This is a genomic window from Neobacillus sp. DHD-1R, from assembly GCF_057747995.1.
Genome location: NZ_CM173232.1, coordinates 3853211 through 3910881, shown reverse-complemented (window position 1 = coordinate 3910881; position 57671 = coordinate 3853211). Strand labels below are relative to the sequence as shown.

Sequence of the window (57671 nt, the reverse complement as noted above, 5' to 3'; positions counted from 1 at the left end):
GCCAGCAGTCTTTAACCAAGTTCGTTTATTTAATGCCCATCCAACAGGCGAAATGAACAAGGCAGAACGTTTAAATGCCTTTATGGAGGATGGCGGAATGCAAGGCTGCGGCAATTCACAAAACTGTGTGCAAGCCTGTCCAAAAGGTATTCCCATTACCACTTCAATTGCTGCAGTTAACCGTGAAGCATCCATGCAGGCATTCAGAAACTTCTTCGGAAGCGACCGGGACTAATAATTCTAATGAAACCTTCTTTTCTAATACAGAAAAGAAGGTTTTGTTGTGTTCTGAAATTTTTTTATAAAATCATTCTCCAAATAGCAATTATAGTCACTACCTTTGTATCGGTTACATAAGATATGGTGACTAAATATACACCCACCCCACGATTCATTACTGGCGAAGGCAAGGAGGGTTACAATACTTGAAGGAGAATGAATATAATCATAAGCCATTACTCACCAAACGAGAAAGAGAAGTATTCGAACTACTAGTACAAGATAAAACAACAAAAGAGATCGCTGGTGAATTATTTATAAGCGAAAAAACAGTTAGGAATCACATTTCCAATGCGATGCAAAAGCTTGGTGTAAAGGGGCGTTCACAAGCTGTTGTAGAGCTCCTTCGTATGGGAGAACTAGAACTTTAAACATGATCGGCTTCCATTTATGGAGGCCGGTTCATATTTTATAGGCCAATCCACATTTAGCCAGAATAAAATTTTAATATATTTAATATGCCAAATTAGTGGAAAAAAGGTTAATTTCCTAACCTATTTTCCCTTTTTGCAGCATAATTTAAATTATTCTTACATAAGTTAATGGAAAATAGTAGAAATATATTGAAAGTTTTATCCGTAAAATTTACAATTAGAAATAAATGCGGTTTGAGTTAGACAATTGTGCTGGACAATAGCCAAGATGAGAGTCTTACTCATCTTGGCTTTTTTACATAGGGGATTAATTTCAGGGAGAAAGGAACGGAATGAGAAATGAACGGTCCTGTTGGAGTAATCAAAAGTGAAAAGAGAATGCTTTTAATACAATTTTTAAAAGAGAATAAAAGCAGATTTCAAACCTTGTTCACTAGAAACGAAGATTGTATATTTGCATTAGATATAGAAGGACATGTTGTTCAAGCGAATCCTGCATTCGAAAAGTTATCAGGTTACTCAACAGAAGAGATAGAAACATTAAAACTTCAATTCCTTTTTCCAATTGATCAGGTAAATAAGGTATTTCATCATTTTCATAAAGCGGTATTAGGCGGGGTTGAAAACTTCGATTCTATAATGACAACAAAGCACGGACAACTGATAGATTTAAATATAACCAATTTGCCAATTAGTGAAAATGATCAAATCGTAGGTGTCTATACCGTGGGAAGGGATATTTCTGAATTAAAGCGAAAGAAAGAAGAAATTAGAAAAATAGAAGAAATGCAGCGCATTCTAACTGAAAATATTCTAGATGTGATTTTCAGTACAAATATGCAGGGAGAAATTCTTTATGTGTCACCTTCTTGTGAACATGTATTTGGCTACAATGCTGAAGAAGTCATCAATCAAGATTGCTTATCGTTCGTCCATCCTGATGACAAGGAAAACGTGTTTGCGAACCGTAAGAAGGTTCTTAGCAGCCAGGAAAACGGCAGGGATTGCTACCGTGTTCAAAAAAAAGATGGGAATTATGTATGGGTGGAGTCTCTTTGTAAACCAATTATGGATCCTGTTACCCAGCATGTGTTCGAGGTTGTAAGTGTAATGAGAGATATTTCAGAACGAATGAAAGGAGAAGAAGAAGCTAAAAAACACGAAGAAACCTATCACGATTTAGTTGAATTTTCCCCTGATGCGGTTATTATTGCTAGAGGAAATGATATCTTGTTTATAAACCAAACAGGTGCCGGATTGTTTGGGGCCAATTATAAAGCAGAAATTTTAAAGAAGAAACTTTCAGATATCATTCACCCTGATTTTCACGAGACTGTAACCTTACGGGAAAATATGGTGATTGGCGGGGATGTTACCGACTTTTTTGAGTACAAACTAATCCGTTTGGATGGTTCCATGTTTTTGGCGGAAGTAAAGGGCATCCCAACTATTTATCAAAATAAACCAGCACGGCATCTAATTATTAGGGACATATCGGAACGTAAAAAAACACAAGAGCTTTTACTTAACTCAGAAAAATTAAATGTGGCTGGGCAGCTGGCGGCAGGTATTGCTCATGAGGTACGAAATCCACTCACAGCCATTAAAGGATTTCTTCAATTAATGGAGGCACAAATAAGCACCAATAAATCGTATTTTGAAATCATTCAGTCTGAGATGGATCGAATTGAACTGATCCTAAGTGAGTTACTGTTACTGGCAAAACCCAATGAATTAAAATTTGAATTAGTCGATTTAATCACGCTTGTTGAAAATGTAAAGATGTTAATTGATACCCAAGCCATCATGAATGATATTCAAATCGAGACCATTTACAATTTCAATAAAATCCTGATTAATTGTGATAAAAATCAGTTGAAGCAAGTTTTTATTAATATTTTAAAAAATGCGATTGAAGCAATGCCTCACGGCGGTTCAATCACCATCGAGGTAAAGAAACACAGCTTTAATAAGGTGAAAATTTTCTTTAAAGATACGGGAAATGGAATGCCTCAACATATATTAAAGCGTGTGGGAGAGCCTTTTTTTACGACAAAAGAGAAAGGTACCGGATTGGGGATTATGATTTCCAAACAAATTGTTGAAAATCATGATGGAACGATTCACCTTTGGAGTGATCCAAAGGGAACGATCCTTGAAGTGATTTTACCAATTGCAAAACATAATCTCATTTAGGGTTCTTCATTGAAAAAAGGGTCAGACCCATAACCTCAACATATCGCTGCATATTTACCAATAGGCAGCCTGTATGGTGTGGTAAACGTGAGGTTAGACCCTTTTGTGAGTTACTCAAATGAAATTAGCTCTTTGGGTAACTAAATTCTAATTCATCCTTTTGTTCGTTAAAGTCTACATGTAAGTTATAATCTTTAAAGAACCATAAATCTGTTCCTTCAACAAAAAAAGTTAATCCCTCTATTTCTGTTTTAACAGCCATATCAATGGGTTCGTTATCGACGGTGAAACCTAGTGCGAAACTCTCCTGTATCGGGCTGCTGCCGTATATTTGAGCGAAAAATCTTACTTTATCCCCTTCTGTTAACTCCACTTCATCCTTAAACCATTTTAAGGCTGCTTGACTGATCGTGATCTCCATTATCTTCTCCCCCTTGTTTTAATTATTGTATACGTGTTTTATTATGAACCTATCAGTTGAAATAAATTTATTATAGCATTCAATGAGATCAATGCTTATGGATTGTGCTTGATAGATAATTACAACTTGAAATTTTAGAGGAAAAAGTAGAAAATAGGTACATGCATACAGCAAATGAACATGAAAATTTTTAGTGATGGTCTTGAGGAGAGCATTTTAATAGGAGTGTATAGATATGGAACTCGAAAATCCACAAAAACTAACTGGGGATATTTTTGCAAATATTGAAAAGGATCTACGGTATATTTCCGGAATCATTAAGCAAAAGGGTCGAGAGATGTTAACCAATTACAAGATTACTCCTCCCCAATTTTTAGCGTTGCAATGGCTTTTTGAAGAAGGTGACATGACCATCGGAGAGCTTTCGAATAAAATGTATTTGGCCTGCAGCACAACGACAGATCTCGTTGACCGTATGGAGAAAAATTTACTCGTTGAGCGGATAAAGGATACAAATGATCGTCGTGTGGTCAGGATTCACTTGCTTGAAGAAGGCGAGAGAATCATTGATGAAGTCATAAAAAAACGTCAAGTATACTTAGAAGAGGTGTTGAAAAATTTCTCATCGGAAGAAATTGTTCTTCTTCAAAACAGCTTGATGAAATTACATCAGGAAATGCGTTAAAAAGAGGCGAGATGTTTGAAACAACCAATAGGTTTGATAGATTCTGGTGTCGGTGGGTTAACCGTAGCCAAAGAGGTCATGAGGCAGCTGCCAAATGAGAAGATTATTTATTTAGGTGATACAGCCCGTTGTCCATATGGTCCCCGATCAAGGCAGGAAGTGAAGAAATTCACGTGGGAAATGACCAGCTTTTTATTAGAAAAAAATATAAAGATGCTCGTGATTGCCTGTAATACAGCAACAGCAGCAGCCCTGGACGATATTCGCAGGGAATTGTCGATCCCGGTCCTTGGAGTTATTAACCCCGGAGCACGGGCTGCAATTAAGCGAACAAAAAACTATCGGGTTGGGATTATCGGCACAGTAGGGACAGTAAAAAGCGGTGCTTACGAAAAGGCCTTAAAATCACTGCACAGCCGGCTATTTGTTACTAGCCATGCCTGTCCTAAGTTTGTTCCGCTGGTCGAGAGCGGCGAGTACAATGGATTGATTGCAGAAAGAATAGTGGAGGAATCCTTGAAGCCGCTTGCTGATCAAAATTTAGATACGTTAATACTGGGCTGTACCCATTATCCATTACTCGAGCCACTGATTAAAGAGGCAATGGGTGAGCGGGTAAAAGTCATTAGTTCCGGTGATGAAACGGCCAGAGAAATTAGTGCCATTCTTCAATACAATGGACTGCTTGAGGAAGACGAAGTAGAACCAGAGCATGAATTTTACACAACAGGTTCAAAACCGATCTTTTCTAAAATTGCTTCCCAATGGCTTGAAACCCCGATAGAAAACGTTCATAAAATAAAACTATAAAAGAAGCTCCTAGCCGGGGCTTCTTTTTTCATTCAACCTAAAAAAATTTAAATTTATTCTCTTTTTCTTGCGTAAGGCGGTCTATTTTTTCATAAGGCTCGTATACATGGTAGTACAAACTGTCTTTGGGGGGAATTAATGTGTCTAAAAATAAAGCTAAAATCATTGGTGTGACGGTGCTTACATCTACTGTATTACTTTCTGGCTGCGGATTATTTAATAAGGAAGCTGAAAAGAAAATTGATCCGCCAAAAACCGTTGCGGTTGGGGAAGAAAAAGCAAGTAAGGAAACAACGGCCAAAGAAAAAGGAGAGGTCGCGAACACTTTAAAAACAGAACTCTACTTGATTGATAAAGACGGCTATGTCGTACCACAAACCTTGGCACTTCCAAAGACCAGTTCTGTAGCGAAACAGGCCCTTGAGTATTTAGTAGCGAACGGACCGGTAACTGATATGCTTCCAAACGATTTTAGAGCCGTGCTCCCTGAGGACACACAGTTGTCAGTCGATATTAACAAAGATAGTGGTGTGGCAACGGTAAACTTTTCAAAAGAATTTAAGAACTATCAGCCTGAGGATGAGATGAAGATTCTTCAATCCGTCACATGGACGCTGACCCAATTTGATAACGTCAAATCAGTTAAGCTTAAAATGAATGGTCATGCTCTAACAGAAATGCCTGTCAACGGTACCCCAATCAGCGAAAATCTATCAAGAGCAACAGGGATCAATTATGATTCCGCTGGTGTTGCCGATATTACGAATACAAAGCCGGTTACTGTCTATTATATTGGCGGTGAAGAGGGTTCCTATTATTATGTCCCGGTAACCCGCCGTATTAGCAATACCGAGAAGGATAGCTATGTAGCGGTCGTCAATGAATTGATCAAGGGACCAAGCGAAAAATCTACCCTCGTGTCTGAATTTATGTCGGATGTAAAGCTGCTTGAGGCGCCGAAGTATGAAAATGGCACCGTTACATTGAACTTTAATAAGAATATTTATGGCAGCTTTAAGGAAAAAGAAATTTCCCAGTCATTAATAGATACACTTGTCCTTTCTTTAACCGAACAGCTGGGAGTAGAAAAGGTGGCTGTTCAGGTTGACGGAAAAGCAGAGATTAAGAATGATAAAGGGAAGAAATTAACAGAACCTGTAACACGTCCAGAAAAAGTCAATACAGGTAGTTTTTAAAAAAGCATTTTTGTTATACTATATAGTGACAATGAAAGAGGTTGGCTTGAACGCCGCCTCTTCTTTATTTGAATTCAAATAGGTGTGATTGCAGAAGGAGGAAATTTTGTGCGCGTTGATGGAAGAGAGCCATTACAGTTGCGGCCGATACATATTGAAACAAATTATTTAATGCATCCAGAAGGTTCTGTTCTTATTTCTGTAGGGAATACAAAGGTGATTTGTACGGCCACTATCGAAGATCGGGTGCCTCACTTTATGAGAGGGGAAGGGAAAGGCTGGATTACAGCCGAATACTCCATGCTGCCGAGGGCGACACAAACTAGAAATATCCGTGAATCCTCTAAAGGAAAGGTTTCTGGCCGAACGATGGAGATTCAGCGCCTAATTGGCCGTGCATTGCGAGCTATTGTTGATCTAAGTGCGCTTGGTGAAAAAACCGTTTGGATTGATTGTGACGTCATCCAAGCGGATGGCGGCACACGGACAGCCTCCATTACTGGAGCATTTGTGGCGATGACATTGGCGTTAAATGGATTTGCTCAGAAAAAATCCTTTTCAAAGTTTCCGATTACCGATTATTTAGCCGCAACAAGTGTTGGCGTCCTGCAAGGTGACAAGATTGTCCTTGACTTAAACTATGCCGAGGATTCCACGGCACAGGTGGATATGAACGTCGTCATGACGGGGAGTGGTGAGTTTGTGGAGCTGCAAGGTACTGGCGAGGAATCCACTTTCTCCTATGATCAGCTCCAAGGTCTGCTGAGCGCGGCACAAGAAGGGCTCATGGAGCTATTTGAGCACCAAAAGGAAGCTTTAGGTGAGGAAATTGTTAAAAAAATTGATAGTAGAAGAAAAAAATAGACTCGTGCTTTGATAGAAAGGGGCTAATTGTCGGATGAGTCGTTGTCATTGTCGATATGCCGGGTAACTGTCGAATAAGCCGGTGTCACTTTGAGTTAACTCTCGGATATAAAAAGATATTTAAAATAAGAGGCGATTTAGATGAAAGAAGTCATTATTGCTACTAAGAATCCTGGCAAGGCCAAGGAATTTGAGCAGATTTTTGCATCAAGAGGGATGGAAGTCCGGACTTTGCTGGATTTTCCGGAAATTCCTGAGGTTGAAGAAACAGGGATAACCTTCGAAGAAAATGCCATTCTAAAAGCTGAGGCCGTTTCCCATGCCCTCAATAAAATGGTGATTGGGGATGATTCCGGATTAATGGTGGATGCCCTTGAAGGAAGACCAGGCATCTACTCTGCCCGATATGCCGGCGAGCAAAAGAATGATCAAAATAATACCGATAAAGTGCTCTCTGAGTTGGAAGGTATTCCAGAAGAGAAGAGAACGGCGAGATTTTACTGTGCATTGGCGGTTGCGGTTCCTGGTCAAGAAACAAAGACGGTGTCAGGCACCTGCGAAGGTCGGATTCTCGAGGAGCGCCGCGGTTCAAATGGATTTGGCTATGATCCGGTATTTTATGTACCAGAGAAAGGCAGGTCCATGGCAGAGTTATCTTCTGATGAAAAAAATTCCATCAGCCATCGTGCGAATGCATTAAAAAAGCTTGACGGGGTACTTGATTCCATTTTAGAAAGAGCTGACCAGTTATGAGGAAGGTATTAATTGTCAGTGATAGTCATGGTTTAACAAAGGAACTCGAGATGATCAGGGAAAGACATCGCCAAGAAGTGGATTTAATGATTCACTGCGGCGATTCAGAATTGATGCCGGTCGATAAGGCTATCTCTGGCTACTTAACAGTGATGGGGAATTGTGATTTTAGCGGAGATTATCCATTAGAAACCATTGCCGAAGCTGCCGGACGAAAGTTCTTCATCACGCACGGTCATCGGTATTCTGTAAAGTCCACGTTAATGAACCTTAAATACAAAGCACAGGAAGTAAAGGCTGATATTGTCTGTTTTGGCCACTCGCATATTCTTGGAGCGGAAGTAATCGATCATACCTTATTTTTAAACCCAGGCAGCATTCGTCTTCCTAGGGAGCGGTTTGAAAAAACCTATGTCATCCTGGACTTGCAAACCAATAAGATTACCATGAACGTATTTGAAGTAACCGGGCAGGAAATCGTAGACTTAGCAAGGGAATTTGTTCTATAGTTATAAAGGGGGATTTACATCCCCCTTTATAAAAGAAAAATAATCCAATAAAAGATATTGACTTTTAGATATTAGGGTAATATAATAAATCTTGTCTTTGATAAACAAATACGTCCCAGTAGCTCAGCCGGATAGAGCATACGCCTTCTAAGCGTACGGTCGGGAGTTCGAATCTCTCCTGGGACGCCATTTCTTGTACCACTTAATCTACATACCAAAATCTCAAACTCACCAGTGTTGGTGAGTTTTTTTTGTTCATTAATTGTGCTACACTATTTTCCAATGACATACTGAAGGACGGATTCCAATGAAAAAACGGGAACAAGCAAAACGAAAAGATAATGTAATCTACTTTCCCGGGCTCGAAAAGAGATTAACAGACAAAGGCCTAGAAAGCCTTGAAAAGAAACATTTTAATGAGGCCATTACCCTATTAGAGGAAGCCCGTGAGCTGGACCCGGATAATGATAACATCTTAATCGGCCTTGTTCTTGCATATTTTGAAGCAGGAGCATTTACCAAAGCGAAGGTACTAGCAAAAGAGATGTTATTAAAAGGGATAGGCGACTATTTTCAAATGGTCGATCTTTATTTGACAGTCCTGATTCAGCTTCATGAGTACCAGGAAATTGTCACGACTATTGAAGCATTATTAGATGAAAAAGAAATTCCGCAGGATAAATATGATCATTTTTTAACGCTCCTTCAATTCAGCCAACGGATGGCCGAGAGTCGTCAGCCGGTTGAAGAAGAGGAAGAAGAAGTCACCCCTGAAATGAAAGAATTGAATCTCCTTTCCAAACAAAACGTAAACGAGCAAATGCTCTTGGTAGCCAGTTTGGCAGACAAAAACATTCGTCCCTATGTTGACGAAATAGCAGACTATTTACAAACAGATGCAGGCCATCCATTTTTAAAAACAATGCTATTGACTCTCTTAAAAGAACAAGAAATTGATCGAGAATTGATCGTTAAGAAATGGGAAATGGAAGAAAAGGTCGTTCCTGCTTTGCTGCCGGAAGTTAGAGTTCAGCCTAAAATGATCGAGGTAAAAAAATTACTAGCGGAACAATTGGAAAGTAAAAATCCTGGTCTATATGAAAATACGATTGGAATGGTAGAGCAGACTTATTTTATCAGTTATCCCTTTAATCTAGAGCCGGATCCTCCAGCTGCCTGGGCAGCTGCTTTTCACTTACTGGCACACGAATATCTGGGATTAGAGGAAGATAGTAGTAAAATAGCAAGGGAGTATGAAGTCACACGGCAAGAAGTAGACCAAGCAAGAGCACAAATTGAGGTAATTGAGAAAATTTCTTACCCCAATATTTAGGTCTCGGTGTTGAAAGAAAACAATCCTATGATATAATGTAGTGGTTGCATTGTGTAAAAAACTATCTTTTACATTTAAAAAATGGAAAATGGGCTTGTTGGACAAGACATATTTCCGACTCTAATTCGTTACGAATGATATGAGAATAGATTTGTTGGAGGGAAAAGGTATGACAGCGAAATGGGAAAAATTAGAAGGAAACCGCGGTGTCCTTACAGTAGAAGTAAATGCTGATGAAGTAAGCAAAGGCTTAGATGCAGCATTCCAAAAAGTTGTGAAACAAGTAAACGTTCCAGGATTCCGTAAAGGTAAAATGCCTCGTGGAATGTTTGAAAAACGTTTTGGTGTTGAATCTCTTTATCAAGATGCATTAGATATTCTTCTTCCAGAAGCTTACGGAAATGCAATCGATGAAACAGGTATCGAGCCAATCGACCGTCCTGATATCGACATCGAGCAAATGGAAAAAGGTAAAGATCTTATCTTTAAAGCGACTGTACAAGTAAAGCCTGAAGTAAAATTAGGCGATTACAAAGGTATTGAAGTTGAAGAATTAGAAACAACAGTTACAGACGAAGATGTTGCAAATGAATTAAAAACAATGCAAGAGCGTCAAGCTGAGCTAGTTGTAAAAGAAGAAGGCACTGTAGAAAACGGTGATACAGTTGTTCTTGACTTTGAAGGATTCGTTGATGGCGAAGCGTTCGAAGGTGGAAAAGCAGAAAACCATTCACTTGAAATTGGTTCAGGATCTTTCATTCCTGGCTTTGAAGAGCAATTAGTAGGCGTAGCTGCTGGTGAATCTAAAGACGTGGAAGTAACTTTCCCTGAAGAATACCATGCTGCTGAACTTGCTGGAAAGCCTGCTGTGTTCAAAGTAACTGTACATGAAATTAAAGGCAAAGAACTTCCTGCATTAGATGATGAGTTTGCAAAAGATGTTGACGATGAAGTAGAAACATTAAATGCACTTAAAGAAAAAATTAAAACTCGTTTAGTAGATAGCAAAAAACATGAGGCAGAACAACACCTACGTGACACCGTAGTTGAAAAAGCTGCTGAAAACGCAGAAGTTGAAATTCCAGAAGTAATGGTTACGAATGAAGTAAACCGTATGCTTCAAGAATTTGAACAACGTTTACAAATGCAAGGTATGAATCTTGAGCTTTACTTCCAGTTCTCTGGTCAAGATGAAAATGCGTTACGTGAACAAATGAAGGAAGAAGCACAAAATCGCGTAAAAGTGAACTTAACTTTAGAAGCGATCGCAAATGCTGAAAACCTTGAAGTAACGGAAGAAGATGTGAACGCTGAGCTTGAAAAAATGGCTGGCATGTACAATATGCCTGTTGATACGATCATCCAAGCACTTGGCGGAGTTGATGGCATTAAAGGTGACCTTAAACTTCAAAAAGCAGTAAACTTTCTTGTTGAGAATAAAAAATAATTTTTAACTAACAGCAAGAGGATGTCTCAAAACAAAGGATCAGACCCCATAACCTCAACATATCGCTGAACTATTTCTAATAGGCAACAATATGTTGAGTGTTTTTCCAGAGGTCAGACCCTTTTGGGACATCCTTTTATTTTATACATTTTTTCAATTACATATTATAATAAGGACAGGGAAACCTTTTTAATATCCAGCCAGAGCTTTTGGCGGGATGTTTCCTTTTTTATAGACAATGGGCAGGAAAATGAACAAATGAAAGCGAATAAATAAATTCCAAACAGTTTTAAGATTTAATTTTAAAAATAATGGTTATGATTAATGGGTACATATGTTTTTCGAAGGACTTACACAAACAAATTAGAGTAAAAGAAAACATAATAATGTAAAGCGTTTTATTTCCAGTCCATTGGCTATATGTGTTACAATGCAAAATACATACCATTGAAAAATTGAAAAACTCGGACTTTGTTTGTGTAATCCACAAGCTTCAAATAGGGTTATAACACGTTTTAAGGGGTGAAAGGTTTGTTTAAATTTAATGATGAAAAAGGGCAATTAAAGTGTTCTTTCTGTGGTAAAACACAGGATCAAGTTCGTAAATTAGTAGCCGGGCCGGGAGTATATATATGTGATGAATGCATCGAGCTTTGCACAGAAATTGTCGAGGAAGAACTTGGAACAGAAGAAGAAGTAGAATTTAAAGATGTTCCAAAACCGAAGGAAATCTGTGAAATCCTTAATGAGTACGTCATCGGACAGGATCAAGCGAAAAAGTCGCTGTCTGTTGCGGTATACAACCATTACAAACGGATCAATTCTAATAGCAAAATTGATGACGTTGAGCTTTCAAAAAGTAATATTGCTATGATTGGGCCAACTGGTAGCGGTAAAACATTATTGGCGCAAACATTAGCACGGATTTTGAATGTGCCATTTGCGATTGCTGATGCTACTTCCCTTACAGAGGCTGGATATGTGGGCGAAGACGTAGAAAACATTTTATTAAAATTAATTCAAGCTGCTGATTATGATGTGGAAAAAGCAGAAAAAGGTATCATTTATATTGATGAAATTGATAAAATTGCTCGTAAGTCTGAGAATCCTTCGATCACAAGGGATGTATCAGGTGAAGGCGTTCAGCAGGCATTATTGAAAATTCTTGAAGGTACCGTGGCAAGTGTTCCGCCTCAAGGTGGAAGAAAGCACCCACATCAAGAATTCATTCAAATTGACACCACGAACATCTTGTTTATCTGTGGTGGCGCTTTTGACGGAATTGAACCAATTATCAAACGCCGCTTAGGTCAAAAAGTAATTGGCTTTGGTTCTGATGTCAAGCAAGTAGATATTGGTCAAAAAGAACTTCTTTCTAAAGTATTACCTGAGGATTTACTTCGTTTTGGCTTGATTCCAGAATTCATCGGTCGTCTGCCGGTAATTGCCAGCCTTGAACAATTAGATGAAGAAGCATTAATTGAGATCTTAACAAAGCCAAAAAATGCCCTTGTTAAGCAATATCAAAAGATGCTTGAAATCGACGAAGTTGAGCTGGAATTTGAAGAAGGTGCACTAACGGAAATTGCTAAAAAAGCAATTGAGCGTAAAACAGGTGCACGTGGTCTTCGTTCCATTATTGAAGGAATTATGTTAGACGTGATGTTTGACCTTCCTTCACGTGATGACATTACCAAGTGTATTATTACAAAAGAAACGGTCACGGAAAATAGCGTTCCAAAATTAGTGTTAGAAGATGGAACGGTTATTGCTGAAGAAAAATCTGCATAATTATGGAAGACCCAGCCTCATGGCTGGGTCTTCTTTTATCGTTATTTTCCATTAATTGTTTTATCAGCCCTATCGTATCCGTAGTTTTTACATTTTGTGGTTTATTCCGCCTGCCTAGAGGAAATACTTATTACTATATATTAGTATTTAGTTGCAGGAGGGAAAAGTATGAGTTGGACGGGGATTGCCTTATTTATACAGCTGTTTTTTGGAATTATAATCGGGCTGTATTTTTGGAATTTGCTGAGAACCCAGCGCACACAGAAAGTGTCCATTGATCGGGAATCCCGGAAAGAAATGGAACAGCTTCGCAAAATGAGATCGATATCCTTAACGGAGCCATTATCTGAAAAAGTTCGTCCTACAAGCTTTAATGACATTGTAGGACAAGAGGATGGAATAAAGTCATTAAAAGCAGCCTTATGTGGACCAAATCCTCAGCATGTCATCATCTATGGACCGCCCGGAGTGGGAAAAACAGCTGCAGCCCGACTGGTTTTAGAGGAAGCAAAAAAGAACGCTAAATCGCCATTTAAACCAGCTTCCGTGTTTATAGAATTAGATGCTACCACCGCACGTTTTGACGAAAGAGGGATTGCCGATCCGCTTATTGGTTCTGTACATGACCCGATTTATCAAGGGGCCGGAGCAATGGGACAGGCAGGGATTCCACAGCCAAAACAAGGAGCAGTGACAAATGCCCATGGCGGCGTCTTGTTTATTGATGAGATTGGTGAATTACATCCAATTCAAATGAACAAGTTGTTAAAAGTATTAGAGGATCGTAAAGTGTTCCTCGAAAGTGCCTATTATCATGAGGAAAACAATCAAATTCCAACCCATATTCATGACATTTTTAAAAATGGTCTGCCTGCAGACTTTCGCTTAATAGGTGCCACGACAAGAACGCCAAATGAAATTCCTCCGGCCATCCGTTCACGCTGTTTGGAGGTTTTCTTCCGAGATTTAAATCAGGAAGAGATTGTGACGGTTGCCAAAAAAGCAGCTGATAAAGTTAATATGAAGATCAGTGAAAATGGTGTCGATACCTTATCTACATATGCAAGAAATGGCCGGGAAACGGTTAATATGATCCAAATTGCGGCGGGACTGGCCATTACTGAAGACCGCAATTATATCAGGGACGAAGATATCGAGTGGGTGATCCACTCCAGCCAGATGACACCAAGAATGGAACGAAAGATTAACGATATTTCACACATTGGCCTTGTGAATGGCTTAGCAGTTTATGGACCGAATTCCGGTGCCTTGCTTGAAATAGAAGTAACGGTTATCCCTGCGAAGGAAAAGGGATCGATCAACATTACGGGCATCGTGGAAGAAGAAAGTATCGGTGGTCAAGGCAAATCGATTCGTCGTAAAAGTATGGCACGGGGGTCGATTGAAAATGTGATTACCGTGTTACGGTCGATGGGTGTACCTGCTAATGACTACGATATTCATGTTAATTTTCCAGGCGGTGTACCAATTGATGGACCATCAGCAGGGATTGCGATGGCAACGGGAATATACTCTGCCATTTATAAAATTCCCATTGATAATACTGTAGCAATGACCGGGGAAATTAGTATTCATGGCAATGTGAAACCAATTGGCGGCGTCTATCCAAAGGTGAAGGCTGCACGTAAGGCCGGGGCCAAAACGGTTATTATTCCAGAAGAAAATATGCAAACCATTTTAAAGGAAATCGACGGAATTACGATTGTCCCGGTTACCCATCTACATGAAGTATTTGAGGTAGCATTAGTCAATTCTTATCCAAACAGTGAAGCCATTCCGGCATCGATCGAAATATCAAAAACAGAGTTGATTTGATTGGGTGTCTCGACTACCCCAATTTTTACGAAAATAACTTCGGTTTGTTTGAAAAAGCAGGCCGAAGTTTTTTTAATGGAAAGAAAACAGTTTATTTGGGGAAAATAATTATATTGAAAAAGCAAACAGCCGCACACTTTAAAAATAGACACATAAAACCAAATAAGATAGAATTGTACAACAAAGACTTTTTCTGCTTATCAGTGGAAAAAATAGGATTTTGCATGTGGAGGTGCAGTAATTTGACGAAACAGAATGAAATGACCGTCCCCCTCCTGCCGCTTCGAGGATTGCTTGTCTATCCGACAATGGTACTTCATTTAGATGTAGGCCGGGAGAGATCCGTGCAGGCACTCGAAAAAGCAATGGTAGATGACCATCAAATTTTCTTAACTACTCAAAAGGATGTCTCCATTGATGAGCCGTCCGAAGAGGACTTATACAAAATAGGAACGTTAACAAAGGTTAAGCAAATGTTAAAGCTGCCAAATGGAACGATTCGCGTATTGGTAGAAGGATTGAATCGAGCGGAAGTGGTTTCTTTTTATGATGAAGATGACTATTATTCCGTGAGTATTGTGACCTACGAAGATTCTGCTACAAAAGATGTAGAAGATCAGGCCTTGATGAGAACCATGCTTGATTATTTCGAGCAATACATAAAATTATCAAAAAAGATCTCTGCAGAAACATATGCCACGGTCGCAGATATTGAGGAACCTGGCAGGATGGCGGATATCATCACGTCGCATTTACCAATCAAGCTCAAGGAAAAACAAGAAATCCTGGAAATGATTGATATCAAGCAACGGGTTAACCGTGTTATTGATACGATCCATAATGAAAAAGAAGTCCTTAATCTTGAAAAGAAGATTGGTCAGCGAGTTAAACGTTCGATGGAAAGGACACAAAAAGAATATTACCTTCGTGAACAAATGAAGGCGATCCAAAAGGAATTAGGCGATAAAGAAGGTAAGACCGGTGAAATCGCGGAACTAACGAAAAAAATCGAGCAAGCAGGTATGCCTGAATATGTACAAAAGGCTGCGATGAAAGAACTCGACCGTTATGAAAAGGTGCCGGCAAGCTCTGCTGAAAGTGCAGTGATTCGCAACTATATTGACTGGTTGATCTCCATTCCATGGTCGAAAAAGACGGAGGATGATATTGATATCCTTCGGGCTGAAAAGATCTTAAATCAAGACCATTATGGACTTGAAAAAGTAAAGGAACGGGTACTCGAGTATTTAGCCGTGCAAAAGCTGACCAATTCCTTGAAAGGTCCGATTCTTTGTCTTGCAGGACCTCCTGGTGTGGGGAAAACAAGCCTTGCCCGATCGATTGCCACTTCGCTCAATCGTAATTTTGTCCGTGTTTCGCTTGGCGGCGTACGGGATGAATCAGAAATTCGCGGCCATCGCAGAACCTATGTGGGAGCGATGCCAGGCCGTATTATTCAAGGCATGAAAAAAGCAGGTACGATTAATCCGGTATTTTTGCTGGATGAAATTGATAAAATGTCGAGCGATTTCCGCGGCGACCCATCTAGTGCCATGCTTGAAGTATTAGACCCAGAGCAGAATCATAATTTTAGCGATCATTATATAGAAGAAACCTATGATTTATCGAAGGTTATGTTCATTGCGACAGCGAACAATTTGTCGACTGTACCTGGACCGCTTTTAGACAGAATGGAAATTATCACTATCGAGGGGTATACCGAGATTGAAAAGGTTCACATCTGTCGCGACCATTTGCTGCCAAAGCAAATTAAAGAAAATGGCCTATCAAAAGGAATCCTTCAAGTTCGCGATGATGCGATTCTGAAAATAGTTCGCTACTACACACGGGAAGCCGGTGTCCGTAGTCTTGAACGTCAAATGGCGAAGATTTGCCGGAAAACAGCCAAAATCATTGTGGCCGGCGAGAAAAAACGCGTTATTATTACCGAAAAGAATGTGGAAGAATTTTTAGGTAAACCAAGAGTCCACTACGGAATGGCTGAAACAGAAGATCAAGTCGGTGTTGCGACTGGCTTAGCCTATACAACGGTTGGCGGTGACACCTTGCAAATTGAAGTTTCACTAGCTCCTGGTAAAGGGAAGCTCGTGTTAACAGGGAAGCTTGGTGACGTCATGAAAGAATCTGCTCAGGCGGCTTTCAGTTATATCCGTTCAAAAGCGGGCGTGCTTGGCATCGCTGAAGATTTCCATGAAAAATATGATGTTCATATCCATGTACCAGAAGGAGCGGTTCCAAAAGACGGACCATCTGCTGGGATTACCATGGCTACGGCGCTTGTATCAGCCTTAACCGGCAGAGCCATTCGCCGCGAAGTCGGTATGACAGGGGAAATAACACTAAGAGGCAGAGTTCTCCCAATTGGCGGCTTGAAAGAAAAGTCACTGAGTGCTCATCGCGCTGGTCTAACGACGATTATTATTCCAAAGGATAATGTGAAGGACCTTGATGATATTCCTGACAGTGTTCGGAATGAATTAGAATTTATACCTGTGTCACATGTGGATGAAGTTCTAAAGCATGCCCTTATAGAGGGTGGTCAACGATGAAGGTAGTTAGTTCAGAGATTGTCATCAGTGCCGTAAAGCCAGACCAATATCCAGAAACAGATTTACCGGAATTCGCTCTTGCCGGCCGCTCAAATGTTGGAAAGTCATCTTTTATCAATAAGATGCTTAATCGAAAGGGTCTTGCCAGAATATCATCTAAGCCAGGTAAAACACAAACACTTAATTTTTATCTGATTAACGAAATCCTTCATTTTGTTGATGTCCCTGGATATGGCTACGCGAAGGTTTCAAAAACAGAGCGGGCTGCATGGGGAAAGATGATTGAAACCTATTTTACCTCACGCGAGCAATTACGTGCGGCTGTATTAATAGTAGATTTACGCCATCTCCCAACAAATGACGATATCATGATGTATGACTTTTTAAAACATTACGAAATTCCCGTCGTCATCATTGCTACTAAAGCAGATAAGATTCCAAAAGGGAAATGGCAAAAACATTTAAAAGTAACTCGGGAGACATTAGACATAGATTCGAATGACCATATTGTCCTGTTCTCATCTGAAACAGGCCTTGGTAAGGATGAAGCATGGTCAATTCTTCAGAGTTTTATGTAAACATGTAAACATAAAAACCGCCTGGCGCGAAGAATGCGCCAGGCGGTTTTCTGGTTATTTTCTTTTTTTTAGTAAAAAATAAATTCCAATAACTATAAGGAGGGCGGGCCAAAATTTCCAAATAAAGTTCATGCCGTTTTGAAGGAGGCCAAAATAGCCGGCGATTTTATCATAAAAGAGCAAGAGTACCGCTATAATGAGAAAAAGGAATGCCTGGAAAAGACCATTGTTTGTTTTTTGAAAACGCAGGAAAAATCCAACGGAAATAATGAGTATTAACATGCCAATCGTATTCGTCGGCCAGAAGGAAACATTGCCGGCCAGATGAAAATGAAGTCCAAATCCGATCATGATCACTCCAGGAAGAATGGCATCGTATTCCCTTGCAGAATAGCCTTGACCTAAAAAGGCCATCCCGACAATGATGAGCAAGGTCGGCCATGTATAAAAATGTTGAAAAAGAGTAATTCCTGTCTGTTGTAGTAGAAAGTAAGCCCCAAATCCGATCAGGATAATTCCTGGGAAAATTCGTTGATTTTTCATTGAATACACCACTTCCAGTAAGGTTCACTTGAATCTAGTCCCATTTTTTGATACTGTACATAAGAAAGTATTTTTAGACTAGATGAATAAAATGATTTCTAACATTTCCCGCCTGTCATACTGACGGAAGGAAAGTTTTACTATATCTTATCACATAGTTTCGTTTTCTGTTCACATTTTTCGAGCAAAAGTCGAAAATGCTCGTGATATAATTTACCTAGTTAATACTGTTATTTTATTGGGGGTGTCATTAACTAAAATGCATATCTTAGTCGTCGGTCTTAACTATAAAACTGCCCCAGTAGAAATCCGTGAGCGGTTGACATTTAATGAAACCGATCTTGTGGATGCGATCAAAAAATTAAACGCCAAAAAAAGCATCCTCGAAAATATCATTTTATCTACATGTAATCGTACAGAAATTTATGCGGTCGTAGATCAACTACATACAGGCCGTTACTATATAAAGGAATTTCTGTCTGAATGGTTCGAAATAGAACAAGCGGAATTTTCTCCATTTCTATTCGTAAATGAAGACGATGGTGCAGTAGATCATTTATTTAATGTAACCTGTGGCCTGAATTCCATGGTTTTAGGGGAAACTCAAATCCTTGGACAGGTAAGAACAAGCTTTATGGCTGCACAACAAGAGGAAACAACAGGTTCGGTGTTTAACCATTTGTTTAAACAAGCGATTACGATCGCCAAGCGGGCTCATTCTGAAACCGATATTGGTGCCAATGCCGTCTCAGTAAGCTATGCGGCCGTCGAGCTTGCAAAGAAAATCTTTGGTTCACTTGAGAATAAACATGTTTTAATCTTTGGGGCTGGAAAAATGGGTGAGTTAGCTGCCCAAAACCTGCATGGCAACGGCGTGAAGCAGGTTACGGTCATCAATCGGACGTTTGAAAAAGCAGAGGTCCTTGCCAGCAAATTTAATGGGTCGGCAAGAGCGGTAACTGAATTGGAAAAATCACTTGTTGAAGCAGATATTCTAATTAGTTCAACTGGTGCGAAGGACTTTGTCATTTCAAAGGAAATGATGGCAAAGGTAGAGAAAAAACGCAGAGGCAAACCATTGTTTATGGTTGATATTGCTGTGCCGCGTGACCTAGATCCAAAAATTGCCGAGCTTGAAAATGTCTTTTTATATGACATTGATGACTTAGAAGGAATCGTTCAAGCGAATCTTCAAGAACGTCAAAAAGCTGCTGCAAAAATAAGACTTATGATTGAAAAAGAAATTGTCGACTTCAAACAATGGCTTGGCATGCTTGGCGTCATTCCTGTTATTTCGGCACTTCGGGAAAAAGCTCTTTCGATTCAGGCAGACACCATGGTCAGCCTCGAAAGAAAACTGCCCAATTTATCTGATCATGACCTAAAGGTATTAAATAAACATACTAAGAGTATTGTCAACCAGATGTTAAAAGACCCTATTTTACAAGTGAAAGAGTTGGCGGCAAGACCGGATGCAGCTCAAGCAATGGAATTATTCATGAAGATCTTTAATATCGATGAGCTTGTTCAGCAACAACATTCCAATGAAGCAGAAACTAATAAAATTCAGGTTGGAGAAGTTCAGGCTTCTTTTCAGTCATAAGGGGTCGTTGCTATGGTTAACGCTCTTTTGACAAGGCTTCATGAATTTACCGTTATTTTATATGCCTTCAGTGTGTTGTTATATTTTTTCGACTTCATTCACCATAACCGGAAGGCAAACCGTATTGCCTTCTGGTTACTTGCATTTGTATGGATTTTACAAACGGTCTTCCTCTTTTTCTATATGATAAAAACAGGCAGGTTTCCTGTACTCACCATTTTTGAGGGACTCTATTTTTATGCATGGGTATTAGTAACATTGTCCATTGTGATCAATCATTTATTAAAAGTAGACTTTATTGTCTTTTTCACTAATATCCTTGGCTTTACTGTTATGGCCATTCATACCTTTGCTCCGATGCAATATCATTCGCATATCATGGCAAAACAGCTTGTGTCAGAATTGCTTTTGATCCATATTACGATGGCGATTTTATCCTATGGAGCCTTTTCATTATCTTTTGTTTTTTCGACATTATATCTGCTCCAATATGATTTATTAAAAGGGAAAAAATGGGGAAAACGTCTAATTCGGCTAGCCGATTTAGATAAATTGGAAAAATCCTCTTACATATGTGCTGTTATTGGGGTTCCAATGCTCCTCCTTAGTCTTATCTTAGGCTTGCAGTGGGCTTTTTTAAAGGTTCCGGGCATGCCGTGGTACGATATGAAAATTATCGGCTCGTTTTTGTTACTTACGGCCTATAGTATCTATTTATACTTGCGGATTAGGAAAAATTTATCTGGCAGAAAATTAGCCATGTGGAATACAGCATCATTTTTAATCGTTTTAATTAACTTTTTCTTGTTCGGTCGTTTATCATCATTTCATTTATGGTATGCATAACCTAGGAGGCAATCATGAGAAAAATTATTGTTGGTTCAAGACGAAGCAAATTAGCATTAACCCAAACCAATTGGGTGATGGAACAGCTTAAGAAGCTTGACCCGAATTTCGAATTTGAAGTAAAAGAAATCGTCACAAAGGGCGATAAAATATTGGACGTGACCCTCTCTAAGGTAGGCGGTAAGGGTTTGTTCGTGAAGGAAATCGAGCAAGCCATGCTTGATAAAGAGATTGACATGGCCGTTCATAGTATGAAAGATATGCCAGCAGTGCTTCCAGAAGGGCTTACAATCGGCTGCATCCCTTACCGTGAAGATCACCGTGACGCCTTAATTTCAAAAGGTCATATTAAATTAAATGATTTAAAGCCAGGTGCAATCATTGGAACAAGCAGCCTCCGCCGCAGTTCACAACTATTAATCCAGCGTCCAGATTTAGAGATTAAATGGATTCGTGGCAACGTCGATACAAGATTAGCTAAATTAGAAACGGAAGAATACGATGCGATCATTTTAGCAGCGGCTGGTCTGGCCCGCCTTGGCTGGTCAAAAGAGGTTGTAACAGAATTTATCGATGCCGATATTTGTATCCCGGCTGTGGGGCAAGGGGCCTTATCGATTGAATGCCGCGAGGACGATAAAGAACTACTTGAACTATTTGAAAAGTTCACTTGTAAGAAAACAGAACGTGCGGTTCGCGCCGAACGTTCCTTCCTTCAAAAAATGGAGGGCGGATGCCAGGTACCGATTGCCGGCTTTGCACGTGTAGAGGAAAACGATGAAGTAGTGTTAAATGTACTTGTCGCATCTCCTGAAGGTCACGAAGTTTTCAAAGAGGAACTCCGCGGCCAAAATCCGGAAGAGCTAGGGATTCAGGCTGCTGATTTATTAATTAAAAAAGGAGCCAAGGACCTGATTGAAAAGGTTAAATGGGAGCTTGAAGGGCAATGATTAAATCAGCCCCTTTGCTTGATAAAAAAGTTCTTGTTCCAAGAGGAAAAGATCAAGCGAAATCCTTTTCAAAGCTTGTTGCGAGGTACGGAGGGATTCCAATTGAAATCCCTCTTCTTGCTTTTCGGCCGATTGAAAAAAATCAACGCCTTCTTGATTGTGTGAAGGCACTTGATACATATGAGTGGATTATTTTTACGAGCAACGTAACCGTTGAAACCTTTTTTTCTTTTTATAAAAGGGAACAGGTGGATAGGGAGTTCCCTAAAATTGCGGTTATTGGGAAAAAGACGGCAGAAGTATTAACGGGAATGGGGTTGGATCCCGCGTTCGTCCCTTCCGCCTATGTTGCGGAGACGTTTACGGAAGAATTTTTGCCGTATATTCATAAGGGTTCAAAGGTGTTGATTCCAAAAGGCAATCTTGCCCGCGAATACATCGCGAATGCCTTATCTAAGGCTGAGGCAGAGGTCGATGAGGTCGTAATCTATGAAACGTATCTGCCAGAAGACAGCCGCTTGAAGCTAGCAAGGCTGTTGGCTGATCACGAGCTTGATATTCTCATGTTTACTAGTCCTTCAACCGTGGACCACCTGATGGAGGTCGTGAAGGAATATGGTTTGGACGAGCCGTTAAAAGGGTGTATCATTGCCTGTATTGGGCCTTCATCTGAAAAAAAACTTCGCTCCTATGGCATATCGGTTCATGCGTCACCCAAGGAGTACACCGTAAAAGAAATGATTAAGAGTACGATTGCTTATTTAGATAGGGAGGAATAGGAAATGGAATTACAATTTAAACGTCATCGCCGCTTACGTTCAAGTGCAAGCATGCGTGCACTAGTTCGTGAAAATCACTTGAAAGCAGAAGACTTTATTTATCCGTTGTTTATTTATGAAGGTGAAAATATCCGTCAAGAAGTATCATCCATGCCGGGAGTATTCCAAGTATCGATGGACAACCTTCATGCAGAAATGGAAGACATCGTCGCCCACGGAATTAAGTCTGTTTTATTATTTGGTATTCCAAAAACAAAGGATGCCTGCGGTACCCAAGCTTTTCATGACCATGGAATTGTTCAAGTGGCTACACGGTACATTAAAGAACACTTTTCAGGAATCATCATCGTTGCAGATACCTGTCTTTGCGAATATACTGACCACGGCCATTGTGGAATGGTGGAAGGCGACAAAATCCTAAATGATGAATCACTCGATTTGCTCGTAAAAACAGCGGTTGCCCAGGCTAAAGCGGGGGCAGATATTATTGCTCCGTCTAATATGATGGATGGCTTTGTTGCTGCGATTCGAGCTGGGCTTGATGAAGCTGGTTTTACAGAAATTCCAATTATGTCATATGCAGTAAAATACGCTTCGGCCTTCTACGGTCCGTTCCGTGAGGCAGCAGAGGGTGCACCGCAGTTTGGTGATCGCAAAACCTACCAAATGGATCCGGCAAACCGGATGGAAGCCTTTAGAGAAGCAGAATCCGATGTTGCTGAAGGTGCTGACTTCTTGATTGTTAAACCTGGTATGCCATACCTGGACATTCTTCGCGATATGAAAAATAACTTTAATTTACCATTGGTTATTTATAACGTTAGTGGTGAGTATGCGATGATTAAAGCAGCTTCCCAAAACGGCTGGATCGATGAGAAAAAGACTGTCCTTGAAATGTTAGTAGGCATGAAACGTGCCGGTGCGGATTTAATTATTACGTACCATGCAAAAGATGCATGCCGCTGGTTAAAAGAAGACCAATAACATCATACGAAAAGAGGGAATAGAATGCGTTCGTATACAAAATCGATTGAAGCATATAAGGAAGCCCAGCCCATCATGCCCGGCGGTGTTAACAGCCCGGTGCGTGCCTTTAAATCTGTAAATATGAGCCCAATTTTCATGGAAAGAGGAAAAGGGTCCAAAATATACGATATTGATGGAAATGAATATATCGACTATGTCCTTTCATGGGGACCGCTTATTTTAGGCCACACTAATGATCGTGTTGTCGAGGCGTTGAAAAAAACAGCTGAATTAGGGACAAGCTTTGGTGCCCCAACCTTATTAGAAAACAAATTAGCACAGCTTGTGATTGAACGCGTGCCATCGATTGAAGTAGTCCGGATGGTTAACTCGGGTACAGAAGCAACGATGAGTGCCCTTCGTTTAGCAAGAGGCTACACAGGTCGTAATAAGATTCTAAAATTCGAAGGCTGTTACCATGGCCATGGTGATTCGTTATTAATTAAAGCGGGTTCAGGCGTGGCTACACTTGGCTTGCCTGACAGCCCAGGTGTACCAGAAGGGATTGCAAAAAACACGATCACCGTTCCTTATAATGATCTAGAGAGTGTCAAATATGCCTTTGAACAATTTGGCGAAGATATTGCTTGTATCATCGTTGAACCTGTTGCCGGCAACATGGGACTTGTCCCGCCGCTTCCAGGCTTCTTAGAAGGTCTTCGTGAGATCACGACAGCAAATGGCTCATTGCTCATTTTTGATGAGGTTATGACTGGCTTCCGGGTTGGCTACAATTGTGCACAAGGCTATTTCAATATCACCCCTGATATTACCTGCCTTGGTAAAGTAATTGGCGGCGGACTACCTGTTGGTGCATATGGCGGTAAAGCTGAAATCATGCAGCAAATCGCACCAAGCGGTCCAATCTATCAAGCAGGAACATTATCCGGCAATCCGCTGGCGATGACAGCAGGGCTTGAAACACTCAGCCAGTTAACTCCTGAGCACTACCAGGAGTTTATCCGTAAAGGGGACATGCTTCAAAAAGGCTTTGAGGCAGCGGCTGAAAAATATGATATTCCGATTAGCTTTAATCGCGCTGGTTCCATGATTGGTTTCTTCTTCACGAACGAAGCCGTTATTAACTATGAAAAAGCAAAAAGCTCTAATTTGGATTTCTTTGCGGCCTATTACCGTGAAATGGCGAACCAAGGGGTATTCTTACCACCTTCCCAATTTGAAGGCCTATTCCTGTCAACAGAGCATTCTGATGAAGATATTGAAAAGACTATTCAAGCAGCTGAGGTTGCTTTTTCGAAGCTGAAATAATATGGTTTAGAACACCCACTCATTTTGTGGGTGTTTTTTTGTAAGATTAGAATCTGCCAGTGGTGGGACTGGCTTATCGGTGTTGAGGACGGTAGTAAAACCTAGGCTTGGCGGAATAACGTGTAAAGTTGGCGGAATTGCCCTCTCATTTGGCGGAATTCCAACTCAATTTGGCGGAAATGTAGAAAGAGTTGGCGGAAATCCAGGCAAACTTGGCGGAATCCCGCACACCTCAAAAGGAGATACCTTCCATAGAAAATACGAGGATTTACATTTAAAAAGGTATCTATAAAGCTATTGGGCGGAATAACGTGTTAAGTTGGTGGAATTGCTCTCTCATTTGGCGGAATTCCAACTCAATTTGGCGGAAATGTAGAAAGAGTTGGCGGAAATCCAGGCAAACTTAGCGGAATCCCGCACACCTCAAAAAGGAGATACCCTCCATAGATAATACGAGGATTTACATTTAAAAAAGGTATCTAAAAAGCTGTTAGGCGGAATAACGTATTAAGTTGGCGGAATTGCTCTCTTATTTGGCGGAATTCCAACTCAATTTGGCGGAAATGTAGAAAGAGTTGGCGGAAATCCAGGCAAAACTGGCGGAATCCCGCACGCCTCAAAAGGAGATACCCTCCATAGAAAATACGAGAATTTACATTTAAAAAAGGTATCTAAAAAGCTGTTAGGCGGAATAACGTGTAAAGTTGGCGGAATTGCTCTCTTATTTGGCGGAATTCCAACTCAATTTGGCGGAAATGTAGAAAGAGTTAGCGGAAATCCAGGCAAACTTGGCGGAATCTCGCACACCTCAAAAAGGAGATACCCTCCATAGATAATACGAGGATTTACATTTAAAAAAGGTATCTAAAAAGCTGTTAGGCGGAATAACGTGTTAAGTTGGCGGAATTGCTCTCTTATTTGGCGGAATTCCAACTCAATTTGGCGGAAATCCAGGCAGACCTGGCGGAATCCCCCCTTAGGAACTCATCATAATTTACTCCACCCCTACATAACTCAAATTCTTTCCCAGCATAATCTGTCTTTTTGGTCATAATTAAAAAGGCTTCTTCATAAAGTGTAAGTGACATAGTGATTTTGCGTGGAGGATACGAAAGGAGGAGTCGCTTTGTCCCAGGAGAATCAATCGTGCCTGCGATTTTCTTTGGAGGAGTCGTTGTGGTTTAGAAAAGGACAGGAAGTCGAGGAACTTATTTCGATTTCTCTAGACCCAGACATCACCATCCAGGAAAACGATCAGTACGTAACCATCCGTGGTTCGTTGGAACTCACCGGCGAATATAAAAATTACGAAGACAGCAATGAAAGTGAAGATGAAGGTTTTTCCTCTCAGAAATTTGTGGAGAGGGTCGCAGTTCGTGAGGAGGAAGGAAGCTGTGAATTTTCACATCGCTTCCCAGTCGATATAACAATTCCGAATAATCGGATTCAAAGTATTTATGATATCGACGTCCTCGTAGAATCATTTGATTATTCCTTACCAGAGCGCAGTTGCTTGAAGCTATCAGCCGAGTTAACCATCAGCGGTTTATATGGAAGCGAACAGGTCCAGCAGCATCAACAGCAAGAAGAAGCACTTGAGGAAAAAGAGTTCGAGGTGCTTCACCGTTCCGAATCTGAATACGAAGATACTGTAGAAGAAATTGAAGTAGAGGTCGAACAGCCTGCGGTTCAAAGCACGTTTGAAGACAACTTCTTATTCGAAGCAGAGGCAAGAAAACAGCTTGAAGAAGAGCCTGTTGAAGTTTTACCTAAGTTTCCAACCTTTAACTACCAGCCACAGGTAGAGTTGGAAGAGGAAGATTATGAGCCAGCATGGAATTTACAGGAGGCAAGAAGCGAACCTAGCGAGCCGGAAGAAGTGGAAGAGGAAGTTGTGGTTGTAGAAGTAGAGGTACCGCACCATCATCACCATGAAGAAGTTTTAATTGTTGAAGAAAGCTCATCGTCCTCATCTGACGAAGCACCAAAGGCAGTAAAAAAGAAAAAAGCAGTAAAAAAGAAGAGCATGACCCTGACAGAGTTTTTTGCACGAAAGGATGAAAGATCGGAACAAACCAAATTAAAGGTTTGCATCGTCCAAAAAGGGGATACCGTAAACACCCTGGCAGACCGCTATGACGTTACAGTTCCCAATCTCCTCCGTGTCAACAATCTTGAACTGAATCAAGATGTTTACGAGGGGCAAGTCCTCTACATTCCCGGGGCTTTAGCCAAAAAATAAATAGGTGAATGAAAAGATGAGCGGGTCTTTTTGACCTGCTCAGCTTCTTTTCACTGATCAAAGTGAGATGAATCTGATGAGTGATAGGAACCAACTTGAATGGGTGAATCCCATTCTACGGAATTACCAGGTTGAGCCTTATTTTGTGGAGGATTTTGGAGGGGTCCAAAAGATATATTCCAACAAAGGCACCTTTGCCTTAAAAAAGATCCCCCCCACCCTTGGAACGGATTTTATTCGTCATGTACACTTGCTTTACCAGAAAGGCTTTAATCGAATCGTACCGATCTATCCAACGATGGACGGACGATATGCTGTGCTGCATGAAAATAATTTATATTATTTAATGCCGTGGATGCCAAACGATCAAAAGGAAAATCGTGACCAAAAGGATCAGCAGTTATTTCGAGAATTAGCAAGACTTCATACTCTCTCCGCCAAGGAAATCACCATCAGTAAAGAAGAACGAACGGAGCATTATGAAAAGACCATTCAACAGCTCGACAAACAACAGGAATTCATTGAAGGCTTTATTGATGAGTGTGAAAAGAAAACTTACATGTCACCGTTCGAATTATTATATTGCCTTTACTACAATGAAATCAGTCAGGCCCTGCGCTTTTCAAAAACAAAATTTGAAGAATGGTACGAGAATACGAAAGAAAACGATAAAGCCCGGATGGTGATCACCCACGGGAAATTATCACCAGAGCATTTCCTTTACGATGATCGCGGCTACGGCTTTTTTATCAATTTTGAAAATGCCCGCTACGGCTCACCGATTCATGATCTGCTGCCCTATTTATCGCGTGCTTTGGATACCAATCCAAAGCGTAATGATACCACCCTTGATTGGGTGTACCATTACTTTAAATATTTTCCGTTTAAAGAGGATGAAAAACTATTATTCTACAGCTATTTAGCCCTGCCGATTCCGATTACGCAAGTGGCTGAAAGCTATTACCGCAAGAAGCGGCCTAAGAATGAATTGAAATTTGTAAGGCAGCTGCAGCACCGCTATTGGCATTTGAAAAATTCCGAATATGTGGTGATGCGAATGACAGAAATTGAGAACCAACAGAAGCAAGCAAAAGAAGGAGCCCAGCCGCAGTAAAATCCTGCATAATGGGCTCCTTAAATAATTTCAAGATAGATAGAAACGGCGATGACCAGAAAAATCGTTAACAATAACACATCTAGAATCGTTGGCAAAAATAACGTTCGAATAAATTGAAAAATAGTAAACGGAATAATCAATTGTGCCGCTATTCTGCGACCTGACATAAACCAGGGACGGTATTTATATTTATGGAATTTATTGCGCTTCACGTGAGAACCTCCCCATTTGGCTGTTGCTTTTCTTTATATATATTCAACCCACCCAGTTTGTTCCTCAAAAAAATAATTTCTTCTCACTAAAAAGTAATCACCTTATAAATTTTCTGATTGAAAAGTCCTATAAGTCATGGAATAATGAAAAGGAATTGAATTTCCAGGTACTTTTGGCTTATTTTTCATGATCCATAAAAAGGAGCTTATTTTTGAATGTATTGGTTTATCATTCTTTTTCCGCTGCTTATTTACCCTTGGGGGTTTGACCCGTACTATACTACGATAAAGACCGATTACTTATACCTATTTGTCCTTGGTACATGGCTCTATCTTATTTTTAAAAGAAAGTATCGGACTCTATTGCCAGCAAAGCGGGATGCTTCCGTCGAATTGATTTTGCTCATTTTATTAAGTTTAATCGAGATTTCCACTGCATTGTCCGATTATACGTATACGGCCGTTCATGGTACCTTGGATCGCAAGGAAGGACTTATTACATACTTTTCCTATTTTAGTCTTTTTCTTTTTTCCTATCGGCTGATCGAACTGAACAAATTAAATAAAGTCATGTCTGGCATTTCGATCGTCTCGATCATTGTCTCAATTTACGGAATTTTGCAGCATTATGGATTAGACTTTCTGCCTAGGAATAGTGCTATGCGAAATTATACGGGGACATATACTTTTTTTGATAATCCTAATTTCTTTGGGTCCTATCTTGTGTTAGTTTTGATAGTAACATTGACCCTATATTTAACAACAACTAATCAAAAAGCTACCTCGATATACTATATTACAGCTTGTTTAGCCTTTATTGCGCTTCTTTTTTCCAGTACAAGAAGTGGGTATGTGGGTGTATTTTGCGGCACTGTATTTTTAACTATGTTTGTTGTACTTAAAAGGAAATATCTGTGGAAAAGGTGGATTACCTTATTATTTAGTTTGGCTCTATTACTTTTAGCCATTAATACCACTGAAAATGGCTTTTATTTTCAGCGGATTCATTCCGTTGTGAATGATTCGGTGAGTATTGCCTCCAATCAAAGTACTGGTCATGAAGGCTCTTCCCGATTTTTCATCTGGAAAAAATCCTTACCGCTTGTAAAGGAGTATTTTTGGGTGGGGTCAGGGCCAGACACCTTTGAATTTATCTTTCCAGCTACTCCAGAGGAACTACAAGAATTTTTGGGGAGCCCGAATACTAAAGTCGATAAAGCCCATAACGAATATTTACAAATTGCAATTACATTAGGGACACCCGCATTATTGACATACCTACTCTTGGTCATTGTGGTTCTACGCAGAGCCTTCCAAGCAGTTAAAAAGGCACAAGGGCAGGAGACCATTATCCAATATGGGTTAATTGCAACCATTATCGGTTATTTAGTACAAGCCTTTTTTAATATTAGTACGGTTCCGGTTGCGCCGATATTTTGGTCTGTTCTTGGAATTTCTTTGGCTAAGTCTAGTTTGTACATAAAGAAACAAGCTGTGCAGGAATGGTCTGTTACCTCTAAAAGTGCATGAACATGATGTAATAAAGGGCTTGCATTTTCTTCTATTGTTACATACAGTATAAAATATAAAAAAATTGGTTATCATGATTGACGTCTAACCCTTTTTTTCGGTAGTATAACAATATAATTTAAAAAATAAAGCAAAGACAGGGAAGAGTACGATGCACTCCTGCTTATAGAGAGGGAAATCATTAGCTGGAAGATTTCCTAAGCGGAACGTCTGAAGGTCGCCCAGGAGCTTCTTTTGCGAACGGAGTACATCCTAGTAGTGGAAGACGGAGGAAATCCGTTATCTGATTTAAGAGCCAATCATGTAATCTTTGATTGGAAAAAAGGTGGTACCGCGAAGCAAACTCCATTCGTCCTTTTACGACGAATGGGGTTTTTTTGTTAATATAAGAATTTAAGTTTTGGCTTCGAGAATTGTCCAGCTCCAGCGCCCTAGCGGCTAGTGTCCTTCACTCTCCGCCCTACGATAAGTCAACATCGAATCGCCTCCGGCTCTTCGTGTTTCCTTTATCTCAGTTGGAGCGCTCCAGGCCATACGCCGCTGACCAGGGCGCTTGCGCTTTTCTTAGTAAAAAGGAGGAATTTTAGATGGAAACAAAAGAATTAACAATGCCGACGAAATACGATCCGCAAACGATCGAAAAGGGGCGTTACGACTGGTGGTTACAAGGTAAGTTTTTTGAAGCAAAGGACGATGAAGGGAAAAAGCCATATACGATTGTCATCCCGCCGCCAAATGTTACCGGAAAACTTCATTTAGGTCATGCTTGGGATACAACCTTACAAGATATTCTGACACGGATGAAACGGATGCAGGGCTATGATGTTCTCTGGCTGCCAGGCATGGACCACGCCGGTATTGCCACCCAAGCGAAAGTAGAGGAAAAGCTTCGTAACGAAGGCAAAAACCGCTACGATTTAGGCCGGGATAAGTTCGTTGAGGAAACATGGAAGTGGAAGGAAGAGTATGCTTCCCATATCCGCCAGCAATGGTCCAAACTAGGACTTGGCCTAGATTACAGCCGCGAGCGTTTCACCCTAGATGAGGGCCTATCTGATGCAGTTAAAGAAGTATTTGTCACCCTTTATAAAAAAGGCTTGATTTACCGTGGTGAGTACATTATTAACTGGGATCCATCAACCAAAACAGCCCTTTCTGACATCGAAGTTATCTACAAGGATATCCAAGGTGCATTTTATCATATGAAATATCCACTTGCAGATGGCTCTGGCACGATTGAGATTGCCACAACCCGTCCGGAAACCATGCTCGGCGATACAGCCATTGCGGTTCACCCGGAAGATGACCGGTTCAAGCATCTGATTGGGAAAAACGTTATCCTTCCAATTGTAGGCCGAGAAATTCCGATTGTTGCCGATGATTATGTTGATATGGAGTTTGGTTCTGGGGCAGTAAAAATCACACCTGCACATGACCCTAACGACTTTGAGGTAGGGAACCGCCACAATCTTGAGCGCATCCTTGTTATGAACGAAGACGGTTCCATGAATGAAAAAGCAGGTATATATCAAGGCTTAGATCGTTTCGAATGCCGAAAGCAAATTGTCAAAGATCTTCAGGAACTAGGTGTACTTTTCAAAATTGAAGAGCATATGCATTCTGTTGGTCATTCTGAGCGCAGCGGCGCGGTTGTCGAACCATACCTGTCCACCCAATGGTTTGTTAAGATGCAGCCACTCGCAGACGAAGCGATTGCATTGCAAACTAAAGAAGAAAAAGTTAACTTTGTCCCAGACCGTTTCGAAAAAACTTACTTGCGCTGGATGGAAAATATCCGTGATTGGTGTATTTCTAGACAGCTTTGGTGGGGCCACCGTATTCCAGCGTGGTATCACAAGGAAACAGGCGAAGTCTATGTAGGGCTTGAAGCACCTGCTGACGCGGAAAACTGGAACCAAGATAATGATGTATTAGATACTTGGTTTAGTTCAGCATTATGGCCTTTTTCAACCATGGGCTGGCCAAATAAAGAAGCGGCCGATTATAAACGTTATTTCCCAACAGATGCCCTTGTCACTGGTTACGACATCATCTTTTTCTGGGTTTCAAGAATGATTTTCCAAAGCATTGAGTTTACGGGCGAGCGTCCATTTAAAGATGTACTGATTCATGGTCTCGTACGTGACGAGCAGGGACGAAAAATGAGTAAATCCCTTGGCAATGGTGTAGACCCAATGGATGTTATCGAAAAATATGGTGCCGATGCATTGCGTTACTTCTTATCAACCGGAAGCTCACCAGGTCAGGACCTTCGCTTTAGTTACGAAAAGGTTGAATCCACTTGGAACTTTGCTAATAAGATTTGGAATGCTTCCCGCTTTGCATTAATGAATATGGATGGCTTAACCTACGAGGAAATTGATTTTAGCGGGGAAAAATCGGTTGCCGATAAGTGGATTTTAACTCAATTAAATGAAACCATTGAACACGTAACAAGACTTTCTGAACGCTATGAATTCGGTGAAGTGGGCCGTGCCTTATACAACTTTATCTGGGATGACTTCTGTGATTGGTACATTGAAATGGCGAAGCTGCCATTATATGGGGAAGATGAAGCAGCGAAGAAAACGACTCGTTCTATCCTTGCCCATGTATTAGATCAAACGATGCGCTTACTGCATCCATTCATGCCATTTATCACCGAGGAAATTTGGCAAAACCTTCCGCATGCAGGAGAGTCGATTACAACAGCAGCATGGCCAGTTGTAAAACCGGAGCTTTCCGATGAACAAGCTGCACAGGATATGAAGCTTCTGATGGAAATGATTCGGTCCGTACGGAATATTCGTTCCGAAGTAAACACACCAATGAGCAAAAAAATTAAAATGCTTGTCAAAGCGAAGGATGAAACCATTCTAAGAACAGTCGAAAGCAATCGTCATTACATTGAACGCTTCTGTAATCCAGAGGAACTGCAAATGGGGATTGATATCGAATTACCTGAAAAGGCGATGACTGCCGTTATTACTGGTTTAGAAATCATTCTTCCTCTTGAAGGGCTGATTAACATTGATGAAGAAATTGCCCGTCTTGAAAAGGAATTTGAACGATTAAATAAAGAAGTCGAACGGGTTCAGAAGAAATTAAGCAATGAAGGGTTCATGAAAAAAGCTCCAGAGAGCGTCGTTGCTGAAGAACGTGCCAAGGAAAGTGACTATCTCGAAAAGAGAAGCATTGTCGAAGCACGGATTAAAGAATTAAGAGGGTAAATTATTAGGTTTGGGAAGCTGTCCCAAAAAGGGTCAGACCCCACTTAGGTTGTGGGGTCTGACCCTTTGTTAAGATATTAATAAAAGGGGTGTTACATAAATGTTTACAACCTACAAAGAAGCCCTAGATTGGATTCATGCGCGACTCAGACTGGGGATTAAACCGGGGCTGGCACGAATGGAGTGGATGATGGACAAGCTCGACCATCCAGAGAACAAAATCAAAACAGTCCATATCGGTGGTACCAATGGGAAGGGATCAACCGTAACCTTTTTACGATCGATTCTCCAAGCTGGGGGATATACGGTTGGAACGTTTACCTCGCCATATATTGAGCAATTTAACGAGCGAATTAGTGTCAATGGAAAACCGATTTTAGATGATGAATTATTGAGGATTGCCAATGTGATTCGCCCGCTGGCAGATGAATTAGAGGAAACCGAACTTGGCGGCCCAACGGAGTTTGAAGTCATTACCGCTATGGCGTTTTATTACTTTGCCCATGCCAGCAATGTTGACATTGTTATTTTCGAAGTGGGCCTAGGCGGACGCTTTGATTCCACCAATATTATTCATCCCTTGCTCTCTATCATTACAAATATTGGGTTAGACCATACCGCAATTCTAGGTAATACCTATGAGGAAATCGCTTTTGAAAAAGCCGGTATCATTAAAGAGAATACACCCATTTTCACTGCAGTAAAAATTCCGGGTGCACTAGAAGTCATCGAGAAACAAGCGGCTAAAATGGCAGCCCCCATTTATCGATTAAATAAAGAATTTAGGATTAGTGCTCATGATTCCCTTGTAAGAGGGGAAGTGTTTACATTAAAAACACCATTGCAAACACTTGACCAGTTAGAACTTGGCATGATCGGCCAGCATCAAACTGAAAATGCGTCACTTGCTGTCATGGCAGCCCTATTCTTAACTCAGCAGGGTACCTATGCTATTTCAGAGCATAGCATCCGAGCAGGACTAAAAAAGGCGTATTGGCCAGGCCGATTTGAGGTTATTAGCGAAAATCCACTCGTGATCATGGATGGGGCACATAATGAAGAAGGTATAACGGCCTTAACCAATGAGCTTGCCACTCGGTTTTCTGACCGAACGATTCATATTGTCTTTGCGGCATTAAGAGATAAAAAACTCGATGAAATGATTGCTAAGCTTGATCAAATCGCTGATCAAATTACATTTGTCAGCTTTGATTTTCCTCGTGCAGCTAAGGCGGAAGACTTGCTCAACATTAGCCAATCATCAAACAAACTAGCCGTCGATGAGTGGCAATCCTATCTGGTAGAAGAGATTTCTCATTTAGCAGGGAACACCATCCTCGTCATTACTGGTTCGCTCTATTTTATTTCAGAGGCGAAACCAATTGTCTCGCAGATAATCAGAGAAAGAGAATCGCAGCCTCTATAGGTAAAGACCTTAAATGACCCCTCAACTGGTTTATTTTTCTACCACTTGACGGGTCAATGATTTATATTTAAATATTTGAAAATTATAACCATTCTTGTATGACAAGTTATATTAAAAATGGTAAAATTATGTTATCTTGAATTAAAGACGATTGATGGAGGGGGGATAAACATGGATGTAAAACCGCAAATGAAACAAGCTATTTTTCTTGTCTGGATCTTAATGGTTCCTGCCGGATTGTGGTTCACCTATACAACTTATCCTCCTCCTAAAATCACTGGAAATTGGCTCGATATTTTGGCATTTTTACTATTAACGTCTATCGTGGCGGCCATGCCGATGGTTATTAATAATATGTTTATTTTTTTAATCCAATGGGTGGCACTAGCAACCTTTTTAAGGTTTGGCTTATTTGTCGAAATCCTTTTTGCACAAATTGCCGTCATTGTTTTACTCCTCAAGCTAAGGGTCCTAAGGAAGGGTGAATTTTTCCGGCTTCCCCTTAATTTAAATATGTTTTTCTTAGTCTCTTTTTTAAGCGGGCTGCTCTACTACAATCTAGGCGGGGGGACAGGCGAGAACTTACTCCATGACCATCGTTCCATATGGCTTGCTGTTTTATATGCAGTCACGGTTTACCTATTAAATCAAATTATTGTTTCCTGCAATTTATATTTTGTTTATAAAATAAAAACTTCCTATTTTGGTAAGGACTTCATCGTCGAGACGATCACTACATTCATCACACTCCCAATTGGTTTTGTTTTATACCTTCTTTATGATTCAGTTGGCATGGCAGCGATTTTGTTTGTGGGGATCCCGTTTGTCAGTCTATCGATTATCTTTAAACTCTATTATTCTAGCGAAAAAATTAATGAGCATTTGCAAAAAGCAGCAGAAATCGGCCATCAACTAGCTGAACGCTTGTATGTCAATGATGTACTTGATTTGTTTATTCAAAAGCTTGGTGAAATGCTCCCTGTAGATTATGCCTATATCCTCGAAGCAAACGGTGACGAACTTACCTTAATTCGCCGGATGGAAGCAGGGAAAGTCATGCCGAATGAAGTCCTTTCCAGGAAAAAAAATGAAGGGATTAGCGGCATGGTATGGGCGAAACAAAAGGCCTTTTTATTCGCCACTAGAAAAGAATGGCAACAGTTCGATACTGGTACGATCCCGAATGACGTAGAGAGTATGTTAGGTGTGCCGATCGTAAGAAGTAATAAATTAATGGGGGTTTTATTGCTTGCGTCAAAGCAAAAACGCGCTTATGAAAAATCGCAGCAAATGATCATTGATATTCTTTGTTCTCATTTTGCTGTCGCGATTGAAAACGCCAACAATTATGAAAAAACTAAAAGACAAAGTGAACGCTGTGCCTTAACGAATTTATATAACTATCGTTACTTTGAAACGATTCTAACGGATGAGTTTGAAAAATTGATGCGTTTTGAGCGCCACAAGCTTTCCTTAATCATCCTGGATATAGACCACTTTAAACAAGTAAATGACACGTATGGCCATCAAAGTGGAAACGAGATTCTTCGAGAGCTTGCCAGCCGATTAACGAATCTAGTCGGAGAAAGAGGAACCGTGGCCCGGTATGGGGGCGAAGAATTTGTCGTTCTGTTACCAGATACAGATAAAAAAGATGGCTATCAAATGGCAGAGCTCATCCGTCAAGCGATTGCCAACTGGCCGTTCATGATAAGTGAGTCAATAGATCAAAGGCAGCAACAGGTAAAAATCACAGCTTCCATTGGTGTGTCGACTGCACCAAAGGATGCCGAGGATGCATTGGCGTTGATTAGACATGCGGACCGGGCGTTGTATGTTGGGGCGAAAAGGGCAGGTAGGAATCGGGTGGCGGAGTATTCGTCGTGTTAAAAAGAGGTGTGACCAAGTTGTTTTGCAACCATGGTTACACCTCTTTTATTTGGTATTAATATTCAACATTATTTATGACTGTATTAACATTGTCACCCCATTTGATTTTGAAATCTATTGGAACTTCAATTCCGCATTTATTAATAAAATCTTGGTCACTGGTAACGGAGTAATTAAATTTTTCAACACCATTTTCCCAAACTTTTCCGCGGACATATAACTTACTAGGGGGATTACTGGTTGTATCAACAGTAATACTTTTAGCAGATAAATTTCCATTCACACACATCTTTGAAGAAGATTGAATGTTTAAATTATTACCAATCGTTGCGACTTTATAGGTACTATCAGCTGGTGTACCAGATCCACCAACATATACAAAAGAATTTGTCGCAAGTTCTAAGTTTTGACTAACGGTTAAAGTTTTATTTACTAGTATTTTTGAAGATCCGCTTATTTGTACATTTTGCAAAAAGCTTGCTGCATCTTTTGTTTCTAATATTACATTTGCTGCACTGTTCATATTTTGATTGATGGTAAGCGCACCATCGGCATGAATTTTAACGTTTGTTTTGTTATTTTCATTCCCATTTCCATTTAGATTTAAATAACCAGTAGTGAAAATGGTTTGATTATCTTTTAAATTGTTATTCCCCGAAAAATCCCCATTCCCGTTAATATATACATTATTACAATCCAGTTTGGTACATCCTGATGTGAGTGTTATATTTTCAAATTTTGGTAGAACGGTCTCGTTAATTGCCTCAACTGCTGCCTGATTAATGATGGAATCAAAGTTGATACTCATTTTAGCAACAAGCTTACTTTCACTTTTGTTATCCGTGCCAACTACATTAAAACTGATATTGACTATATTCGAGCTTGGATTCGGATCCGCAATGGCGACAAAGTTTTCCATATGATAAGGAACATTTAGAGGAGTGGCGATTGTTGCATGTTGAAGCTCGCTAGCCATTTTTTTTGTAGCTTCTCTTTTAAAATTAGGTATAAGTGCCGGATTCGCTCGTATATAGTCACTTACAAATTGCTGTTTGGATTCAAATGTTCGTTGAATCTCGACCTGATAATAGGAAATCCCCATTTCAGCCGCGGCTACGGAACGAGATTTCTTCTCTACCACTTGGTTTTGCTTCACGCTACTAAAAGCTTGTCCCATGAAGGCGAGCGAGATAATCATAAAAACGACTATAATTAATAATACAGTTACAAGTGCATATCCTTGTTCATTTTTGAACCTAATCATTGATAATCCACACCCTTCACTCGATAGAGAAATGTATCAATATTAACACTATTTTTTGCATTATTTTTATCACTTGCATTAATTTTTAAGGAAACATCATTGGCGATTTTATTTGGCTCGACGGTAAGAGGGCCAGACCCATTTATATGATTAATTTCCACTATTTTAAAACAAATAGTTGGGTGATTAAATACTTGTACTTGGGTAGGATTTACTGAACGATCGGTGACTATAATATCGCAATTTTCACTTTTTATTTCATATTTGATAAGTGTTTGATGTGTCTTTTTTAAATTAGTTAGTAAAATATTCGATTCCTGGAGAATAAAGTTTTTCGAGGTTGCCTTTTGTGAAAAATTATAGCCCTGAAAAAACACACTCCACATCATTACACTAATAACTGAGAGAATAGTTAGTGTAGCTAACACCTCAATTAGTGTTAATCCACTTTCATTTTGATTCAATCCTATCATCTCCTATCTTTTAACATAACCAAATGTTTCACTAACGACATTGCCATTTTTCTTATTTAATAGCTGTACGACAATGAGATTTACACTGGATAATTTCGAACTCGTTTCAGGAACTTTTTTTATCTTTATATGGACGTTATAAATATCTTTGGTTGTTTCAAAATAATAATAGCTGCTATCAACGCTGAAGGTACTATATGTTACTTTCGGATCTGTAGAGGCAAAGCCCGATACACGGTCGGTTTTAACAAGAAACCATTTTACATCACTTGATTCTTGCCAATTTATAAGTACTTCCTTTGCCATATTAATAGCTTTTGACTTATCTTCATTTATATTATTTATTAGTCCCATTTGTGGGAAAAATCGTAATACTGATAAAAAGATAATAGATAATAGAACAATTGCTGCCAAAACCTCTATAAGAGTTACACCTTTTTCATTTCGAATAAATGCCAATAAAATCATTCCTTAATGATAGAAATAATATAACAAATCAGGTGAAAAATATTAGTCATTCCTACCCATAAATATGTTTTAGCTTCTTTTAAAATAGTTAATAGTATTATACAATATTTAGAAGACGAATTTTGTATAATTTTAGAAGAAAACAACAAAATATTCAAATATTTGAAAGAAAATGTAGTTTAATAGTATATAAGTCTATATTAAAGGGAGTGAAAGGGGATGCAATCGATTATATGGGCCATTGGCTCTATGGTTGTTCTTATGTTAATTATGTCCTTTTTACCATTAGGATACAGCCTAAAGGGGAAGTTTCTTGTCGTATTCACTAGTTTTATCTTGTCACTTGGGGGACTGGCAGCTGTTGCAACCTTTCCGTTATGGCAAACGGCATTAATCCTTTTTGCACTCGTCTTTTTTGGGGCTTATTTTATCAATAACCGTATGGGAGCGTTACTTTACCAAGAAAACGCAGTAAATGAGCTAATCGAAGATGAAGTTGAAGATGATTTTGTGCCTTCTTTAGACAATCTTACGAATGATAGTTTGCCAGAAATTGTTGAAGATTTAACGGTACGTGGTTCTTCCCCTATTCATTTAGAAAAAGAAACATTACCAGCCGCGTCTGCTAATGTAAAAATAATCGATAAACCTGAATTAATTGACGAGGATATTTCATTTTTACTGGAGAGAGATACTGAAGTTGAGGTAACGGAGAAAATGGAAGAACCGAATCTAGAAAATGGCTATTTAGCTGACATTGAAAGCTTACTTGAAATAGAATTAGCCAAAGAGGAAAAACAAGAGCTTAACGAAGATGATGTCCTGGAAGAAATCCATGACTTACCCATAAAAGAATTCGAAGAAAAAGAAGCTGCCCCGATTACGAAAAGGGAAGAAGACCTATTAGATGATTCTTTATTCGATTTTCTTCTTGCTGAAAAGGAAGCAGCTGTTGATCGCGAAGATACACTTGAGGTAATAGATTCGAAGAAAAAAGTTAGCTTGCAAAAATAACAGGGTAAATATGCACAATTTCCAATTGGGAACCTTTATGAAGAGGGTTTAGGGAGGCAGGAATTTTGGGTAAGAATCAGCAAATGTTAAAATTGTTTGTTGTATTGTTTTTCGGTACAGCATTTATTTTCAGCTTTTCCCATTTTGGTGCCAAAGCATTTGAAAAAGTCACAAATACAAACGGGAAATTCGCTCAGGGTACGAGTATAGGTGCATTAGATGTTTCAGGGAAAACAGAAGCTGAAGCCAAAGGGTTGTTAGAGGAAAAATACATTGACTGGCTTAAAGGGACATCCTTTCAACTACAATATGGAGAAAAAAGGGCACCATTTGATCTAAATCAGTTTCATTTAGACTCACAACAAACAGTGTCTTCCATTAAGGATGGCCAAAACAATCCAGCTTTTATTACAGTTGATTCACAACAGGTAAAAGAACAAGTAGATATTCTTTTTCCAGAAGTAACCAGTAGTGATCTTGATCTAGAAAAACTCATGAATAGTTTAAACCAAACAGCCTCCCTTTTTAAAGCAGGTGAACATAGCTTTAACCTGCATGATGATTTCTTACTTGCAAGTAAGGTTAAAAAAGACGAGGTTATCAGTACAGCAGTCATTACAATGAAAAATGTCCCGGTTGATTTGCCAACCATTTTGAAGGAAAACCCTTCGATTGAGATTGCCGCAGAATCGACCTTTTCCATGCTTGCGTTTGCTAAGGAACATAAGATAGAAAAAATGGATGCACTGAATGTTATGGCAACGGGAATCTATCAAGCGGTATTACCTTCTAATTTTTCGATTGTCGAGAAGAATATTAGCAGCGCACTTCCTGATTATGCTCTTTTAGGGTATGAAGCGATGGTGAATCAAAGTAAAAACGATGATCTGGTGATTTCTAATCCCGATAAAGCAACCTATTTTCTTGACCTGCAACTAGTTAATAATCAATTAACGGTTACATTAAAAGGTGAAAGGCTACTGTACGTATATAAAATCAGCTTAAAAGAGCAACAAAAACTGACACCAAAGACGATCATTCAATATAGTCCACAGCTTCTTCCAGGAGAAACAAAGATCCAAACGGTTGGGGCAGAAGGTCAAACGGTTAAGATTTATCGAGAAGTCTATCAAGCTGATAAATTTATAAAGAGCGAATTTATTTCCGAGGATTACTATCCACCCGTCTATCAAGTGGAATTGCATGGGTTAACAGGCAGCCAGCAGACGACCACACCGGCAGCTGGAACAGCAGCCACTCAATCGGGTAGTAGTACGAATAACCAAACTACCAATTCAGCAACTAATAATAATCAAACGACGTCAATATCGGAAACCACCACTGAAAACGAAAGTGACCTATGGGGAAAACCTAATGAAGAACCAAAATAAAAAGCAGGGATATTAAATGAGACAATCACGAAAAAAACTTGGTGATTTATTAATAGAAGAAGGGTTAATTACGCCGGAACAGCTTCAATCTACTTTAGAAGTTAAGGGACCAAATCAAAAGCTGGGTGAAGCCCTGCTCCAACGGGGGTATCTCACAGATCAACAGTTAGTGGAGGTCCTTGAATACCAATTGGGTGTGCCGAGTATCAGTTTGTTTCAGTACCCGTTTGATACGACTCTTTTTTCACTTGTTTCAAAGGAAACCGCTCGGCGGAATTTAATTATTCCCTTAAAAAAAGAGGGGAATAAACTGTTTGTTGCCATGGTCGATCCAATGGATTTTATTGTCATCGATGATTTGCGCTTATCAACCGGTTTTCAAATAGAACCAGCCATTGCGACCAAAGAAGATATTTTGCGGGCCATTAATAAATACTACAATGTCGATGAAGGATTAGAGGAGTTATTTGATGAGCTTCCGCTTAATGAGCGGGGCAGGGATGACGATATTACCGACCAAGATTCGCCAATCGTCCGTTTAGTGAATTTGCTCTTGACAAATGCCGTCATCCAAAAGGCTAGTGATATCCATATTGACCCGCATGAGACTAAAATAGTGATTCGTTACCGGGTGGATGGGGTGTTAAGGGTAGAACGGGTTTTACCTCGCCATATGTTAAGCGTACTGACGGCGCGAATTAAAATCATGGCGAACATGGATATCACAGAACACCGAATCCCCCAAGATGGACGGATAAAATTTAATTTGGAATATCATCCAATTGACCTCCGTGTGTCTACCTTGCCGACTGTATATGGCGAGAAAGTTGTTATGCGGCTGCTCGATATGGGGGCTGCCTTAAATGACTTAAACAAAATTGGCTTTAACTCACTTAATTTCAAGCGGTTTAGCGAATTAATAGAACAGCCGACCGGGATTGTCCTTATTACCGGACCTACAGGTTCTGGTAAATCGTCGACTCTTTACGCAGCCCTTAACAAACTAAATAGTGAACAAGTGAATATCATCACCATTGAGGACCCGGTCGAATATCAGTTAGAGGGCATCAATCAAATTCAAGTAAACCCAAATGTAGGTATGACATTTGCTGCAGGTCTTCGCTCGATCCTCCGTCAGGATCCCAATATTATCATGGTAGGGGAAATTCGGGATAAAGAAACAGCCGAAATTGCCATCCGGGCATCATTGACAGGGCACTTAGTGTTAAGCACCCTACACACGAATGATTCACTTGGGACGGTTACAAGGTTAATTGACATGGGGGTGGAACCGTTTATGATTGCCTCCTCTGTTACAGGCATCGTCGCACAACGGTTGGTTCGTAAGGTATGTCGCGATTGTGCCGAGGAACAAGAACCATCCAAGCGCGAAATTGACATTTTTGCTAGACGTGGGATAAAAATTGATAAAATCTCAAGAGGAAAAGGCTGTTCCTCTTGTAATATGACTGGCTATAAAGGAAGAATCGCTCTTCACGAAGTGCTGGTTTTGAACGATGACATGCGCCGAGTGATTATGAATGATGATTCTTTTCAAAAATTAAGAGAACTTGCCATCAAAAATAAAACCATCTTTTTAATTGATGATGGCTTATTGAAAGTGAAACAAGGCTTAACAACAACAGAAGAAGTATTACGCGTGGCTATTCTGGAGTAGGAGTAATGGAAATATGAAGGATAAATTAGAAAATATACTACGTGCGGCGCTTGAATTTAAAGCATCCGATATTCATCTAACTGTAGGAGTTCCCCCGGTATTTCGGATTAACGGAGATATTAAGCGATATGGTAAAGACATCTTATTACCAGCAGATACGGAAGAAATTGCTAAACTAATTGTACCAGAAAATATGTGGGACCCATTTATCGAGAAAGGGGAACTCGATTTCTCCTATGGTCTCCCTGGATTATCTCGTTTCCGTGTCAATGCCTACCATCAGCGAAAAAGTATCTCCCTTGCCCTCCGGGTCGTGGCATCTAAAACGCCTACCTTGGAGCAGTTAGATTTACCACATATTATTTCGGAGCTTGTCGAGAAACCGCAAGGACTCATTCTAGTCACCGGACCGACAGGAAGCGGAAAATCAACCACACTTGCCTCGATGATTGATTATATGAACAGAACCATGCGCAAGCATATTATTACCCTTGAGGATCCAATCGAATATCTTCATAAACATGGAAATTCGATTATTGACCAACGGGAAGTTGGTTTTGATACACAATCCTATGCAAGCGGTCTAAAAGGTGCCCTCCGCCAAGACCCTGATGTCATTCTTGTTGGTGAGATGCGTGACCTAGAAACGATGAGCATCGCGATCACCGCGGCAGAAACCGGACACCTTGTCCTGGGAACCCTTCATACGTCCAGTGCACCTTCGACGATTAACCGGATTATCGACGTCTTTCCATCCGGTCAGCAGCCGCAAATTCGCGTACAGCTTGCCTCTGTATTGGTTGGCGTTATTTCACAGCGCCTGTTTCCGACAGCGGATAAGAAAGGCCGGAGAGCGGCGACGGAAATCATGGTCAACAATCCGGCGATCGCCAATTTAATCCGCAATGAAAAGATACACCAAATCCAAAGTACGATGCAAACCTCGCGCGCCCAAGGGATGCACACATTGGAAATGAGTATTAGAGAGTTACTTGACCGAGGCCTTATTCAAAAAGAATCGGCCACCCAATATCTGCATGAAAAGATGATGTTAAATGGCTAGGTTTAAATATGAAGGGCGAAATCGCAGTGGGAAAACACAGGGCACCATCAATGCTCCATCTAGACGGGAAGCGATGCTCAAATTAAAAGAGGATGGCATCAGGGTCATAGACATGAATGAAGTTCCTGAAACACTGCTGACCATGGATATTAATCTCGGCAATCCCGTTAAACTTCAGGATTTTGTTATTTACTTGCGGCAATTTGCCACCCTTTTAAAGGCGGGCGTGACGATCGTGGAAGCAACCGGGATTCTAGCATTTCAGACCGAAAGTAAAGGCTTAAAGAAGGCGTTATTGGATATTGAACAAGAGTTGCGTGAAGGAAATCAATTTTCCGAGGCGATCTCCAAGCATAAAAAGGTTTTTTCGCCAATGTTTATTAACATGGTAAAAGCGGGTGAAGTTAGTGGAAACATGGACGAGACCCTTGAAAACCTGGCAGAGGATTTTGAAAAACAGCACTACACCAGACAAAAGATTGTCTCAGCATTAACGTATCCAGCCGTGATTGGATTTCTTGCAATTGGTGCGGTTATCTTTTTACTAGTGTCTGTAGTTCCAACATTTGTGACCATGTTTGCGGATATGGGCGCTGAACTGCCTGCCATAACAAAATTTGTCTTAGCTTCAAGTGAATTTATGCAAAAGTTTTGGTGGCTGATTATCCTTGTTGTTATTTTTATGGTTCTATTTTTTATGTACATCAAAAAAAATAAGCAAACAAAATATTATTTGGATTATGCCCTATTAAAAATGCCAATCTTCGGGAAGATGATGCAAAAAGCAGCCTTGGCTCGAATGATGCGAACACTAAGCACCCTATTTTCAAGTTCCGTTCCGATTCTCCAAGCGATGTCGATTGTTGAAAAGGTCGTCGAAAATGAAGTGATCTCTAATGTCATTCGTCAATCGCGTGATTCGCTTGAAAAAGGACGTTCGATGACCGAGCCGATGTCAACCCACTGGGCTTTTCCGCCGCTGGTCACGCAAATGATTTCGATTGGCGAGGGAACCGGGGCACTAGATGCGATGCTGGCAAAAATTGCTGAATTCTATGAAAAAGAAGTAGAGCAGGCAACCGACCGCCTTAAATCGTTAATTGAGCCAATTATGATTGTCCTGTTGGCAGGCGTTGTCGGTGTGATTGTCTTGTCGATTATGATGCCAATGTTCTCGATGTTCGACCAAATGAGCTAAATATTACAATAATAGCGGAAATGTTACAAAAATGTAAAAATTGAGCCATAATATGCTAAAATTCTCTTTTCAATAGATGACAATTATTGTATACTCATAGAGAAATAATACTAGGTTCATAGAACCAGAGGGAGACAGAAAATGGGAGAAAGTCTACGTTTAAAGCTTAAAGAACAAAAAGGTTTTACGTTAATCGAATTACTAGCAGTTATTGTTATTTTGGGGATCATTGCGGCGATTGCGATTCCGGCGATTAACAATGTTATTAGCAAATCAGACGTTAAAGCAAAAGCTCAAGAAGGAGTACAAATCATCAACGCTGCAAAAATGTATGTAGCAAACGAGCCTGCAGCAAATGTAGTTTTTGATAATACAGGGGTTGCAACGTTAAATAGAGATAAATTAATGCAATATTTAGATCGTGTTGATGCTCCAGCTAGTTTTGCATTTGAAGTTCTTGTAACGAAAGTAGACGCATCAACTGGTAAATACTCTTATAAATTAAAAAATCATACTTCAACTGATAACGCTACTAATAAAACCATGACTGAACAAGAGCTTATCAATGCAGCTAAGTAATGATTTATAGTCTAATATTCATTTATGGCCTTCTCCTAGGTTCCTTCTACAACGTAGTCGGCCTGCGAGTGCCATTAAAGCAATCAATTGTGAAGCCAAGGTCGGCTTGTCCGACCTGTGGTCATCAATTGAAACCATATGAACTTATTCCGGTAATTTCATATTTGCTGCAAAGCGGGAAATGCCGCGGCTGTCAGTCGCGGATTTCTCCTATTTATCCAATTATGGAATTACAAACAGCTATTCTGTTTGTCACGGCACCTTTGGTTATTGGATGGTCTGGAGAGTTATTAGTTGCCCTATCATTAATATCGATGCTAATTATTATCGTGGTTTCCGATATTAACTATATGATCATCCCTGATAAAATTCTTCTTTGGTTTGCAGGGATTTTTTTATTGGAACGGATTTTTTGGCCGCTGACTCCTTGGTGGGACAGTCTCACAGGTGCCGTAACAGGCTTCCTCCTTCTACTTTTGATCATGCTTGTCAGCAAAGGCGGCATGGGCTTTGGGGACGTGAAATTATATGCCCTGCTTGGTTTTGTTTTAGGCTTTAAACTTGTCCTTTTATCATTTTTTCTTTCAACACTGTACGGTGCAGTCATCGGCGGCTTGGCTCTCCTGCTTAGGATTGTCAAAAGACGGCAGCCGATCCCATTTGGACCGTTTATCGCTGCTGGTACTATATCAGCCTATTATTGGGGATCGGATTTAATAGAGTTATACTTACGTTTCCTGAATCAAGGATTTTAACTAAGGGGTTTTTTACATGGCTTTTTCCCTATTTACACCCAAAAACCGAATCATTAATGTGGTTCTAAATGACCATTCCATCCGCTTCCTGGAATTGAAGCAATCGGATCCGCCATCAGCACAAAGGTGGAATGAACGGTATCTTCCTCCAGGAATTATTAGTGATGGGAAAATTACCGATGTGGATTCCTTAGCTAGTATTTTGGAAGAGTGTATTGATGAATGGAAGATAAAGCGACGCTCTATCCGTTTCATCGTACCAGATCCACTTGTGATCATTCGAAAAGTCTCCATTCCTGTTGAAATTCAGGAGGATGAAATAAAAGGTTATTTATATTTGGAACTTGGATCAACGATTCATTTACCATTTGAAGAGCCTGTGTTTGATTTTTATCCACTCTCAGAAAATGAAAAAACAAAGGATTTACTCCTATTTGCGGCGCCGGAACAACAAGTAACCGAGTATGCCGAGTTATTTTCTTCTGTAAAGCTTAACCCAATTGCTGCAGACATCTCGCCGCTTGCCCTTTATCGTTTATACGACAGGCTCGGACCAGCTGAACAAACTGAAACACTGTTTACGGTTCAATTTGATTTGACTAGTGTGAATTTGTGTATTTTTGAAGGTAGTGTACCGGTGGTGATGCGACCGTTTGCCTTAACCTTTGATATGGACAAGTGGGAGATAAAAAGGAACAGTTTTGGCTTGATGGAATGTAAATTTACTGGTGACGCGGATGAGTTAGTGGTTCAATTCGAAGATATATTTCGAGAAATTAATAAGCTCGTCGATTTTTATCGCTATAGTTTAAACAATGAAAAACAGGATATTTCAAAGTTCCTCATCAGCGGCGATCATCCCATGCTGCAAGCGATTGTCGATGAAATGGGAGAGCGGTTTGAGGTGCCAGTCGAATTACTGTCACTTGAATCCAATATATATGAAAAGTCTGGAAGCGTACCTGCTAATCTATTACTATCTTTAGGTCTTGCTTTAAAAGAGGTGAAATAATGTTAGTAGATATTAACCTGCTTCCACAGAAAGAACCGAAAAAACTTAGCTTTTTCATTCCTTTAGCCGGTTTCTTAGTACTTTTTCTACTAATCGGTAGTGTTTATTATTTTCAAACCCAATCGGTTAAAGATCAGCTGGCATCACTTGACAGGGAAATTTCCATGACCAAGAAAGTTGCCCAAAATCAACAGCAATCGAGTAAAACAGCTGAATCAACCGCTTCAGTTAATCAATTAAAAACTGCGATTGAATGGGCGGATGACTATCCCATTCAAACCATACCTGTCATGGATCATCTGACCTCTTTATTACCAGTGCGAGGCTTTATCCAAAACTTTGGTTATACAGAAGCTGGGACGATTACATTATCCGTCCAATTTGATAGTGCCAGAGAAGCAGCCTACTTTTTAGAAAGTCTTAATAATTCGAAATGGATTTCTGAAGCTAGCTTGAACACTCTAGCTGCTACCGAAACCGCAGAAGCAACCACAACTAGCACGACAACCGGCACTACTAGTCAAGCGGCGACAACGAATTCGGCGACAAGTACGACAACGCAAACGAATCCAACTAGTTCGGCCGCGGGTACCACGAACCAACAGAACACAACCAATCCGAATCAAAGTACAACAACTCAGGCTTCAACGGGTGCAACTGCTAATAACAGCACCCAAACCACACCAAGTACAACGGCGGGTACATCAAATGCAACTCAAGGTACAACGGCAAATTCAACAACGAATTCGAATAGTGTAAATACGACAACTAATTCAACGACGACTACGACAAGTAATGGAACCGGTACGATTCTGAATAAAAATATTCTGCCTCGCTATACCGGTCAATTTGAAATCAAGTTGAATAAAGAGTACGTGAAAAAAGAGATTAAAAAGAATAATCAAGATGAGAAAGGAGTGACCGGTTCATGAAGCTTCATTTCTCCAAAAGAGACAAATTGATCCTTGGTGGCGGCGCTCTTTTATTAGTTCTACTCATCTTATATGCGCAGTTCTTCTCCCTGTCACCGTTGAAATCGGACTTAGGGATAAAGCAGCAATCACTAGCAACAGAACAAAAGGTACTCGAAACCGTTAGTCAAAAAAAGGCGGAAGATACGAAAAAAACCGCTGAAGATACGAAGGAATTGCAGAAGAAGGTACCTGTCAAGCCGCTCCAAGAACAACTCATTTTAGACCTTGAGAAGGCAGAAACACTCTCAAAGAGTAAAATTAGTTCCATGGGCTTTACAAAGGATGCCGATGTTAATACAGCTGCGGACCAGGCAGCGGCCAATGGTCAACAACATGCCAATAATACGCAGCCTGCAGCAAATCAAACTACTACCACTCAAGATGCGGCCAACCAACCAACAGCTGACCAACAAGCAGCACAGGCACAAACCGTTGGACTAAAAAAGCTAACTGTTTCATTGAGCGTGGAATCACCGACTTATAAGGATTTAGAAACGTTTATTGAAACCTTAGAATCCCTGCAGCGAATTGTCGTGGTGGAATCAATAAACTATACAGGCGGTCAAGAGATAACTAGTTTAGACCAAAAAGATAAACCAATCACATACAGCCTGACCATTTCTGCTTTTTATATGCCGACTTTAAATGATTTAGCAGCCGATCTGCCAAACATCGATGCTCCAGCACCTGCTGGTAAAGATAATCCTGTTAGCGAGTTTCCGGCAACGGTGCAAACACAGCCTTAATAACAACATCGCGAACTTACAAATAATTTGGCGAAAGTCTACGATAACAAGACGACAAAAGTCTTGTTATTTTTTTTTGCCGTTATGATAGGATGAAACCAATTAGCCTTCGAAAGAGAGAGGAGTACGATTAGTGGACAAGCCTACAAAAGGCAATACAATAACGATTAAATTAAATGGTGAAAGCCAGCCTGTTCATGAAGTACCGAAAAAAAAGGAGCCGGAAGCAAGTAACCATTCCAATCTAAAAGTAATTAAAATAGATGCGAACGGGGCAGAAACGGATGTTTTTCAAGAGTCAGCCGCAGCTAAGGAATCTGTCGATGAGAGCTTTGATTGGATTATTCCAGAATCCTCCGAACATGATATAGAGGAATATAAACTAGCAAGCCCTAAAAGTGCCAAAAAAAGCAGCCTTCCCAAAATAACAACTTTTTCATCCCATACTAATCCGAAGAATAGCCGGTCATTCGTTTCGATTATTATTTCGGCCACTTTTGCGATCCTAATTGGTACAACAATTGGGTTTGTTATGCTAAAGCTGGTGATTACAGGGCCAACGGAAAAGACAGGAACAGGGATCCAGCCTGCCGTCCTCGAAAATCAAGGTAATTCGAATAATAAACCAGCAGGTGGAGAAAAATCTTCTGCTGTTATCAGTCAAGTAACGACGTATGTCATTCAAGGCGGGGTGTATAGCTCCAAGGATGGTGCGACGGAAACGTCTACACAGTTAACGGCAAAGGGTGTTCCTTCGCAGTTGGTGGAGATGAGTGGCAAGCAATATTTATTCCTCGGCATAGCCGATTCAATTCAAACAGCCAAATCTCTTGGCGCTCAATATAAAGCGGATGGGGTTGAGGATGTATTTGCGAAGCCATTATTGCTTGATGAAAAGACAGTCTCAGAGATTACGGACAAAGAAAAAAGCTTTTTAGAAGAATTACCAGCCATCTATCAAACTCTTTCGGAAGCCTCTTCAAGTGGTCTTTTAACGAAAGGAATATCGGAAGAATCTACGAAAGCAATGACAGAGATCGACGACCAATTAAAGGCAACTGGTTTTAAAAACAAAGATGTCAAAGCATTACAAGCAGAATTAACGAGTGCGGCTGAAAAGGTAAAGGACTTTAAAAAAACAAAAGATCCTAAGAGTTTAAATGAGGCCCAGCAGCATTTATTAAGCTTTTTGTCTGTCTACTATTCCCTGTAATCGACAAATCTCGATATTTTCTGGGAAATAAGAAATGCGGAAGCGTCCCGTTTAGCGACGTATGGACTGGAGTACTTCGACTGTGATAAAGGAAACACGAAGAGCGGAGCGATTCGATGTTGACTTATCGTAGGGAGAAGTACGAAGTACACTAGTCGCTGGGCGCTGGAGCTAGACATTTCTCAAAGATCAGATAGATAAATTAATTAGAATAAAGCTTGTCCGTAGGAGGGCAGGCTCTTTATTTTGGCTGTAAAGATAACTTTCTGCATAATTTGACATAAATCTTCGAAATTTAATCATATTAAAATTGTTTGCGACTGCAATTTCTGATACCATTAACATGTATCTCCCTATACAAAATGCAAAAAGGTAAGGTGATTGAATGCAGAACCTCATATTAGCCTCTTCTTCTCCACGGCGAAAAGAACTTCTAGAAACTCTCCACTTAACATTTGCGATTTCAAGCAGTGAAGTTGATGAAAGCTTTGACCCTGGACTTTCTCCAGAGGAAGTCGTCATGGAGTTAGCCGAGCGCAAAGCTCAGGCAATTTTCAAAGAAAATCCGGATGCCTTTGTGATTGGTTCGGACACTATTGTAGTTGCGAACAATCAAATTTTAGGAAAGCCCGCTGATGAAGCAGAAGCCATAAGAATGTTAACAAGCTTGTCTGGTAAGCAGCACGAGGTATTCACCGGTGTTGCGATTCTATCTCCAACTAGTAAAACTCGTTTTTTTGAAAAAACAGAAGTTTGGTTTTGGGAGTTAACAGATGAAGAAATTAAGGCCTATGTGCAAAGTGGTGAACCGCTTGATAAAGCAGGTGCATATGGCATTCAACAGCTTGGAAGTATGCTTGTCAAAAAAATAAATGGAGACTATTTTGCAGTGGTCGGTCTGCCTGTTGCAAGAACCATAAGGGAATTGAAAAAGGCAGGCTACCAGTTGCCGTATTAATTTTTCGAATTTACTAACTCCCGATCCAAAGGGAGGAAAAAGAATGTCCACAAATATAAATACTAGTCCAAACACAATGATGATCCGTGATTTTCCGCAGGACGAAAGGCCGAGAGAGCGTTTTATCCACCATGGTCCGCAAAGCTTATCGAATCATGAACTTATTGCGATTTTGCTAAGAACTGGTACGAAGGATGAATCCGTATTGCAATTATCGAATCGCCTGCTCACCCATTTTGAAGGGTTACGACTGTTAAAGTCTGCGACATTAGAAGAAATAACCGAAATCAAAGGGATTGGCGCAGCAAAGGCAATTCAAATTCTCGCAGCGGTCGAGATTGGGCGAAGAATCGCCAATCTTAACTATACGGACCGCTATGTGATTCGCTCGCCTGAGGACGGAGCCAAATATGTCATGAACGATATGCGTTTTTTAACGCAAGAACATTTTGTCTGCTTGTATTTAAATACGAAAAATCAGGTGATCCATAAACAAACGATTTTTATCGGCAGCTTGAACGCCTCCATCGTGCATCCACGAGAGGTGTTCCGTGAAGCCTTAAAGCGCTCAGCGGCATCAGTCATAGCATTGCATAATCATCCAAGCGGAGACCCGACGCCAAGCCGCGAGGACATTGAGGTGACGAAGCGTTTAGTCGAGTGCGGGAAAATCATTGGCATCGATCTCCTCGACCATCTAATCATCGGTGAAAATAAGTTTGTGAGTTTAAAGGAAAAAGGGTATTTATAACACTAGGATAAAAGTTGACGTTACGCTATAATATTGGGTATGATTTTTTAGGACTGTTTTTATAAATAGTACGAAAAAAGACATGATAATTAAGGTGATTACCTGCCTATTGGAAAATGGCATTTCGTATCAGAAAGGGAGATACAACATTATGTTTGGAATAAGACCTAGAGATCTTGGAATTGACCTGGGAACAGCGAACACGCTTGTATATGTAAAAGGAAAAGGAATTGTGCTTCGAGAGCCATCAGTCGTAGCGAGGCAAACGGACACAAAAAGTATCGTAGCGGTTGGAAACGACGCGAAAAATATGATTGGGCGGACTCCGGGGAATGTCGTCGCCTTAAGACCGATGAAGGACGGCGTGATCGCTGATTTTGAAACTACGGCAATAATGATGAAGTATCATATTAAACAAGCCCAAAAAAGCAACAATCTTTTTTCCGGGAAGCCTTATGTGATGGTATGTGTACCATCAGGTATTACAGCAGTCGAAGAGAGAGCTGTCATTGATGCGACAAGACAAGCAGGGGCAAAGGATGCCTATACGATTGAAGAACCATTTGCAGCTGCAATTGGTGCCAATTTGCCTGTTTGGGAGCCTACTGGCAGTATGGTCGTTGATATCGGCGGCGGTACAACGGAAGTGGCCATTATTTCACTAGGCGGCATCGTAACAAGCCAGTCGATTCGTGTTGCCGGCGATGAAATGGACGAGTCCGTTATTTCGTATATCCGCAAAAATTATAATTTAATGATTGGGGAACGGACTGCTGAAACGATTAAGATGGAAATCGGTTCTGCTGGAACGCCTGAAGGAATCGACAATATGGAAATTCGCGGCCGCGATTTATTAACTGGTTTGCCAAAGACCATTGAAATCACGGCAAAAGAAATTGCCACTGCCTTAAATGACACCGTTTTTGCGATTGTGGAAGCAGTGAAAAACACACTGGAAAAAACACCGCCTGAACTAGCTGCAGATATTATGGACCGAGGCATTGTTCTGACCGGTGGAGGCGCCTTGCTTCGCAATTTGGACAGGGTTATTAGTGAAGAAACAAAAATGCCGGTCTTGATCGCTGAGAATCCGCTCGATTGTGTAGCAATCGGGACAGGCAAGGCACTGGATCATATTAACTTATTTAAGAACAGAGTGAAAGATTCTCGCTAAATGGGTTGGATGTATCAGAGTTAAATATTTTTTAGAAAAATAGAGGTGTATAATCATGCCACAGTTCTTTATGAATAAACGACTGATCGTATTGCTTGTCAGCATTATTGTTCTCGTGGCATTGATTGGGTTTTCTTTACGGGAGAGAAGTAAACTATCCTGGCCGGAGCAATTTGTGAAGGACACGACCGGCTGGGTTCAATCCCTGGTTTCAAAGCCTACTAACTATGTTGCAGGCTTTTTTGAAAATCTCCAGGACCTAACCAATACATACGAAGAGAATAAAGAATTAAAATCGCGGATCGAAAATCTTGCCAGCCTTGAAGCAGAGGTTCAGGGGCTGAAAAAAGACAATAAAGAATTGCGTGACGTTCTCGGTGAAAAAAAGACCCTGAGAGATTTTGAACCACTTCCAGCTACTGTGATTGGTAGAAATCCTGATCGTTGGCATGAAATGATTATTATCGACAAAGGAAAATTAAACGGGATCGAAAAAAATATGGCGGTTGTCACGGCAAACGGCCTGATTGGAAAAATAAAGAGTGTTACGCAATTTAGTTCAACCGTCCAGCTGTTGAGCTCCATGGATCCAAAAAATCGGATTTCTGCTATTATCCAAGGTGAATCACCGGTATATGGGCTTGTAGAAGGCTATGATAACGAGAAAAAACTGCTGATGGTCAAAGCCATTCCTTCCGGTGCGAAAATTGACAAGGGACAAACCGTCATCACTTCGGGTTTAGGTGATATCTTTCCACAAGGGTTAATGATTGGAAAAGTGGTTGAGGTGAAGCAGGATCAATATGGATTGAACCTGACGGCGCTAGTGAAACCTGGGGCGGATTTTTATGATATTACAACCGTTATGGTCACGAAAAGAAGCAAGGCCCAGCCAGTGGAAAAAGCTGTTACCGACGGAAAGGCGGGGGAATGATGAAACGATTCCTTCTTCCGCTTTTATTTTTGTTTTTATTTATTTTTGAAAGTCTGTTTGTTCAATATGTACCGGGTGATTTGTTTGGGCATAATCGAATCATCGTTCCCCATTTTTTATTTGCCGCTCTTCTGTCCTTGACGATTGCTGTCGGCCAGAAACAAGGAATTATTTATGCAGCCATTTTCGGGCTTTTATTTGATATTGTGTATATCGAAATCATTGGTATTTACTTTTTCTTATTTCCATTCATTTCTTATCTTGCTGCGAAAATCATGCATATCATGCAAAACAATTTTATTATTACCTTTCTGGTTTCTGTCCTTGGGATTGCTCTATTAGAAGTAGGGGTTTATGAAATGGATCATTTAATCCATGTCACAGACCTGGATTTCATGAGTTTTCTTAATTTGCGTTTTTATCCAACGATGATCTTAAACGCCATCTTTATTCTAATTTTGGGGTACCCGTTTAAGCGGCTGTTTGAAAGGCATGCCGAAGCAATGAGGGACGAATAATCAATACATTCTATCACGCTCCAAAACGGCTATTTGGAGCGTGAGATTTCTTTTTAAAAAAGAGGAGAATGAATGCATCGTGTCGAAATTTTATTAAATGTCTGTAATTTCGACTCGGAATAGGTCTGAAGATAGAAAAATGACTATAAAATGGTAGATTTCGGTAAGTTCTGAAATTGTTTTCTTATTATGAGGTGAAAATTCTCCATGAAAAAGCGGCAAAATGTTACAATAAAAGGAACGAAGGAAGGTCTTGTCCTTCATCTTGATGATACATGTTCCTATACGGAACTAAAAAGGGAACTAGATCAAAAGCTTTCGGCAAATTCAAGGACTCAGGATGAGCGTAATTTAATCTCAGTTAAAGTCAATGTTGGCAACCGTTATATAACCGATGAGCAGCGGGAAGAGTTAAAAAACTTAATTCGCCAAAAGAAGAATTTAGTGTGTGATGAGATTGAATCGAATGTAATGACCAAGGATGAAGCGGAGCGTCTCAAGGCAGAAAACGAAGTGATGACCGTGTCGCGAATTATTCGATCAGGTCAAGTGCTCGAAGCTCCAGGTGATTTACTATTAATTGGTGACGTGAATCCAGGTGGAAGTGTGATCGCAGGCGGAAATATTTTTATTATGGGAACCTTAAAAGGTGTGGCCCATGCCGGCTGCTTTGGGAATGAGGAGGCGATTATTGCCGCCTCTAGCATGAGACCATCCCAGCTCAGGATTAGTGACCATATTAATCGAGCGCCAGACACTACAGAAACCCAGGAGAAACGCGAAATGGAATGCGCTTATGTAAATGATGACCGAAAAATCATTGTTGATAGATTACAAGTTTTAGTTCATATAAGGCCTAATTTAAACAGATTCGAAGGGGGACATTAAGGTGGGAGAAGCAATTGTAATTACATCCGGTAAGGGCGGAGTAGGGAAAACCACAACTTCTGCTAATATTGGGACTTCTTTGGCCCTTCAAGGTAAAAAAGTATGCTTAGTAGATACCGACATCGGTCTTCGAAATTTGGATGTCGTCATGGGACTTGAAAACAGGATCATTTATGATCTTGTTGATGTAGTGGAAAAAAGATGCAAAATCCATCAAGCATTGGTCAAGGACAAACGCTTTGATGGGTTATTGTATTTACTGCCAGCCGCGCAAACCGTTGATAAATCAGCTGTGAAACCGGAGCAGATGAGGGAACTGATTACCGAATTAAAACAAGACTATGATTATATTATTATTGATTGTCCTGCTGGAATCGAGCAGGGCTTTCAAAACGCGATAGCCGGAGCAGATAGGGCGATTGTCGTTACTACCCCTGAGGTATCTGCCGTCCGTGATGCCGATCGAATCATAGGCCTGCTGGAAAAACAAAAGAATATGGAATCACCGAAATTAGTAGTCAATCGGATTCGCAATCATATGATGAAAAGCGGCGATATGCTCGATATCGATGAAATTACGCAACACCTATCGATTGAACTGATTGGAATTGTCGCCGATGATGAAGAGGTTATTAAAGCCTCTAACCACGGTGAACCGATAGCTCTCAATCCAAATAGCAAAGCTTCGATTGCCTATCGAAATATTGCGAGAAGGATTCTCGGCGAATCCATCCCGTTGCAGCCGCTAGATGAAGCAAACAAGGGCGTTTTTACAAAACTCAAGAAATTTTTTGGTGTGCGTTAATCTTTAGACGATGTTCAAAACAAAGGGTCAGACCCCACGGATTTTAAACGTGAGGTCTGACCCTTTTTTGCGACCTCTTCTTTTTTTATGGGTAAGTCATACTCTTTCATTTTCGTACATAAACTTGTACAAAAAAGTGGGAAAAGGGTTGATAGTATGGCGCGGTCTACACCGGAGGAAATACGGCGACGAATCGCCAAGAGGAAAAAAGAACAGGGATCCACTGCAAAAAGTCCTGAACGCCAAATTGCTTGGCCTGGTGATGATGAAAAATATGGCTTCGATTATATGAGTCCGTCCAGAAGTGGCAATGGGGAAGCGGAACATCCATTATTTAAAAAAGAAGCATTCTTTTTCAAAATATTGGCGTCTGTCCTGCTATTCTTAACGGTTGCCATTTTGTTTCGAAATCAATCGGCCTCCTTTACGCCAGCAAGGGATTTCGTGACCAATCAAATGGACAAGGATTTTAAATTTGCCACTGTTTCAAATTGGTATGAAGACAAATTTGGCAAACCTTTAGCCCTGCTGCCATTTTCAGCGGATGATCAAACAGGTAAAAAAGAACTAGTCGACAATCAAAATTTTTCTGTTCCGGCGATGGGGAAAATTCTCGAAAACTTTGAAAAAAATGGCCAGGGCATCATGATTGAAACAGGAAAAGACGCGGCTGTCCAGGCCATCGATGATGGGTGGGTAGAATTTGCCGGAATGAAAGAAGGTTTGGGCAAAACCGTCATCATCCAGCATAGCGATGGATCGGAAACATGGTATGGAAATTTAGAGGAAGTTAAGGTTAACTTATATGATCATATTGATAAACGAACGGTCGTAGGCACAGTTTCCGCTTCAACTGGCGAAGATAAAACAAAAGGTACGTATTATTTTGCCATAAAAAAAGGCGATGATTTTATCGACCCGATCCAGGTGATTCGCTTTGAATAGAACCATATCATTGCTACGACTGACTTCAATTCATCCGTTGTTGTGGATTGTGATTGCATTAGCGATTGCTACCGGTCATTTTCTGGAAGTTTGTCTGCTGCTCGGCATTATTTTTATACATGAAATGGGGCATGCAGTCGCGGCTTCTTTTTTTTCATGGCGCATTAAAAAGATTACCCTCCTTCCATTTGGGGGAGTGGCAGAAATGGATGAGCACGGTAACCGTCCCTTAAAGGAAGAAACCATCGTCGTACTTGCTGGACCGCTTCAGCATGTCTGGATGGTCGCACTTGCATATGGTCTATATTCGTTCCAACTGCTCCCGGAAGATTTATTTGACCTATTTATCAGCTATAACCTTATGATCTTTGTGTTCAATCTCATTCCAGTTTGGCCGCTTGATGGCGGTAAGCTGGTTTTCTTACTGCTTTCCTTAAAAGATTCTTTTCCAAGTGCGCACCGCCTGACATTACTCATTTCTTTTTTCAGCTTAAGCGTGTTTTCGATCATTATATTACTAACCGCACCATCGCATATCAATGTATGGGTCGTAATTGGCTTTTTG

At 40.4% G+C, this 57671-nt stretch carries 54 protein-coding genes, 1 tRNA gene and 1 other annotated feature (2 of these 56 running past the window's edge); of the genes, 49 read left to right on the top strand and 6 right to left on the bottom strand.

The features are described from left to right. From sdhB to AC3ANL_RS19295, 3 genes are all read left to right on the top strand, one after another. Positions 1-235 carry the 3' portion of a succinate dehydrogenase iron-sulfur subunit gene (sdhB, locus tag AC3ANL_RS19305; protein ID WP_488326008.1) on the top strand. The gene continues 527 nt to the left of window position 1, outside the view, so only the last 235 of its 762 coding nucleotides appear in the window; the start codon falls outside the window, past its left edge; it ends in the stop codon at positions 233-235. Positions 236-425: 190 nt separating this feature from the next. Beyond that, positions 426-650, top strand: a complete 225-nt coding sequence (gene gerE, locus AC3ANL_RS19300) for a spore germination transcription factor GerE (RefSeq protein ID WP_160722067.1) — start codon at positions 426-428, stop codon at positions 648-650. 381 nt (positions 651-1031) lie between these two features. Then, positions 1032-2849: a PAS domain-containing protein gene (locus AC3ANL_RS19295; protein WP_488326007.1), complete on the top strand. Its 1818-nt coding sequence runs from the start codon at positions 1032-1034 to the stop codon at positions 2847-2849. Between the two features lie 124 nt (positions 2850-2973). Here AC3ANL_RS19295 and AC3ANL_RS19290 read toward each other — a convergent pair whose 3' ends face one another. Continuing rightward, positions 2974-3270 (bottom strand): HesB/YadR/YfhF family protein, encoded by a 297-nt coding sequence (locus AC3ANL_RS19290; RefSeq protein WP_488326006.1) that lies wholly within the window; start codon positions 3268-3270, stop codon positions 2974-2976. Positions 3271-3505: 235 nt separating this feature from the next. Here AC3ANL_RS19290 and AC3ANL_RS19285 point away from each other — a divergent pair, with 235 nt between their 5' ends. From AC3ANL_RS19285 to yihA, 13 genes are all read left to right on the top strand, one after another. Then, positions 3506-3955 carry a MarR family winged helix-turn-helix transcriptional regulator gene (locus tag AC3ANL_RS19285; RefSeq protein ID WP_488326005.1) on the top strand — a complete coding sequence of 150 codons (450 nt, stop codon included), beginning with the start codon at positions 3506-3508 and terminating at the stop codon, positions 3953-3955. 15 nt (positions 3956-3970) lie between these two features. Further along, complete coding sequence (gene racE / locus AC3ANL_RS19280) at positions 3971-4765, top strand: glutamate racemase (RefSeq protein ID WP_488326004.1); 795 nt, start codon at positions 3971-3973, stop codon at positions 4763-4765. A 140-nt stretch (positions 4766-4905) separates the two neighbouring features. Next, positions 4906-5961, top strand: a complete 1056-nt coding sequence (locus tag AC3ANL_RS19275; RefSeq protein WP_488326003.1) for a GerMN domain-containing protein — start codon at positions 4906-4908, stop codon at positions 5959-5961. 108 nt (positions 5962-6069) lie between these two features. After that, positions 6070-6825, top strand: coding sequence for a ribonuclease PH (gene rph / locus AC3ANL_RS19270; protein ID WP_488326002.1), 756 nt, complete (start codon positions 6070-6072; stop codon positions 6823-6825). Between the two features lie 141 nt (positions 6826-6966). After that, on the top strand, positions 6967-7578 hold the full coding sequence (locus AC3ANL_RS19265) for an XTP/dITP diphosphatase (protein ID WP_488326001.1): 612 nt from the start codon (positions 6967-6969) through the stop codon (positions 7576-7578). Further along, complete coding sequence (locus AC3ANL_RS19260; RefSeq protein WP_488326000.1) at positions 7575-8087, top strand: metallophosphoesterase family protein; 513 nt, start codon at positions 7575-7577, stop codon at positions 8085-8087. The genes AC3ANL_RS19265 and AC3ANL_RS19260 overlap by 4 nt, the downstream gene beginning before the upstream one ends. Positions 8088-8199: 112 nt before the next feature. Continuing rightward, positions 8200-8276: transfer RNA gene (locus tag AC3ANL_RS19255), tRNA-Arg, on the top strand. A 118-nt stretch (positions 8277-8394) separates the two neighbouring features. Beyond that, complete coding sequence (locus AC3ANL_RS19250; RefSeq protein WP_488325999.1) at positions 8395-9420, top strand: tetratricopeptide repeat protein; 1026 nt, start codon at positions 8395-8397, stop codon at positions 9418-9420. A gap of 169 nt (positions 9421-9589) precedes the next feature. Beyond that, positions 9590-10867: a trigger factor gene (gene tig, locus AC3ANL_RS19245; protein ID WP_488325998.1), complete on the top strand. Its 1278-nt coding sequence runs from the start codon at positions 9590-9592 to the stop codon at positions 10865-10867. A 531-nt stretch (positions 10868-11398) separates the two neighbouring features. Beyond that, on the top strand, positions 11399-12658 hold the full coding sequence (gene clpX / locus AC3ANL_RS19240; RefSeq protein ID WP_488325997.1) for an ATP-dependent protease ATP-binding subunit ClpX: 1260 nt from the start codon (positions 11399-11401) through the stop codon (positions 12656-12658). A 168-nt stretch (positions 12659-12826) separates the two neighbouring features. Then, positions 12827-14494, top strand: a complete 1668-nt coding sequence (gene lonB, locus AC3ANL_RS19235; protein WP_488325996.1) for an ATP-dependent protease LonB — start codon at positions 12827-12829, stop codon at positions 14492-14494. 260 nt (positions 14495-14754) lie between these two features. Next, positions 14755-17064: an endopeptidase La gene (gene lon, locus AC3ANL_RS19230; RefSeq protein WP_488329778.1), complete on the top strand. Its 2310-nt coding sequence runs from the start codon at positions 14755-14757 to the stop codon at positions 17062-17064. Beyond that, positions 17061-17642 (top strand): ribosome biogenesis GTP-binding protein YihA/YsxC, encoded by a 582-nt coding sequence (gene yihA, locus AC3ANL_RS19225; RefSeq protein ID WP_488325995.1) that lies wholly within the window; start codon positions 17061-17063, stop codon positions 17640-17642. Before lon ends, yihA begins: the two co-directional genes overlap by 4 nt. Positions 17643-17696: 54 nt before the next feature. Here yihA and AC3ANL_RS19220 read toward each other — a convergent pair whose 3' ends face one another. Beyond that, positions 17697-18185, bottom strand: coding sequence for a LiaF transmembrane domain-containing protein (locus tag AC3ANL_RS19220; RefSeq protein ID WP_488325994.1), 489 nt, complete (start codon positions 18183-18185; stop codon positions 17697-17699). A 259-nt stretch (positions 18186-18444) separates the two neighbouring features. Between AC3ANL_RS19220 and hemA the strand changes: the two genes are divergently transcribed. The 9 genes from hemA (at position 18445) to ysxE (ending at position 28014) form a co-directional block, all read left to right on the top strand. Beyond that, positions 18445-19788 carry a glutamyl-tRNA reductase gene (gene hemA, locus AC3ANL_RS19215; protein ID WP_488325993.1) on the top strand — a complete coding sequence of 448 codons (1344 nt, stop codon included), beginning with the start codon at positions 18445-18447 and terminating at the stop codon, positions 19786-19788. Positions 19789-19800: 12 nt separating this feature from the next. After that, positions 19801-20634 carry a cytochrome c biogenesis protein CcsA gene (ccsA, locus tag AC3ANL_RS19210; protein WP_488325992.1) on the top strand — a complete coding sequence of 278 codons (834 nt, stop codon included), beginning with the start codon at positions 19801-19803 and terminating at the stop codon, positions 20632-20634. Between the two features lie 14 nt (positions 20635-20648). After that, complete coding sequence (gene hemC / locus AC3ANL_RS19205; protein WP_488325991.1) at positions 20649-21584, top strand: hydroxymethylbilane synthase; 936 nt, start codon at positions 20649-20651, stop codon at positions 21582-21584. Continuing rightward, positions 21581-22363: a uroporphyrinogen-III synthase gene (locus AC3ANL_RS19200; protein WP_488325990.1), complete on the top strand. Its 783-nt coding sequence runs from the start codon at positions 21581-21583 to the stop codon at positions 22361-22363. The genes hemC and AC3ANL_RS19200 overlap by 4 nt, the downstream gene beginning before the upstream one ends. A gap of 3 nt (positions 22364-22366) precedes the next feature. Next, entirely contained in the window at positions 22367-23347 is a 981-nt protein-coding gene (gene hemB, locus AC3ANL_RS19195; RefSeq protein WP_488325989.1) for a porphobilinogen synthase, read from the top strand. Between the two features lie 24 nt (positions 23348-23371). Further along, positions 23372-24658, top strand: coding sequence for a glutamate-1-semialdehyde 2,1-aminomutase (gene hemL, locus AC3ANL_RS19190; protein ID WP_488325988.1), 1287 nt, complete (start codon positions 23372-23374; stop codon positions 24656-24658). Between the two features lie 79 nt (positions 24659-24737). Next, entirely contained in the window at positions 24738-24950 is a 213-nt protein-coding gene (locus AC3ANL_RS19185; protein ID WP_488325987.1) for a hypothetical protein, read from the top strand. Positions 24951-25832: 882 nt separating this feature from the next. Then, positions 25833-26900: a stage VI sporulation protein D gene (gene spoVID / locus AC3ANL_RS19180; RefSeq protein WP_488325986.1), complete on the top strand. Its 1068-nt coding sequence runs from the start codon at positions 25833-25835 to the stop codon at positions 26898-26900. Positions 26901-26976: 76 nt separating this feature from the next. Then, entirely contained in the window at positions 26977-28014 is a 1038-nt protein-coding gene (gene ysxE, locus AC3ANL_RS19175) for a spore coat protein YsxE (protein WP_488325985.1), read from the top strand. Between the two features lie 20 nt (positions 28015-28034). Here the strand turns inward: ysxE and AC3ANL_RS19170 are convergent, their stop codons facing one another. Then, a complete protein-coding gene (locus AC3ANL_RS19170) occupies positions 28035-28229 on the bottom strand; it encodes a hypothetical protein (protein WP_488325984.1) in 195 nt (64 codons plus the stop codon). A gap of 216 nt (positions 28230-28445) precedes the next feature. On the opposite strand from AC3ANL_RS19170, the gene AC3ANL_RS19165 reads away from it, so the two are divergent. The 4 genes from AC3ANL_RS19165 to AC3ANL_RS19150 all read left to right on the top strand — a co-directional run bounded on the left by AC3ANL_RS19165 (position 28446) and on the right by AC3ANL_RS19150 (position 36305). After that, positions 28446-29759 carry an O-antigen ligase family protein gene (locus tag AC3ANL_RS19165; protein WP_488325983.1) on the top strand — a complete coding sequence of 438 codons (1314 nt, stop codon included), beginning with the start codon at positions 28446-28448 and terminating at the stop codon, positions 29757-29759. Positions 29760-29883: 124 nt separating this feature from the next. After that, positions 29884-30119 (top strand) — a binding site (T-box leader). Positions 30120-30346: 227 nt separating this feature from the next. Beyond that, positions 30347-32989 (top strand): valine--tRNA ligase, encoded by a 2643-nt coding sequence (locus tag AC3ANL_RS19160; protein ID WP_488325982.1) that lies wholly within the window; start codon positions 30347-30349, stop codon positions 32987-32989. Between the two features lie 100 nt (positions 32990-33089). Beyond that, complete coding sequence (locus AC3ANL_RS19155; protein ID WP_488325981.1) at positions 33090-34415, top strand: bifunctional folylpolyglutamate synthase/dihydrofolate synthase; 1326 nt, start codon at positions 33090-33092, stop codon at positions 34413-34415. Positions 34416-34586: 171 nt separating this feature from the next. After that, the gene (locus AC3ANL_RS19150; RefSeq protein ID WP_488325980.1) at positions 34587-36305 is read left to right on the top strand and encodes a sensor domain-containing diguanylate cyclase; all 1719 of its coding nucleotides are present in this window, start codon (positions 34587-34589) and stop codon (positions 36303-36305) included. 55 nt (positions 36306-36360) lie between these two features. On the opposite strand, the gene AC3ANL_RS19145 is transcribed toward AC3ANL_RS19150, so the two are convergent. Genes AC3ANL_RS19145 through AC3ANL_RS19135 form a run of 3 tightly spaced genes read right to left on the bottom strand, consistent with a single transcriptional unit; the run spans position 36361 to position 38501 of the window. Then, positions 36361-37569, bottom strand: a complete 1209-nt coding sequence (locus AC3ANL_RS19145; RefSeq protein WP_488325979.1) for a hypothetical protein — start codon at positions 37567-37569, stop codon at positions 36361-36363. Next, on the bottom strand, positions 37566-38033 hold the full coding sequence (locus AC3ANL_RS19140) for a type II secretion system protein (protein ID WP_488325978.1): 468 nt from the start codon (positions 38031-38033) through the stop codon (positions 37566-37568). The genes AC3ANL_RS19145 and AC3ANL_RS19140 overlap by 4 nt, the downstream gene beginning before the upstream one ends. A gap of 12 nt (positions 38034-38045) precedes the next feature. Beyond that, complete coding sequence (locus AC3ANL_RS19135; protein WP_488325977.1) at positions 38046-38501, bottom strand: type IV pilus modification PilV family protein; 456 nt, start codon at positions 38499-38501, stop codon at positions 38046-38048. A gap of 228 nt (positions 38502-38729) precedes the next feature. Here AC3ANL_RS19135 and AC3ANL_RS19130 point away from each other — a divergent pair, with 228 nt between their 5' ends. The 20 genes from AC3ANL_RS19130 to AC3ANL_RS19035 form a co-directional block, all read left to right on the top strand. Next, a complete protein-coding gene (locus AC3ANL_RS19130; RefSeq protein ID WP_488325976.1) occupies positions 38730-39524 on the top strand; it encodes a hypothetical protein in 795 nt (264 codons plus the stop codon). Between the two features lie 65 nt (positions 39525-39589). Further along, positions 39590-40915: a G5 domain-containing protein gene (locus tag AC3ANL_RS19125; protein WP_488325975.1), complete on the top strand. Its 1326-nt coding sequence runs from the start codon at positions 39590-39592 to the stop codon at positions 40913-40915. A 16-nt stretch (positions 40916-40931) separates the two neighbouring features. Further along, positions 40932-42593 carry a GspE/PulE family protein gene (locus AC3ANL_RS19120; RefSeq protein WP_488325974.1) on the top strand — a complete coding sequence of 554 codons (1662 nt, stop codon included), beginning with the start codon at positions 40932-40934 and terminating at the stop codon, positions 42591-42593. 13 nt (positions 42594-42606) lie between these two features. Continuing rightward, positions 42607-43656, top strand: a complete 1050-nt coding sequence (locus tag AC3ANL_RS19115) for a type IV pilus twitching motility protein PilT (RefSeq protein WP_488325973.1) — start codon at positions 42607-42609, stop codon at positions 43654-43656. Further along, complete coding sequence (locus tag AC3ANL_RS19110) at positions 43649-44854, top strand: type II secretion system F family protein (RefSeq protein WP_488325972.1); 1206 nt, start codon at positions 43649-43651, stop codon at positions 44852-44854. Before AC3ANL_RS19115 ends, AC3ANL_RS19110 begins: the two co-directional genes overlap by 8 nt. A 141-nt stretch (positions 44855-44995) precedes the next feature. Next, positions 44996-45433 carry a prepilin-type N-terminal cleavage/methylation domain-containing protein gene (locus AC3ANL_RS19105; protein ID WP_488325971.1) on the top strand — a complete coding sequence of 146 codons (438 nt, stop codon included), beginning with the start codon at positions 44996-44998 and terminating at the stop codon, positions 45431-45433. Further along, a complete protein-coding gene (locus AC3ANL_RS19100; protein WP_488325970.1) occupies positions 45433-46188 on the top strand; it encodes a prepilin peptidase in 756 nt (251 codons plus the stop codon). Before AC3ANL_RS19105 ends, AC3ANL_RS19100 begins: the two co-directional genes overlap by 1 nt. A gap of 16 nt (positions 46189-46204) precedes the next feature. Further along, entirely contained in the window at positions 46205-47200 is a 996-nt protein-coding gene (gene pilM, locus AC3ANL_RS19095) for a type IV pilus biogenesis protein PilM (protein ID WP_488325969.1), read from the top strand. Beyond that, complete coding sequence (locus AC3ANL_RS19090) at positions 47200-48132, top strand: PilN domain-containing protein (RefSeq protein WP_488325968.1); 933 nt, start codon at positions 47200-47202, stop codon at positions 48130-48132. Before pilM ends, AC3ANL_RS19090 begins: the two co-directional genes overlap by 1 nt. Beyond that, a complete protein-coding gene (locus AC3ANL_RS19085; protein WP_488325967.1) occupies positions 48129-48920 on the top strand; it encodes a pilus assembly protein PilO in 792 nt (263 codons plus the stop codon). Before AC3ANL_RS19090 ends, AC3ANL_RS19085 begins: the two co-directional genes overlap by 4 nt. Before the next feature lie 133 nt (positions 48921-49053). Further along, positions 49054-50133, top strand: a complete 1080-nt coding sequence (locus AC3ANL_RS19080; RefSeq protein WP_488325966.1) for a hypothetical protein — start codon at positions 49054-49056, stop codon at positions 50131-50133. A gap of 385 nt (positions 50134-50518) precedes the next feature. Next, positions 50519-51091: a Maf family protein gene (locus tag AC3ANL_RS19075; protein WP_488325965.1), complete on the top strand. Its 573-nt coding sequence runs from the start codon at positions 50519-50521 to the stop codon at positions 51089-51091. Between the two features lie 43 nt (positions 51092-51134). Continuing rightward, positions 51135-51842: a RadC family protein gene (radC, locus tag AC3ANL_RS19070; protein WP_488325964.1), complete on the top strand. Its 708-nt coding sequence runs from the start codon at positions 51135-51137 to the stop codon at positions 51840-51842. 151 nt (positions 51843-51993) lie between these two features. Beyond that, entirely contained in the window at positions 51994-53016 is a 1023-nt protein-coding gene (locus AC3ANL_RS19065; RefSeq protein WP_488325963.1) for a rod shape-determining protein, read from the top strand. Between the two features lie 55 nt (positions 53017-53071). Beyond that, positions 53072-53950: a rod shape-determining protein MreC gene (gene mreC, locus AC3ANL_RS19060; RefSeq protein ID WP_488325962.1), complete on the top strand. Its 879-nt coding sequence runs from the start codon at positions 53072-53074 to the stop codon at positions 53948-53950. Then, positions 53947-54468, top strand: a complete 522-nt coding sequence (mreD, locus tag AC3ANL_RS19055) for a rod shape-determining protein MreD (RefSeq protein WP_488325961.1) — start codon at positions 53947-53949, stop codon at positions 54466-54468. The genes mreC and mreD overlap by 4 nt, the downstream gene beginning before the upstream one ends. A 207-nt stretch (positions 54469-54675) precedes the next feature. Continuing rightward, positions 54676-55356: a septum site-determining protein MinC gene (gene minC, locus AC3ANL_RS19050; RefSeq protein WP_488325960.1), complete on the top strand. Its 681-nt coding sequence runs from the start codon at positions 54676-54678 to the stop codon at positions 55354-55356. Between the two features lies 1 nt (position 55357). After that, the gene (gene minD, locus AC3ANL_RS19045; protein ID WP_488325959.1) at positions 55358-56161 is read left to right on the top strand and encodes a septum site-determining protein MinD; all 804 of its coding nucleotides are present in this window, start codon (positions 55358-55360) and stop codon (positions 56159-56161) included. A gap of 156 nt (positions 56162-56317) precedes the next feature. Then, a complete protein-coding gene (locus AC3ANL_RS19040) occupies positions 56318-57106 on the top strand; it encodes a peptidoglycan DD-metalloendopeptidase family protein (RefSeq protein WP_488325958.1) in 789 nt (262 codons plus the stop codon). Then, positions 57099-57671, top strand: the 5' portion of a protein-coding gene (locus AC3ANL_RS19035) for a M50 family metallopeptidase (RefSeq protein ID WP_488325957.1). It continues 297 nt past the right edge of the window; only the first 573 of its 870 coding nucleotides appear in the window; its start codon is at positions 57099-57101; its stop codon lies off the right edge, out of view. Before AC3ANL_RS19040 ends, AC3ANL_RS19035 begins: the two co-directional genes overlap by 8 nt.

Bases quoted from the DNA above. Each gene is read 5' to 3' on its own strand.
- AC3ANL_RS19290 (WP_488326006.1), bottom strand. From the start codon at position 3,270: ATGGAGATCACGATCAGTCAAGCAGCCTTAAAATGGTTTAAGGATGAA.
- hemL (WP_488325988.1), top strand. From the start codon at position 23,372: ATGCGTTCGTATACAAAATCGATTGAAGCATATAAGGAAGCCCAGCCC.
- AC3ANL_RS19265 (WP_488326001.1), top strand. From the start codon at position 6,967: ATGAAAGAAGTCATTATTGCTACTAAGAATCCTGGCAAGGCCAAGGAA.
- AC3ANL_RS19200 (WP_488325990.1), top strand. From the start codon at position 21,581: ATGATTAAATCAGCCCCTTTGCTTGATAAAAAAGTTCTTGTTCCAAGA.
- AC3ANL_RS19110 (WP_488325972.1), top strand. From the start codon at position 43,649: ATGGCTAGGTTTAAATATGAAGGGCGAAATCGCAGTGGGAAAACACAG.
- AC3ANL_RS19075 (WP_488325965.1), top strand. From the start codon at position 50,519: ATGCAGAACCTCATATTAGCCTCTTCTTCTCCACGGCGAAAAGAACTT.
- hemA (WP_488325993.1), top strand. From the start codon at position 18,445: ATGCATATCTTAGTCGTCGGTCTTAACTATAAAACTGCCCCAGTAGAA.
- AC3ANL_RS19115 (WP_488325973.1), top strand. From the start codon at position 42,607: ATGAAGGATAAATTAGAAAATATACTACGTGCGGCGCTTGAATTTAAA.
- lonB (WP_488325996.1), top strand. From the start codon at position 12,827: ATGAGTTGGACGGGGATTGCCTTATTTATACAGCTGTTTTTTGGAATT.
- AC3ANL_RS19105 (WP_488325971.1), top strand. From the start codon at position 44,996: ATGGGAGAAAGTCTACGTTTAAAGCTTAAAGAACAAAAAGGTTTTACG.
- AC3ANL_RS19160 (WP_488325982.1), top strand. From the start codon at position 30,347: ATGGAAACAAAAGAATTAACAATGCCGACGAAATACGATCCGCAAACG.
- AC3ANL_RS19120 (WP_488325974.1), top strand. From the start codon at position 40,932: ATGAGACAATCACGAAAAAAACTTGGTGATTTATTAATAGAAGAAGGG.
- hemC (WP_488325991.1), top strand. From the start codon at position 20,649: ATGAGAAAAATTATTGTTGGTTCAAGACGAAGCAAATTAGCATTAACC.
- hemB (WP_488325989.1), top strand. From the start codon at position 22,367: ATGGAATTACAATTTAAACGTCATCGCCGCTTACGTTCAAGTGCAAGC.
- tig (WP_488325998.1), top strand. From the start codon at position 9,590: ATGACAGCGAAATGGGAAAAATTAGAAGGAAACCGCGGTGTCCTTACA.
- AC3ANL_RS19285 (WP_488326005.1), top strand. From the start codon at position 3,506: ATGGAACTCGAAAATCCACAAAAACTAACTGGGGATATTTTTGCAAAT.
- AC3ANL_RS19130 (WP_488325976.1), top strand. From the start codon at position 38,730: ATGCAATCGATTATATGGGCCATTGGCTCTATGGTTGTTCTTATGTTA.
- AC3ANL_RS19150 (WP_488325980.1), top strand. From the start codon at position 34,587: ATGGATGTAAAACCGCAAATGAAACAAGCTATTTTTCTTGTCTGGATC.
- yihA (WP_488325995.1), top strand. From the start codon at position 17,061: ATGAAGGTAGTTAGTTCAGAGATTGTCATCAGTGCCGTAAAGCCAGAC.
- AC3ANL_RS19100 (WP_488325970.1), top strand. From the start codon at position 45,433: ATGATTTATAGTCTAATATTCATTTATGGCCTTCTCCTAGGTTCCTTC.
- AC3ANL_RS19155 (WP_488325981.1), top strand. From the start codon at position 33,090: ATGTTTACAACCTACAAAGAAGCCCTAGATTGGATTCATGCGCGACTC.
- mreD (WP_488325961.1), top strand. From the start codon at position 53,947: ATGATGAAACGATTCCTTCTTCCGCTTTTATTTTTGTTTTTATTTATT.
- AC3ANL_RS19145 (WP_488325979.1), bottom strand. From the start codon at position 37,569: ATGATTAGGTTCAAAAATGAACAAGGATATGCACTTGTAACTGTATTA.
- mreC (WP_488325962.1), top strand. From the start codon at position 53,072: ATGCCACAGTTCTTTATGAATAAACGACTGATCGTATTGCTTGTCAGC.
- AC3ANL_RS19065 (WP_488325963.1), top strand. From the start codon at position 51,994: ATGTTTGGAATAAGACCTAGAGATCTTGGAATTGACCTGGGAACAGCG.
- radC (WP_488325964.1), top strand. From the start codon at position 51,135: ATGTCCACAAATATAAATACTAGTCCAAACACAATGATGATCCGTGAT.
- AC3ANL_RS19090 (WP_488325968.1), top strand. From the start codon at position 47,200: ATGTTAGTAGATATTAACCTGCTTCCACAGAAAGAACCGAAAAAACTT.
- AC3ANL_RS19040 (WP_488325958.1), top strand. From the start codon at position 56,318: ATGGCGCGGTCTACACCGGAGGAAATACGGCGACGAATCGCCAAGAGG.
- AC3ANL_RS19165 (WP_488325983.1), top strand. From the start codon at position 28,446: ATGTATTGGTTTATCATTCTTTTTCCGCTGCTTATTTACCCTTGGGGG.
- AC3ANL_RS19220 (WP_488325994.1), bottom strand. From the start codon at position 18,185: ATGAAAAATCAACGAATTTTCCCAGGAATTATCCTGATCGGATTTGGG.
- pilM (WP_488325969.1), top strand. From the start codon at position 46,205: ATGGCTTTTTCCCTATTTACACCCAAAAACCGAATCATTAATGTGGTT.
- AC3ANL_RS19295 (WP_488326007.1), top strand. From the start codon at position 1,032: ATGCTTTTAATACAATTTTTAAAAGAGAATAAAAGCAGATTTCAAACC.
- AC3ANL_RS19260 (WP_488326000.1), top strand. From the start codon at position 7,575: ATGAGGAAGGTATTAATTGTCAGTGATAGTCATGGTTTAACAAAGGAA.
- AC3ANL_RS19085 (WP_488325967.1), top strand. From the start codon at position 48,129: ATGAAGCTTCATTTCTCCAAAAGAGACAAATTGATCCTTGGTGGCGGC.
- lon (WP_488329778.1), top strand. From the start codon at position 14,755: ATGACCGTCCCCCTCCTGCCGCTTCGAGGATTGCTTGTCTATCCGACA.
- minC (WP_488325960.1), top strand. From the start codon at position 54,676: ATGAAAAAGCGGCAAAATGTTACAATAAAAGGAACGAAGGAAGGTCTT.
- ccsA (WP_488325992.1), top strand. From the start codon at position 19,801: ATGGTTAACGCTCTTTTGACAAGGCTTCATGAATTTACCGTTATTTTA.
- AC3ANL_RS19250 (WP_488325999.1), top strand. From the start codon at position 8,395: ATGAAAAAACGGGAACAAGCAAAACGAAAAGATAATGTAATCTACTTT.
- ysxE (WP_488325985.1), top strand. From the start codon at position 26,977: ATGAGTGATAGGAACCAACTTGAATGGGTGAATCCCATTCTACGGAAT.